Below are 55,865 nucleotides of genomic sequence, written 5' to 3' on the forward strand. Positions count from 1 at the left end.
GGCGGAGTGGGGCGGTTTCGGCAAGAGCGGAGTGGGCCGCGAGCTCGGCCCGGCCGGTCTCGCCGAGTACCGGGAGACCAAGCACGTCTACCAGAACCTCGCGCCCAAGCCGGTGCGCTGGTTCGCGGGCTGACCCTGGCCGGGGCCATCCCCGGTCCGGAGCGCCCCCCGGCCCACCTCCGGTGCGGGTCGCCCCCGGGTCCTCCGGATCACCTCCGGTCCGGGTCGGCCCCCGGGTCCTCCGGATCACCTCCGGTCCGGGTCGGCCCTCGGGTCTCCGGGGTCACCCCCGGTCCGGGTCGGCCCCCGGTCCCGGGTCACCTCCCGGTCCCGGGGCACCTCCCGGTCCGGCCCGGCCCTCGGGTCACCCCGGTCCCGGCGCCCTCTCCCCGGCTTGGTTCCCCCCGGTCCGGGCTGGCCCCCGGTTCCGGATCATCCTCCGCCCGGACCTCCTGGGCCGTCCCTCGGCCCGGATGTCCTCCGGTCCGGGCCGACCCGGCCGGCCCCGGGGCACCCCCGCCCCGGGCCGGCCCCCCCGGCACACCTCCGAGCCCGTCCCCTTCATCCCCCTCTGGAGCAAGCACGCCATGTCTCACACCAGTCATGAGTACGACTATGTCGTGATAGGTGGCGGAACCGCAGGTTCCGTCATCGCCTCCCGCCTCACCGAGAACCCGGATGTCACCGTCGCCGTCATCGAGGGCGGCCCCAGCGACGTGGGCCGCGACGACGTACTGACCCTGCGCCGCTGGATGGGCCTGCTCGGCGGCGAGCTCGACTACGACTACCCGACCACCGAACAGCCGCGCGGAAACTCGCACATCCGGCACAGCCGGGCCCGCGTCCTGGGCGGCTGCTCCTCGCACAACACCCTGATCGCCTTCAAGCCGCTGCCCGCCGACTGGGACGAGTGGGAGGCCGCCGGCGCCCGGGGCTGGGGCGCGGTGCAGATGGAGGCGTACTACGCCCGGCTGCTCAACAACATCGTCCCGGTCGACGAGAAGGACCGGAACGCCATCGCCCGGGACTTCGTCGACGCCGCCCAGGAGGCACTGGGCGTGCCCCGCGTGGAGGGCTTCAACAAGGAGCCGTTCACCGAGGGCGTCGGCTTCTTCGACCTCGCCTACCACCCCGAGACCAACAAGCGCTCCTCCGCGTCGGTGGCCTACCTGCACCCGGTGATGGACGAGCGGCCCAACCTCACGCTCCTGCTGGAGACCTGGGCGTACAAGCTGCAGCTCGACGGGAACCGCGCCGAGGGCGTGCACGTGCGCACCAAGGACGGCGAGGAGATCCTCGTCAGGGCCCGCAACGAAGTCGTGCTGTGCGCCGGCGCCGTCGACTCGCCCCGGCTGCTGATGCACTCCGGCATCGGCCCGAAGGCCGACCTGGAGAAGCTCGGCATCCCCGTCACGCACGACCTGCCGGGCGTCGGCGAGAACCTGCTCGACCACCCCGAGTCGGTCATCGTCTGGGAGACGAACGGCCCCATCCCGGAGAACTCCGCGATGGACTCCGACGCGGGCCTGTTCGTGCGCCGCGACCCCGAACTGGCGCACCCCGACCTGATGTTCCACTTCTACCAGATCCCCTTCACGGACAACCCGGAGCGACTGGGCTACCAGCGGCCCGAGTTCGGCGTCTCCATGACCCCGAACATCCCCAAGCCCAAGAGCCGCGGCCGGCTGTACCTCACCAGCGCCGACCCCGAGGTCAAGCCCGCCCTGGACTTCCGCTACTTCACCGACGAGGACGACTACGACGGCCGGACCCTCGTCGACGGCATCCGCATCGCCCGCGAGATCGCGAAGACCGAGCCGCTGGCCGGCTGGCTCAAGCGCGAGGTCTGCCCCGGTCCGGACGTCACCGGCGACGAGGAGCTGAGCGAGTACGCCCGCAAGGCCGCGCACACCGTCTACCACCCGGCCGGCACCTGCAGGATGGGCGCCGCCGACGACCGGCTGGCCGTCGTCGACCCCGAGCTGCGCATCCGCGGCCTGGAGGGCATCCGCGTCGCCGACGCCTCCGTGTTCCCCACCATGACCACCGTGAACCCGATGATCGGCGTGCTCATGGTCGGGGAGAAGGCCGCCGAGCTGATCGGTGGTGGTGCCAAGTGACCGCGACCCTCGAACCCCCGGCGGAGCAGACCATGGACACCACCGCCCCCGTCTTCTCGGTCCGGAACCTGTGGAAGGTGTTCGGCCCCAAGGCCGAGCGCATCCCCGGCGACCCCGAGCTGACCGCCCTCGACCCGGCCGAGCTGCGGGAGCGCACCGGCTGCACCGCCGCCGTCCGGGACGTCTCCTTCGACGTGCGCAAGGGCGAGGTCTTCGTCGTCATGGGCCTGTCCGGCTCCGGCAAGTCCACGCTGGTGCGCTGTCTGACCCGGCTGATCGAGCCCACCGCCGGCACCATCGCCATCGACGGCGAGGACGTCCGCGCCATGGACCGCTCCCGGCTGCGCGAACTGCGCCGCCACCGCGCCGCCATGGTCTTCCAGCACTTCGGTCTGCTGCCGCACCGCACGGTCCTCGACAACGTCGCCTACGGCCTGGAGATCCAGGGCATGGGCAGGGCCAAACGGCGTGAACGGGCCGCCGAGGTCGTCGCCAAGGTCGGCCTGGAGGGCATGGAGCACCGCCGTCCCGGCCAGCTCTCCGGCGGCCAGCGGCAGCGCGTCGGCCTGGCCCGGGCCCTCGCCGTCGACCCCGAAGTCCTGCTGTTTGACGAGCCGTTCAGCGCGCTCGACCCGCTGATCCGGCGCGACATGCAGGAGGAGGTCGTCCGGCTGCACCACGAGGAGGGCCGCACGATGGTCTTCATCACCCACGACCTCCAGGAGGCCCTGAAGCTGGGCGACCGCATCGCCCTGATGCGCGACGGCCGGGTCGTGCAGCTCGGCACGCCCGAGGAGATCGTGGGCGCCCCCGCCGACGACTACGTCCGGGAGTTCGTCCGGGACGTCCCGCGCGAGCAGGTCATGACGGTCCGCACGGCCATGCGCCGCCCGTCGGCGGAGCTGGACGGCAGCGGACCGGCGGTCCGGCCCGAGGCCACGGTCTTCGAGGCCATCGAGGCGGTCGCCCGCGCCGGCGCCCCGGCCCGGGTCATGGACCAGGGCCGGTGCGTGGGCATGGTCGACTCCGACACCCTCCTCGGTGTCGTCGCCGGCACGGAGCAGCCCGCCCCGCCGGGCACGGACCAGCCCGAGGAGGCGGTGTGATGGCGACCGTCACCGCGAACCCGCCCCGCCCCGGACTGCCCGGGCTGCTGCAGCACCGGACCGTGCGCAAGCTGCTCCTGCTGGCCGTCGCCGCCGCCTGCCTGGTGCCGCTGGCCGACGGCCGCTGGGCCAGCGGCACCTGGCCGGGCGCGCTGACCGTCGACTTCTCCGAGCCGCTCGCCAAGGCCAGCGACTGGATCATCGACAACCGCGACAGCCACCCGCTGTTCCTCTACTTCTTCGGCCACGTCAGCAATGTCGTCGTCATCGCCGTGCGGGCCGTCTACCTCACCCTCCTGGCCGTCGGCTGGGCGGGCGTCACCGCCCTGGGCGCGCTGGTCGCCTGGCGCGTCGCGGGCGTGCGGCTGGCACTCGGCACGGCCGCCGCGTTCCTCGCCTGCGGCCTGCTCGGCATGTGGGTGCCGACCATGCAGACCCTGGCCCTGATGGTCGTCGCGGTCCTCGCGTCGATCGTGGTGGGCGCGCTGCTCGGGCTCGCCGCCGGGCTGTCCGACCGGATGGACCGCGCCCTGCGCCCGGTCCTGGACACCATGCAGGTGCTGCCCGCCTTCGCCTACCTGCTGCCGGTCGTCCTGGTCTTCGGCATCGGCGTCCCGGCGGCCGTCCTGGCCACCGTCGTCTACGCCGCCCCGCCCATGGCCCGGCTGACCTCGCTCGGGCTGCGCGGCGCCGACAAGGAGGTGCTGGAAGCGGTCGAGTCCCTCGGGGCCACCGCCCGCCAGCGCCTGCTGACCGCGCGCATCCCGCTGGCCCGCAAGGAGCTGCTCCTCGGCGTCAACCAGACGATCATGATGGCGCTGTCCATGGCCGTCATCGCCGCCGTCATCGGCGCGGGCGGTCTCGGTGACCGCGTCTACCAGGCCCTGGCCTCCGTCGACGTCGGCGCCGCGCTCGCCGCCGGCATCCCGATCGTGCTGCTGGCCGTCGTCCTGGACCGCGTCACGGGCGCGGCGGGGAAGAAGCTCGGCGCCGACCCCGAACCCCGCGCCGGCCGCGGCCGGCTCCTCGCCCTCGCCGGTGTCGCCGCCGTGGCGGTCGCCGGGCGGCTCGCGGGCCGGCTCGACTGGCCCGACGCCTGGGTCGTCGGCATCGCCGAGCCCGTCAACCGCGCCGTCGACTGGATGACCGCGCACCTGTATTCGGGCGTGCCGGTCATCGGCGGCACCGCCGACTGGGCCGGCCACTTCACCACCTGGGTCCTCGACCCGGTGCGCGACGGCCTGCAGGCGCTGCCCTGGTGGGCGGTCCTGCTCGTGGTCGCCGCCCTGGCCTGGGTGATCGGCACCTGGCGCACCGCGCTCACCGCCGTCCTCGCCATGGCCGCCATCGGTGTCCTGGGCGTCTGGAAGCCCTCCCTCGACACCCTCTCCCAGGTCCTCGCGGCCGTCGCCGTCACCCTGGTCGCCGGCTTCGCCATCGGCATCGCCGCGGCCCGCAGCGACCGGCTGGAGCGGGCGCTGCGCCCGGTCCTGGACGTCTTCCAGACGATGCCGCAGTTCGTGTACCTCATCCCGGTCGTCGCCCTGTTCGGCGTCGGCCGCGCCCCGGCCGTCGCGGCCGCCATCGTCTACGCGCTGCCGGCGGTCGTGCGCATCACCACCCAGGGCCTGCGCCAGGTCGACCCGGCCGCGCTGGAGGCCTCCGGCTCGCTCGGCGCGACCAGCTGGCAGCAGCTGCGGCAGGTGCAGCTGCCGCTGGCCCGCCCGGCACTGCTGCTCGCCGTCAACCAGGGCCTCGTCCTGGTCCTCGCCGTCGTCGTCATCGGCGGCCTGGTCGGCGGCGGCGCCCTCGGCTACGACGTCGTCTTCGGCCTCGCCCAGGGCGACCTGGCGACCGGGCTGGTGGCCGGCGCGGCGATCGTCTGCCTGGGCCTGATGCTCGACCGGGTGACCCAGCCCACCGAACGCCGCGCGCGGAAGGGAGCCTGACATGCGCGTCCGTACCACCGCCGCGATCGCCGCGGTGAGCTCCCTGGCGCTGCTCACCGGCTGCGGTGCCGCCGACATGACCAAGCAGGCCTCGCCCTTCGCCAACGCGCGGGGCGCGAAGACCGTGACCCTGTCCGTGCAGTCCTGGGTGGGCGCGCAGTCCAACGTGGCCGTCGCCCAGTACCTCCTGGAGCACGAGCTGGGCTACCGCGTCGACACCGTCCAGGTCGACGAGGTGCCCGCCTGGGACGCGCTCAGCCAGGGCCGCGTCGACGCGCTCCTGGAGGACTGGGGCCACCCCGAGCAGGAGAAGCGGTACGTCGACGACAAGAAGACGATCGCCCGCGGCGGCGAACTCGGCGTCACCGGCCACATCGGCTGGTACGTCCCGACGTACCTCGCCGAGAAGCACCCCGACATCACGGACTGGAAGAACCTGAACAAGTACGCCGACCTCTTCCGCACCCCGGAGAGCGGCGACAAGGGCCAGCTGATGGACGGTTCGCCGTCCTACGTCACCAACGACAAGGCCCTGGTGAAGAACCTGAAGCTGGACTACCAGGTGGTGTTCGCGGGCTCCGAGGCGGCGCAGATCACGCAGATAAGGCAGTTCGCCAAGGAGAAGAAGCCCTTTCTGACCTACTGGTACTCCCCGCAGTGGCTCTTCGAGAAGGTCCCCATGACCGAGGTGAAGCTGCCGCCGTACAAGGAGGGCTGTGACGCCGACCCGGAGAAGGTCGCCTGTGCCTATCCGCACACCCCTCTGCAGAAGTACCTCAACGCGGACTTCGCGAAGAAGGGCGGCAAGGCGGCGGCCTTCCTGAAGAAGTTCACGTGGACGACGGAGGACCAGAACGAGGTCTCCCTGATGATCGCCGAGCAGAAGATGTCCCCCGAGGACGCGGCGAAGAAGTGGGTGGACAGCCACGAGTCCACCTGGCGGAAGTGGCTGTCCTGACGTTCACCGCGCCAGCCCGGCGGCGATCTCCCGCAGCGCGCGGGCGGCCCGCCGCTGGAGTCCCGGCCCGAAGGTGACCCGGGTGGCCCCTCGCGCGCCGAGTTCGGCGGGCGAGGGGCCGTCCTCGGTGAAGACCCCCACGTTCACCGGCCCCCGGATCCCGGCCCGCAGCAGCGGCAGGACCGCCAGGGGCGCCTCGACCGGGTAGACGCAGTCGGCGCCCGCCGCGACGTACGCCGCCGCCCGCTCCAGGGCCCGCTCGGGATCGGCGACCCCGCAGGCGAAGGTGTCCACCCGGGCGTTGAGGAACAGCCGGTCACCGGCCGCCGCCCGCACCCCGGCCAGCCACTCGGCGTGCCGGTGCGGGTCCTTGAGCACCCCGTGCTCGGAGTCCTCCAGGTTGCAGCCCACCGCCCCGGTCTCCAGCAGCCGCTCCACGAGTTCCTCGGGCGGGAGCCCGTACCCGCCCTCGACGTCCGCCGACACCGGCACGTCGACGGTCCGGACGATCCGGGCGACCGCCGCGAACATCTCGTCGGCCGGGACCCGCCCGTCCTCGTACCCGAGGGCGGCGGCGATCCCGGCGCTGGGCGTGGCCAGTGCCGGGAAACCGGCCTCGGCGAACACCCGGGCGCTGACCGCGTCCCAGGGGCCGGGCAGCACGAGGGGGTCCTCGGGCGTCCGGTGGTGGTGCAGCGCGCGGAACGCGTCGGCCTTGCTCACGGTGTGTGACCCCCCGGCGGAATCCGGCGCGCGACCATCATCCGGTTCCAGTTGTTGATGGCGACGACCAGACCGATCAGATGGGCCAGCCGGACCTCGTCGAAGTGCCGGGCCGCCCGCCCGTACACCTCGTCCGGCACGAAACCCTCCGTCAGCAGGGTCACCGCCTCGGTGAGCGCCAGCGCGGCCCGCTCCCGCTCGTCGAAGACGTCCCCGGCCTCCTCCCACGCGGCCAGCAGGTCGAGCTGCCGCTCGCTCACGCCGTACTGCCGGGCGATCGCGAGATGCATGTCGAGGCAGAACGCGCACCGGTTGAGCTGCGAGGCGCGGATCACGACGAGCTCGGCCAGGGCCGGGTCGCCGAGCCCGTGCTTCGCCGCGGCGCTCAGAGCCGACAGCGCCCGGCCCACCGCCGGGTCGAGCGCCCGCGTCCGGGCCGTCACTTGTACTGGCCCGGCTGGTAGTGCCCCGGCGCCATGCGGCAGGTCACCCCGAACCGGTTCCAGGCGTTGATCGTCGTGATCGCCGCGATCAGCTGCGCCAGCTCGGCCTCCTCGAAGTGCCGGGCGGCGTTCTCGTACACCTCGTCCGGCACGAACCCGTCCGTCAGGACCGTCACGGCCTCCGTGAGCTCCAGCGCCGCGACCTCCTTCTCGGTGTAGAAGTGCCGCGACTCGTCCCAGGCGCTGAGCTGCACGATCCGCTCGACGCTCTCGCCCGACGCCAGGGCGTCCTTGGTGTGCATGTCGAGGCAGAAGGCGCAGTGGTTGATCTGCGAGGCGCGGATCTTCACCAGTTCGTAGAGCTTGTGGTCGAGACCCTGCCGGGCGGCGATCTCCAGCCGGACCATGGCCTTGTAGACCTCGGGCGCGTGCGCGGCCCAGTCCAGCCGGGCGGGGTGCTCGGGGGCGTACGGGGTGGTCGTCTCGTCGAGGTGCGTCGTCATGCCCTCGACCCTAGGGAGGAAGCAGCCCAGGGGTATGGTCCATTTTCATGGCGGATCAGTGGGCCACTTTGGGCGTCGACCTGCACCTGGAGCCGGCCGGCCCGGGCCTGCGCAGAGGGCTGACCGACGCCCTGCGCGAGGCGGTGCGCTCGGGCCGGCTCGCCCCGGGCACCCGGCTGCCCTCCTCCCGCTCGCTCGCCGCCGACCTGGGCCTCGCCCGCAACACGGTCGCCGACGCCTACGCCGACCTCGTCGCCGAGGGCTGGCTCACGGCCCGGCAGGGCTCCGGCACCCGGGTCGGGGAGCGGACGGTCGTGCCGCCGGCCGGGACGGCCTCCCAGCCCCGCGAGCGGACCCGCCCGGCCTACGACCTGCGCCCCGGCAGCCCCGACCTGTCGTCCTTCCCGCGCACCGAGTGGCTCAGGGCCGCCCGCCGCGCCCTCGACGCCGCGCCGTACCACGCCCTGGACTACGGCGACCCGCGCGGCCGGCCCGAGCTGCGGAGCGCGCTCGCCGGGTACCTCTCCCGGGCCCGGGGCGTCCGCGCCGACCCCGAGCGGATCGTGGTCTGCGGCGGCTTCGCGCACGGCCTGAAGCTGCTCGGCACGGCCCTGCGAGCGCGCGGGGCAGGGACGGTCGCGGTGGAGTCGTACGGCCTGGACGTGCACTGGAGGGTCCTGACCGGGTCCGCACTGCGCACCGTCCCGCTGCCCTTCGACCGCCGGGGCACCGACCCCGGCGACCTGACCGGCACGGACGCGGTCCTGCTCACCCCGGCCCACCAGTTCCCCATGGGCGTGCCCCTGCACCGCGACCGCCGGGCCGCCGTCGTCGACTGGGCGCGCCGCACCGGCGGGCTGGTGCTGGAGGACGACTACGACGGCGAGTTCCGCTACGACCGGCAGCCCGTCGGCGCCCTGCAGGGCCTGGACCCCGACCGGGTGGTCTACCTGGGCACCGCGAGCAAGTCCCTCGCGCCCGGGCTGCGGCTGGCCTGGATGGTGCTGCCGCCGGACCTCGCCGAGGAGGCCGCCGCCGCCAAGGGCGGTGTCGACACCTGCGGGGTGCTCGACCAGCTGACCCTGGCGGAGTTCCTCACCTCCGGCGCCTACGACCGGCACGTCCGCGCGACCCGCCTGCGCTACCGGCGCCGCCGGGACGCCCTGGTCGCCGCCGTGGCGGCCCGGGCCCCCGAGGCCAGGGTCACCGGCATCGCGGCCGGTCTGCACGTCCTGCTGCGGCTGCCGCCGGGCACCGAGCAGTCGGTCGTCCAGGCCGCCCACTGGCGGGGCCTGGCGGTCCACGGGCTGACCCGCTACCGGCACGCCGAGGCGGTCACCGAGCCGGTCGACGCCCTGGTCGTCGGCTACGGGACCCCGCCGGACCACGCCTGGTCGGGCGCACTGGACGCGCTCTGCACGGTCCTGCCCGGGTGACCGCGCGTACGGGAGCCCGGCCCGCCCTCCCCACAGGACCCCGGCACGAGCCGCCCCCGACATGCCCAAGCCGACTCCCGGCCCGGACCGCCAACGGCACGGCCGCACCCGAACCGACCGGGCCCGCTCCCGACCCCGGCCGCCCCTGGTCCGCCCGAGGCCGTTCCCGGCCCCCGGCCCGCCCCGACGCGGCCGCGGCCCGCGCGGCGATCGCCTGCAGCACCGTCGCCGTACCGAAGCAGACCGCCGCACCAAGGGCTCACACCATTCCAAAGATCACAAATCGACAGTAGGTCAGGGGCGTGCGAAGGGGGGCCGTGCACGCCCGCCCGCACCGATCTCTAGGCTGACCGTCCAGCAGTACATGACAGAAGACGCACGGGGGAGAAGCAGCGGTATGGCGGAGACACGGCGGCGACTGCGTTCGAGCACGGTGGTCCTCGGCGGCATGGGCGTCCTCGCGGCGGCACTGTCCGCCTGCGGCTCCGACCCGGACCGCCGCTGCGTGGACCGGGACAGCTACGACTACATCAACGGCTACAAGATCGTCGCCGACAAGAACTGCAAGTCCGGCTCCTCCGCCACCGGCAAGAACCGCAAGAGGACCGGCAAGACCACCGCCACGAACGCCGACTGGTACTACGACGCCGACGTCAGCGGCGGCTGGGCCGACGACGGCACCTTCAGCCGCAGCGAGGCCGTCGACCGGGGCGGCTTCGGCTGCTCGGGCGGCAGCGGCGGCGGCTGACCGGACACGCGCACATGGAACGCCGCACCACCACACCCCGCCCCGGCTGGCAGCAGACCGTCGAGGAACAGGGCCTGATCTACCCCCTGACCCGCTACCCCGACGGCTCCCTGCGCGCCTACTGGGACGAGAGCGCGTACTACGTCTTCGGCCTGCCCGAGATCGAGGCCCTGGAGGAGGTGGTCGAGGAGCTGCACCGCATGTGCCTGGCGGCGGCCGAGCACATCGTCACCGAGGACCGCTTCGCCGACCTGGGCATCACCGACCCCCGCGTGGCCCGGGCGGTCGCCGAGGCCTGGCACCGCCGTGCCGAACTCCCCTCCCTCTACGGCCGTTTCGACCTCCACTACGACGGCACGGGCCCGGCCAGGCTCCTGGAGTACAACGCCGACACCCCCACGTCCCTGGTGGAGGCCGCCTCCCCCCAGTGGTTCTGGATGGAGGAGCGCTTCCCCGGCGCCGACCAGTGGAACTCCCTCCACGAGCGCCTCATCGACGCCTGGAAGAACCAGGCGGCCCTCCTGCCTCCCGGCAGTCCCCTCTACTTCGCCTACTCCTCGGCGGACGAACTGGGCGAGGACCTCATGACGGTCGCCTACCTCAAGGAGACCGCCGAGCAGGCCGGCCTGCCCACCGACTGGATCTCCATGGAGGAGATCGGCTGGGACCGCCTCTCCGGCCGCTTCGTCGACCAGCGCCTGCGCTTCATCCGCAGCGTCTTCAAGCTGTACCCCTGGGAGTGGCTCACCACCGACCGCTTCGCCGGCCACGTCCTGGACACCCTCGACAACGGCGGCGGCACCGGCTCCACCCTGTGGATCGAACCGGCCTGGAAGATGCTCCTCAGCAACAAGGCCCTGCTGGCGATCCTCTGGGAGCTCTACCCGGACCACCCCAACCTCCTGCCGGCCTACCTGGACGGCCCCCGGGACCTGACCGCCACGGGCTGGGTCGCCAAGCCGCTGCTCGGCCGCGAGGGAGCGGGCGTCACGATCCACGAGCCCGGCACGGACCCCACCCCGCGCGACGAGCCCTGCTGCTACCAGCGGCTGGCCCCGCTGCCCGACTTCGACGGCAACCGCGTGGTCCTGGGCGCCTGGGTGGTGGAGCACGAGTCGGCGGGCCTGGGCATCCGCGAGTCGTCGGGCCTGATCACGGACGAGTACGCGAGGTTCCTGCCCCACGTGATCCTCTGAGGGCCGAAACCCGCGCCCGGCCGCGCGGGGCGACCCGGTAGGCTGACCGAGGGCCGTGACTGGCGCGCTGGGATGGACGAACCATCGGGGAGCGGCCCGAACGACAAGAGCCGTGCGCCTGGGCCGTACCGTGAACGCTGAACGCAACGTCCGGAGGTCCCCATGTCAGCAGAGCTCACCCCCGCTTCCACCGCCTACCGCGCCGCCCTCGACGTCATCCGCGCCGTGGAGCCGCGCGTCGCGGACGCCATCGGCCAGGAGGTCGCCGACCAGCGCGAGATGCTCAAGCTGATCGCCTCCGAGAACTACGCCTCCCCGGCCACGCTCCTGGCGATGGGCAACTGGTTCAGCGACAAGTACGCCGAGGGCACCATCGGCCGCCGCTTCTACGCCGGCTGCCGCAACGTCGACACCGTCGAGTCCCTCGCCGCCGAGCACGCCAAGGAGCTCTTCGGCGCCCGTCACGCCTACGTCCAGCCGCACTCCGGCATCGACGCCAACCTCGTCGCCTTCTGGTCGGTCCTCGCCCAGCGCGTCGAGGTCCCGGCCCTGGAGAAGGCCGGCGCCCGCCAGGTCAACGAGCTCTCCGAGGAGGACTGGGCCGAGCTGCGCCGCGCCTTCGGCAACCAGCGCATGCTCGGCATGTCCCTGGACGCCGGCGGCCACCTCACCCACGGCTTCCGCCCGAACATCTCCGGCAAGATGTTCGACCAGCGCTCCTACGGCACCGACCCGTCCACCGGCCTGCTGGACTACGAGGCCCTGCGCGCCACGGCCCGCGAGTTCAAGCCGCTGATCATCGTCGCGGGCTACTCGGCCTACCCCCGCCTGGTGAACTTCCGGATCATGCGCGAGATCGCCGACGAGGTCGGCGCCACGCTCATGGTCGACATGGCGCACTTCGCCGGCCTGGTCGCGGGCAAGGTCCTCACCGGCGACTTCGACCCGGTCCCGCACGCCCAGATCGTGACGACGACCACCCACAAGTCGCTGCGCGGCCCCCGCGGCGGCATGGTCCTGTGCGACGACTCCCTGAAGGACCAGGTCGACCGCGGCTGCCCGATGGTCCTCGGCGGCCCGCTGCCGCACGTCATGGCCGCCAAGGCCGTGGCCCTCGCCGAGGCCCGCCAGGAGTCCTTCCGCGACTACGCCCAGCGCATCGTCGACAACTCCCGCGCCCTGGCCGAGGGCCTGATGCGCCGCGGCGCCACCCTGGTCACCGGCGGCACGGACAATCACCTGAACCTGATCGACGTCGCCTCCTCCTACGGCCTCACCGGCCGCCAGGCCGAGGCCGCCCTGCTGGAGTCGGGCATCGTCACCAACCGCAACGCGATCCCCGCCGACCCCAACGGCGCCTGGTACACCTCGGGCATCCGCATCGGCACCCCGGCCCTGACCACCCGCGGCCTCGGCACGGCCGAGATGGACGAGGTCGCCGGCCTGATCGACCGCGTCCTGACCGCCACCGAGCCGGGCACGACCAAGTCGGGCGCCCCCTCGAAGGCCGCTCACGTCCTCGACGCGAAGGTGGCGGACGAGATCTCCCACAGGGCGACCGACCTGGTCGCCGGCTTCCCCCTGTACCCGGAGATCGACCTCGGCTGAAGCGTCCCGCAAGGGGCGCGGGGAACTGCGCGACCGTCCACAGCGGTCCGCGGTTCCCCACCGCCGAAACCACCCACGGCCCTCTGAGACAATGAGCGACATGGCCTCTGACCGACCCCGCGTGCTCTCCGGTATCCAGCCCACCGCCGGCTCGTTCCACCTCGGCAACTACCTCGGTGCCGTCCGCCAGTGGGTGGCCCTGCAGGAGTCGCACGACGCGTTCTACATGGTCGTGGACCTGCACGCGATCACGGTCCCGCAGGACCCCAAGGAGCTGCGCGCGAACACCCGCCTGGCCGCCGCCCAGCTCCTCGCGGCCGGTCTCGACCCGGACCGCTGCACGCTCTTCGTGCAGAGCCACGTCCCCGAGCACGCCCAGCTCGCCTGGGTCATGAACTGCCTCACCGGCTTCGGCGAGGCGTCCCGGATGACCCAGTTCAAGGACAAGGCCGCCAAGCAGGGCGCCGACCGCGCCTCCGTCGGCCTGTTCACGTACCCGATCCTCCAGGTCGCGGACATCCTGCTCTACCAGGCGAACGAGGTCCCCGTCGGCGAGGACCAGCGCCAGCACGTCGAGCTCACCCGCGACCTCGCCGAGCGCTTCAACGGCCGCTTCGGCCCGACCTTCACCGTCCCGAAGCCGTACATCCTCAAGGAGACGGCGAAGATCTACGACCTCCAGGACCCGTCGATCAAGATGAGCAAGTCGGCGTCCACGCCGAAGGGCCTGATCAACCTCCTGGACGAGCCGAAGACCACCGCCAAGAAGGTCAAGAGCGCCGTCACGGACACGGACACGGTGATCCGCTACGACGCCGAGAACAAGCCGGGCGTCAGCAACCTCCTCACGATCTACTCGACCCTCACCGGCGAGACCGTCGGCGAGCTGGAGGAGAAGTACACCGGCAAGATGTACGGCGCGCTGAAGACGGACCTCGCCGAGATCATGGTCGAGTTCGTCACGCCGTTCCGGGAGCGCACCCAGCAGTACCTGGACGACCCCGAGTCGCTCGACGCGGTGCTGGCCAAGGGCGCCGAGAAGGCCCGCGCCGTCGCCGCCGAGACCCTCGCGCAGGCGTACGACAAGGTCGGCTTCCTGCCCGCCAAGCACTGAACGCCACCCCCGCGCACAGCCGTACCACCGAACAGCGCTGTACATCACTCCCGTTGCGCCTGCCCGTGACCCGGTCGTGGCCGTACAGTCGATAACCGGGTGGTCGTATCAGCGGCCCGCCAACCAAAACGACAGGAGACGACGTGGGGACCGTAACGATCGGTGTCTCGATCGCGGTCCCGGAGCCTCACGGCAGCGAGCTCCAGCAGCTGCGCGCGGGCTTCGGCGACGCCGCCGCTCACGGCATCCCCACGCACGTCACCCTGCTGCCGCCGACGGAGATCGACGAGGCCGCCCTGCCGGCGGTCGAGGCGCATCTGACCGAGGTCGCCGCGGCCGGCCGGCCGTTCCCGATGCGGCTGTCCGGCACCGGCACCTTCCGGCCCCTGTCGCCGGTGGTGTTCGTCCGGGTCGTCTCCGGCGCGGAGGCCTGCACCCGGCTCCAGCAGCAGGTCCGCGACCCCGCCGGGCCGATCGCCCGCGAACTGCAGTTCCCGTACCACCCGCACGTCACGGTGGCGCACGGCATCGACGAGGCCGCGATGGACCGCGCCTTCGAGGAGCTCGCCGGCTACGCGGCCGAGTGGCCCTGCACCGGCTTCGCCCTGTACGAGCAGGGCGCCGACGGCGTCTGGCGCAAGCTCCGCGAGTTCCCCTTCGGCGGCCCGGTGGTCCCGCCGCAGACCGGCCGTGTCGACCACGGCTCGGTGCCCACGCGCTGACCGCCCGCGGGCGGGACGGCGGCCTGACCGCCTCCCCGCGGCCCGGACCGCGGCCGGCGGGCACGACCCGCCCGGCGCCGGCCGATGCCGGGCGGCCCCCCACGGCCGCCGGTCCGGCGCAGCAACGAGGCGCGCGGTCCGGACGGGCCGGCGCCGGAACGTCGCCAGGGCCCCCGGGTCAGATCGGCAGGCGCCGGAACACCGCGCGCGGCAGGTGCCGCAGCGCCGCCATCACGACGCGCAGCGCGCCCGGTACCCAGACCGTCTCCGTGCGGCGGCGCAGCCCCAGCTCGACCGCCGTCGCGACCGCCTCCGGCGTGGTCGCCAGCGGCGACTCGGGCAGCCCCGCGGTCATCCGCGTCCGGACGAAGCCGGGGCGTACGACCATGACGTGCACACCCGTGCCGTGCAGCGCGTCGCCCAGGCCCTGCGCGAACGCGTCGAGGCCGGCCTTGCTGGAGCCGTAGATGAAGTTGGCGCGCCGGGCCCGCTCGCCCGCGACGGAGGACATCACGACCAGCGAGCCGTGCCCCTGCGACTGGAGCGCGCGGGCGCACACCAGGCCCGCCGAGACCGCGCCGGTGTAGTTGGTCTGCGCGACCCGCACCGCCGCCTCCGGCTCCCGTTCGTCACGGGCCTGGTCGCCGAGCAGCCCGAAGGCGAGCAGCACCAGGTCGATGTCGCCCTCGGCGAACACCTTGCCGAGCACGGCCTCGTGGGAGGCGGGGTCGAGCGCGTCGAAGGCGACGGTGTGCACGTCGGCGCCGAGGCCGCGCAGCTGCCCGGCGGCCTCCTCCAGCGCGGGTGAGGGACGGCCCGCCAGCCAGACCGTGCGGGTGCGGCGGGCGATCAGCCGACGGGCGGTGGCCAGCGCGATCTCGGACGTACCGCCGAGGACGAGCAGGGACTGGGGGAGGCCGAAGGCGTCCTTCATGACAGCTCCTAGGGGATCGCTCAGAGATGGAGGCGGCGGGCCAGGTCGGACACGAACACCCCGTGCGGGTCCAGCTCGGCGCGCAGGGCGCGGAAGTCGTCCAGGCGCGGGTACATCGCCTGGAGCAGATCCGGGCGCAGGCGGGCGTCCTTGGCGAGGTAGACGCGGCCGCCCGCGGCGGCGACCTCCTCGTCGAGCTCGTCGAGGAAGGCGCCGAGGCCGGGCAGGCCCGCCGGGATGTCCAGCGCCAGCGTCCAGCCGGGCACGGGGAAGGACAGCCAGCCCGGGTCGGACTCCCCGAACCGCTTGAGGACGGCCAGGAAGGACGGGCAGCGGCGCTCGGAGATCCGGCGCACGACACGGCGCAGGGCGTCCTCCTGGCCGTAGCCGACCACGAACTGGTACTGCACGAAGCCGCCCCGGCCGTAGACGCGGTTCCAGTGGGGGACGCCGTCCAGGGGGTGGAAGAAGGCGGAGATCCGCTGGAGTTGGCCCGTGCGTGCCCGGGGGGCCTTGCGGTACCAGAGCTCGTTGAACAGGCCCACGGTGGTCCGGGTGAGCAGGCCCTCGGGGAGGACGGCCGGGGTGGACGGCAGGCGCGAGGTGCGGAAGGACAGCGCGTCGCGGCGCAGGCGGGCGGGGAGCGCGTCCAGGGGCGCGTGATCGCCGCGGGTGAGGACCGCGCGGCCGGTGGCGGCGCCCCGGGCCAGCAGGTCGATCCAGGCGACGGAGTAGCGGTAGCGGTGGTCGGTGGCCGCCAGCCGGGCCATCAGGTCGTCGAGGTCGGCGGCGCGCTCGGTGTCGACCGACATCAGCGAGGTCTCCACCGGCTGGAGCCGGAGGGTGGCGGTGAGGATCACGCCGGTCAGGCCCATGCCGCCGGCGGTCGCGTCGAACAGCGGCGTGCCGGGGATCACCGTGTGGATCTCGCCGTCGGCGGTGAGCAGTTCGAGGGCGAGCACGTGCCGCGCGAAGGAGCCCGAGACGTGGTGGTTCTTGCCGTGGATGTCGGCGCCGATCGCCCCGCCGACGGTGACGTACCGGGTGCCGGGCGTGACCGGCACGAACCAGCCGAGGGGCAGCAGCACCTCCATCAGGCGGTGCAGGGAGACGCCCGCGTCGCACAGCACGGTGCCGCCGTCGGCGTCGATCGCGTGCACCCGGTCCAGGCCCGTCATGTCGAGCACGGCCCCGCCCGCGTTCTGCGCCGCGTCCCCGTACGCCCGGCCCAGGCCCCGGGGGATCCCGCCGCGCTCCCCGCACTGCCGGACGGCCGCCGCGGCCTCCTCGTACGTCCTCGGGCGGATCAGCCGGGCGGCGGTCGGAGCGGTGCGGCCCCAGCCGGTGACGGTGGTGTGGTCCAGGCCCATGACGTCGGGGGCGTGATCGGGGACGGATTCGGTGTCGGCAGACATGTCGGTGACCGTATCGCCCTAGTGTGGGCGATGAGTTCGGGAACATGGCATCCCTCCCCGAAATGGGTGATTAATGGGATGTCGCTCAATATTGCCGGAGTTCAGGCGAGTCGGGCGTGAACAGTGAGTCCACATGGACGACCTCGACGACCTGCACGACATGGACCACCGGATCGTTTCGGCGCTCAGGGCGTGCGGCACCGACCCGCGCGTGGCCGACGCCGCGCGCGCCCTGTCCTGGGCGGGGGAGCACGCTGCGCTGTGGCTGGCCGCGGGCCTCGCCGGAGCCGCCGTCGACCGCGGGAGACGCGCCGCCTGGCTGCGCGGCACGGCCCTCACCGCCGGGGCGCACCTCGTCTCCATGGGGGTGAAACGGGTCGTGCGCCGCCCGCGCCCGGCGCACGTCGACCCCCTGGTGCGCACCGCCGGGCGGCACTCCTTCCCCAGCTCGCACGCCACCTCGTCCGCGGCCGCCGCCGTCGCCTTCGGCGCCCTGGGCCTGCGCGCGGCCGGGCCGCTCGCCGCCGCCGTGTGCGTCTCGCGCCTGGTCGCGGGCGTCCACTACCCCTCGGACGTCGCCGCCGGGGCGGCCCTCGGCGCCCTCACGGCCCGGCTCGGCGCCCGCTGGATGACGGGAGGCGGCCACCATGACTGAGACGGCCGTCCTGCACCGGCGCGCCCCCGAGCAGCCGCCCGCGCCCTCCCGCACGGGCGGTCTGCTGACCGGTCTGCTCAGGACCGCGCGCCCCAAGCAGTGGGTCAAGAACGTCCTCGTGGTCGCCGCCCCGGCCGCCGCGGGAGAGCTCTTCTCCCGGCACGCCCTGACGCAACTGGCCCTGGTGTTCGTCCTGTTCACCGCCTGCGCCGCCGCCGTCTACCTGGTCAACGACGCCCGCGACGCCGACGCCGACCGCGCCCACCCCGTCAAGCGGCACCGCCCGGTCGCCGCCGGACAGGTCCCCGTCCCCGTCGCCTACGCCGTCGGCGGCCTGCTCGGCGTCCTCGCCCCGGTCGCCGCGGCCCGGCTGTGCGGCCCGGCCGTCGCCGCCCTGCTGACCGCCTACCTCGCCATGCAACTGGCCTACTGCATCAGCCTCAAGCACGTCCTGGTCGTCGACCTCGCCGTCGTCACCACCGGGTTCCTGATGCGCGCCATGGTCGGCGGGCTCGCCCTCGGCATCCCGCTGTCGCGCTGGTTCCTGATCACGACCGGGTTCGGCGCGCTGTTCATGGTGTCGGCCAAGCGCTACTCGGAGGCCGTGCAGATGGCCGGCAAGGCGGGCGCCACCCGCGCGTTGCTCACCGAGTACACCACCGGCTACCTCCGTTTCGTCTGGCAGCTCGCGGCCGGAGTCGCCGTCCTCGGCTACTGCCTGTGGGCCATGGAGGAGGGCGGCGTCCCGCACACCAGCGTGCTGCCCTGGCGGCAACTGTCCATGGTGGCCTTCATCCTGGCGATCCTGCGCTACGCCGTCTTCGCCGACCGAGGCACCGCCGGCGAACCCGAGGACGTCGTCCTGCGCGACCGGGCGCTCGCCCTCATCGGCGTGGTCTGGGTGGCCATGTACGCCCTGGCGGTGGCCAATTGGTGACCGCCCGCGCCTGGTGGGGCCCCGCGCCCCCGCTGCGCCGGGAACTGCTGGGCTTCGCAGGTGTCGGTCTGGTCGCCTACGCGGTCGACCTCGCCCTGTTCACCTTCCTGCGCGGCCCCGCCGGACTCGGCCCGCTGACCGCCAAGGCCCTGTCCTTCCTGGCCGCCTGCGCGGTCGCCTACACCGGCAACGCCCTGGGCACCTACCGGGCCGCGCGGCCCCGGGGCCTGCGCCCCTGCGCCCTGTTCCTCGCGGTCAACCTGGCCGGGGCCGCCGTCCAGCTGCTCTGCCTCGCCGTCAGCCACTACGGCCTCGGACTGACCTCGCAGCGCGCCGACACCGTCTCCGGCGCGGTCGTCGGCATGGCACTGGCCACAGTCCTGCGGTTCTGGGGTACCCGGACATGGGTGTTCCGGGCGGAGGGCAGAGTCGGATCATGGACTGGCTGAAAAGACTCCCGGTGATCGGGCCGTGGGCGGAGCGGCTGATGATCACGCACGCGTGGCGGTCGTACGAGCGGCTGGACCGCGTGAAGTGGACGCGGCTGGCCGCCGCGATGACCTTCACGAGCTTCGTCGCGCTGTTCCCGCTGCTCACGGTCTCGGCCACCATCGCCGCCGCCACGCTCAGCACCGGCCAGCAGGACCAGCTGCAGGACAAGATCGCCGAGCAGGTGCCCGGCATCTCCGACCAGCTGGACATCGCCGGGCTGGTGGAGAACGCCGGCACCATCGGGCTCATCGCCGGCGCGCTGCTGTTCTTCACCGGCGTCAGCTGGGCCGGCTCGATGCGCGAGTGCCTGCGGGCGGTGTGGGAACTGCCCGACGACGAGGAGAACCCGGCCGTGCGCTACGGCAAGGACGCGGGGGTCCTGATGGGCCTGGGCGGCGCGCTCCTGGTCACCATCGCCGCCTCCGCCGTCGCCTCCGCGATGATCGGCTGGATCATCCGGGAGCTGGGCATCGACGAGGGCGGCTGGGGCGGTGTCCTGCTGCACGTCGCAGCGTTCCTGATCGCCGTCCTCGCGAACTTCCTGCTCCTGCTGTACGTCCTGACGCTGCTGCCCGGCGTCGAGCCGACGCGCCACCGCCTGGTCGTGGCCGCACTGACCGGCGCGGTCGGCTTCGAACTGCTGAAGCTGCTGCTCAGCGGCTATCTGCAGGGCGTGGCGGCGAAGAGCATGTACGGCGCCTTCGGCGTGCCCGTCGCGCTGCTGCTGTGGATCAACTTCACCTCGAAGCTGGTGCTGTTCTGCGCCTCCTGGACGGCGACGCAGAGCAAGCAGGACGAGGTACCCGAGCTCACGGGCGGCTCCGGCGGCGCACCAGATCCGGCAGCGGCCACCGGCGGTTGACCAGGAACGCGCCGCCCGCGAGCAGCAGCAGCGCGCCCCCGGTGACGCCGAGCGCGACGCCGATGCCGCTGGAGCCCTCGGCGACGGGGGCGCTGGCCACCGGCTCGGAACCGGCCCCGGCCGTGCCCTTCGTGCCGTCCCCGGAGCCCCCGGCCTCGCCGGAGGGGTTCGCGTCCGGCTGCGCACCGGCCTGCGCGGCGCTCCTCGGCGGCACCAGCTCGCCCACCGGCTGGACCTTCCCGGCCGCCTTGAAGCCCCAGTCGAACAGCCGGGCGGTCTCCTTGTAGACCTCGTTGTGCTCGTCCTTCTCCGGGTTCATCACCGTCACCAGCAGCACCTTGCCGCCCCGCTCGGCGACCCCGGTGAAGGTGGCGCCCGCGTTGGTGGTGTTGCCGTTCTTGACGCCGGCGATGCCCTGGTAGACGGGCACGTCCGAGTCGCCGGAGAGCAGCCGGTTGGTGTTCTGGATCTCGAAGGGCTTGCGGACCTTCTTGCCCTTCTTGTCCTTCTTCGTCTCACCCGGGAACTTGGCGGTGACCGTCGAGGCGTACTCGCGGAAGTCCTTCTTCTGCATCCCGGACCGGGCGATCAGCGTCAGGTCGTAGGCCGACGAGACCTGCCCCTCCGCGTCGTACCCGTCGGGGCTGACGACGTGGGTGTCGAGGGCCTGGAGCTCCTCGGCGTGCTCGTTCATCTCCCTGACGGTGTTCTCGACGCCCTTGTTCATCGCGGACAGCACGTGCACCGCGTCGTTGCCGGAGCGCAGGAAGACGCCCAGCCACAGGTCGTGGACGGTGTAGGTCTCGTCCTCCTTTATGCCGACCATGCTGGAGCCCGGGCCGATACCGGCCAGGTCGGAGGGCACGACCTTGTGCTTCTCGGTCGCCGGGAACTTCGGCAGCAGCGTGTCCGCGAACAGCATCTTCAGCGTGCTGGCCGGGGCGAGGCGCCAGTGCGCGTTGTGCGCGGCCAGCACGTCACCGGTCTCGGCGTCGGCGACGATCCAGGAGCGGGCGCTCACGTCCTTCGGCAGCACCGGCACGCCGCTCGCCAGGTTCACCTGGGTCCCCGGCTGCCCCAGCCGGGCGCCGCCCACGGTCGACATCGAGGCCGGGGGAGTGGCCGAGGGGCTCGCCGACGGACTGCCCGAGGGCTTGGGGGCCGCGACGGCGGGCACGGCCAGGGCGAGGGACGACAGGACGGCGGAGGCGACCAGCAGGGAGCGCCGGACGGTCTTCTTCGGTGCGGGCACGGTCGGAAACGTACATGCCGTGGGGGAGGAAGTCCCGCCTCCGGCTCCACCCCGGGGAAGGAACCGGACAGGCTCTGGCGATACTGGTCTCATGAAGCTCAGCCGCCCCGTGTCCTGGTTCCTGCTCGCCTTCGGGGTGTGGAGCTGGGTCATCTGGATCACTTTCGTCAAGAACCTTGTCAAGGACAGCAGCGGGCTCGCGTTCGACGACGGTCGTCCCACGGCGTACTTCTGGGTGCACCTGCTGCTCGCCGTCGTCTCCTTCGTATTGGGGACGGTCGTCGGGGCCATCGGGTTGCGTGGTCTGCGCGCACTGCGCCGGACGTCATAACGGCAATCGGGAGACACGACACCGTGGCCATCGTTTTCGTACTCGTCGCACTGCTGGTCCTGGCCGTGATGGTCACGGCCAACTGGTACGTGTGGCGCCGCCTGTTCCGCGACACGACCCGCGGCCCGGGCCCGGCCCGCCGCGCGGGGGCGGTGCTGGTCGCCGGCGGCTGGGCCCTCGCGATCACGGCCCTGGTCGCGGAGCGCACCGGCGCCCCCTTCTGGCTCCAGCAGGTCCTCGCCTGGCCGGGCTTCCTGTGGCTGGCGCTGTCGATGTACCTGCTGCTGGCGGTACTCGTGGGCGAGGCCGTACGACCGCTGCTGCGGCGCTACCTGGAGCGGCGGGACGCGGCGCGGGAGCGGAACCACGAGGCCGGCCCGGTCCCGGCGGCGGCCGCCGCGCAGGCCGAGAAGGTCGCCGTGCCGGGGGGAGCGTCCGCCCCCGCGGCGGCCGACGCGCCGCTCGCCCCCGCCCCCGCCCCCGCCCCCGGCGACGCCGGCCGCCCGCCCGCCCCCGCGGACCCGTCCGCCGCCCCCGCGCCCACCGGCCCCTCCCGCCGTCTCTTCGTCTCCCGGGTCGTCGCCGGCACGGCCGCCGCCGCTGCCGTCGGCACCGTCGGCTACGGCACGTACGGCGTGCTGCGCGGCCCGAAGGTCAAGCGGGTCACCGTGCCGCTGGCCAAGCTGCCGCGCGGCGCGCACGGGTACCGCATCGCCGTGGTCAGCGACGTGCACCTCGGCCCGGTCCTGGGCCGCGGCTTCGCGCAGAAGGTCGTCGACACGATCAACGCGACGCAGCCCGACCTCATCGCGGTCGTCGGCGACCTGGTCGACGGCAGCGTGAAGGACCTGGGCCCCGCCGCGGCCCCGCTGGCCCAGCTGAGGGCCCGTCACGGCTCGTACTTCGTCACCGGCAACCACGAGTACTTCTCCGGCGCCGAACAGTGGGTCGAGGAGGTCCGGCGGCTCGGCCTCACGCCCCTGGAGAACGCCCGCCGGGAACTGCCGTACTTCGACCTGGCCGGGGTCAACGACATCGCCGGCGAGGACGAGGGCCAGGGCCCCGACTTCGCGCGGGCGCTCGGCGACCGGGACCGGGCCCGCGCGTGCGTGCTGCTCGCCCACCAGCCCGTCCAGATCCACGACGCCGTCGACCACGGCGTCGACCTCCAGCTCTCCGGCCACACCCACGGCGGCCAGCTCTGGCCCGGCAACCTCGTCGCCTCCGGCGCCAACCCCACCCTCGCGGGCCTGGAGCGCTACGGCGACACCCAGCTGTACGTCTCGCGCGGCGCCGGCGCGTGGGGCCCGCCGACCCGGGTGGGGGCGCCGTCGGACATCACGGTGATCGAACTGGCGTCCAAGCAGGCGTGACCGGGTGGCACGGCGTGACGCACGCTAAGCCTGCGGCACCCGGCCCTCGGGCCCCGGGGCCGGGGACACCGCCGGCGTCTGTTCGTCGCGCCGCCACGTGAGCTGCACCTGAAGGTGACCCCGGGCGCCGGTCCGGGCCAGGACCGCGCCCACTTCGGCGTCGAGCTGGATGCCGAAGTCGACGGTGACCTCGTCGGGCCGCTGGGGCAGGTCGCGCATGCGCCGGATGGTGAGCGCCGCGACCGAGCGCACCTGCTCCAGCGCCGCGGCGAAGGAACCGGTGGCCCGGGCCACCAGGTCGGACGGTGTGGCCGCGTCCACCACCCCACCGTCGGCCCGCTCCAGTTCGGCGACGACCCAGTCGCCGTCACCCAGGTCGAAACGCACCAGAGTTCCCACGCATCCCCCTGAAACAGCCGGTCCGAAAGGTAGGCCCACGGTAGCGAGCCGAGGGCCCGGTGGCAGCGCAAGTCGTGGCTGAAGCAGGGCGGTTGGAAAGAATCCGGCCGTCGTGGCCGCCGGGGGCCCTTTCGACATGGCTCTTCGCGGGTCACTATGGAAAGAGCGCCTGCGCTTGGCCGGGCCGCGGGCCGGAGCCGACAGGGGGAAGTCTGACGTGAGGTTGTCTGCGACCGAGATCGAGACCGACCTCGTCGATCTCAGCGGTTGGGGTCTCGGGGAGGTCATGGCACTCAGTGACCCCCAGCTCGTTCAGGCGCAGAGCACGCTGCTCAGGCACCTCGTGGATCACGCGGTCGGGCTGAGGGGTGGCGACGGTCAGGGAAGTCCGTACTTCGCCGCCCCGCAGCATGACCAGGAGGAGCCCGCCGCCGCACGGGAGCACCCGCCGGAGCCCGGCCCGCCGCCGGCCCCTGAAGCCCCGTGCTGAGCAGCCACCGGACCCCGGTCGGCGATCTGGACGAGGTCGCGACCGGTCGGCTCACGGCCGGCTCCGTGGCGCGCATCGCCTCGGTGGAACGCAGCCGGCGGCTGCTGATGTTCCGCGCCATCGCCGCCGCCGAGCCGGAGGCCGCCGCCGACGGCAGCCCGCTGCCTCCGGTGGCCGAGGCGTTCGACGTACTCGCTCAGGCGGAACGATTCTGCCCGGAGGCGGTCCTCGCGATCCTGTCCCACCCGCCGGTGGGCGTGTGGACGGTCAGCGCCCTGCGACACCTGCGGGACGGCGGGACGGCGAGCCGCGAGCCGCCCTTGTGGCACCTGCTCGGATACGCCCACGCCCTGGCCGGTGCGGCAGCGCTGCGCAGCGGCCTGCCCGGGGTGCTCCGCGTCCCCGCGACGGCCGGCACGGTCACACTGCCGACCGTGGGACAAGCCGTGTTCCCGGGGAAGCCGGCCGGCTACGACGTCGCCCTGCTCCACGTCACCGGACGCGAGACCGCCACCCTCTCCCTGGGAGGGCAGTGCCTGTCGATACGGGCCGGTCACGGCCGGTCCCCGGCCCGCACGGCACCCTCGCCCGCGGTGTGGCTGCCGCCGAGGCGGCTGGCCGGGAGCGCAGGCTCCGCACCGGGGCCGGACCTGCTCCTGGAGGACACCGATCCCTACCGGGACTTCCGCTCCCCGCCGACGGCGTGCGCACCGCTGACCGACGACGAGGCGGACCGGTGGCGCCAACTCCTGCGCGTCGCCTCGGACATCCTCTTCCTCAGGCACCCGCACGCGGCGCGGATGGTGTCCCTGATGCTGCGGGCGGTGGTGCCCCTGCCCGCCATGCCCCGTTTCCGGACGGCGAGCGCCTCCTACTCCGAAGCCGTGGGCAGCGCCCTCATCAGCCTCCCCCAGGACGGCGTCGACCTCGCTGTGACACTGGTCCATGAGGCGAGGCACTCCGCGCTCAACGGGCTCGACCATCAGGTCCGGCTCGTCGAACCGCCCGCGCCGGGACAGCAGGAGGCCCTCTTCTACGCGCCGTGGCGCATGGACGCGCGGCCCCTGTGGGGAATCCTGCACGGTTCGTACGCCTTCACCGGTGTGGCGGAGTTCTGGCGCACCGAACGGACGGCGCTCAGCGGGCCCGCGGCCGGCCTCGCCCACTTCGAGTACGCGGTGCTGCGGGACGCGCTGACCGAGGTGCTCACGGCGCTCCCCACCCGGCCCGGCATCACCGAGTGGGGACGGCGCTTCGTCGGGCACCTGGTGAAGCAGACCGCGCCCTGGCGGCACGATCACGTGCCGGACGAGCCGCTCTCGCTGGCCCGCACCGAGCTGGCGGACCTCAGGGCGACCTGGCGCATGCGCCACCTGTGTCCGCAACCGCCCGCCTGCGTCCGTCTGGCCGACCGGTGGCTGGACGGCGCGCCGGCCGAGGAGGGGACCGCCCCCCGGTCGGCCATGCGCGACGCCCCGCTGTTCCGCTGGTCCGAGCCGCGCGGGGAGTTACGCCGCGTCCTGCTCGCGGAAGGACCGTCCGCCGTGCGGGGGGCGCCCGGGTCGGGCGCGCCTCCGGTTCCGTACGACCGCGAACCCGCCCTGCTCGCCGTCGACCGGCTCCTGCTGAGCGGAGAGGCGGCCGACGCGCGGCACGCCTACGGCAAGGTGCTTGCCGAGGACCCCGACCGACCCGCTGCCTGGGTCGGCCTGGGCCTCGCGCTGGACGCCGCCGGGCAGCACCCGGCTGCCCGCGCGCTGCTGCGTCGCCCGGAGGTGGTGCGCGCGGTGGCCCTGACGATCCGTGCCCGTACCGGGTGCGCTCCCGACCCCGAAGGGCTGGCCCGGTGGCTCGGACGCGTACCCGGGCTGTGCGCGTCCGATGGCCACGGCTGAGCCCCGGCGACCGGACGCGGCAGCCGGGTCACGCCGGGAGCGGGTCGACGTCGCAGTTGGCCAGCTTCCCTTCCGCCGCGGCGTGACAGGCCGGGTGCTCCTCGCCCAGCGTCTGCCGGTAGCGGGCCAGGGTGTCGGCGTGCAGTGACTCCGCCTCGCTGTCGCGCCCCAGCAGCCGCAGACCCATCGAGAGGTTGAGTGCCATGGCCAGGCTGACCGGGTGGTTCTCGCCGATGCGGCGGCGGCTGTGCTCCAGCCCGCGGGTCGCGAGATCCACCGAGGCCTGGACGTCGCCGAGTTCGTACAGATCGGCGACCAGGTTGACCACGCAGGACAGGGTGTTGGGGTGGTCCTCGCCCAGCAGATCGGCCAGCTGCCGGTAGGCCGCCTCGTCCACGGCCCGGGCTTCCTCGACCCGGCCCACCAGGCGCAGGCAGACCGCGTGGTTGACCCGCGCCGCGATGGTGTGCGGGTGGTCCCCGCCCAGCAGGGCCTCGTACCCCTCGTAACCCTGCTGGCCCAGCTCCAGGGCGCGCTCCAGGTCGCCCGAGTGGCGGACGTCGACGGCGTGCGCCAGGAGGGCGTTGACCGTCGCCGGGTACTTGTCGCCGTACCGGGTCCGGAACAGGGCCAGCGCCCTGCCGGACAGCTCCAGCGCCTCCTCGTGGTGCCCGGCCCGCCGCTCGGCGACGGAGAGGATCTTGGTGACCGCGACCGAGTGCGGGTGGTTCTCGCCGAAGTTGTACACGGACCGGTCCGCCACGTCCTCCGCCACGTCGCGGGCGCGGACGTACTCCCCGACCTCCTGGAGGTCGAGCGCCACGGCGGCCATGGTGTTCAGCGTGGACAGGGCGTTCTCGCCCAGTTCCTCGACCTTGCGCCGGTGCGTGACCTGGTCGATCTCCAGCGCCTGCCGGAACTCCCCGATGAACCGCAGGTTGAGCGCGTGGCGGTGGGCGGACAGCAGCGTGGAGAGGTCGTTGGGCCCGAAGAGCCGCTCGCAGGTCTCGTAGGCGTGCTTGTCGAGTTCCAGGGCACGCTGGAACTCTCCCCGCAGACGGTGGTCCCAGGCGAGCATGCTGGTGATCTCCAGCGTGGACTCGTGCTCCGGGCCCAGTACCTCGGTCATCGCCGCCAGGGTCCGCTGGTCCAGCTCGAAGGCCTCCGAGTAGCGGCCCAGGATGCGCAGCGCGTCGGTGAACAGCTTGGCGGCGGCCAGGCCCTGCTCGGGGCTTCCGCCCGGCTCGCTCTGCCACGTGTGGTACGTCTGCTCGGCCAGATCGAGGGACCCCTCGTGGTCGCCCCAGGAGAACATGTACTGGATCTCGTTCAGGACGAGCTGGCGCACCCACGGGTCGGTCGATTCCAGGGCCCTGCTGTGCAGGACGTGCGGCAGCAGCTCTCCGTACTGCTGCCACTGGTGGGACGCCGTCGGCTCGCCGGGATCGCCCTGCGCCAGCAGCCAGTGGGCGCCGGCCCGCATCTGGCTCTTGAGCTGGTCCGGCATCTGGTTGATCAGCACCCGCTGGACCAGACGGTGCAGCTGGATGGTGTTGGTGTTGTGGTTGATGCGGGCCAGCGCGTAGCGGTTGATCTCGCGGATGGCCCGGCTGAGCCGGATGGGATCGCTCAGTGCCGCACCGAGCTCCGGCGGCACCGGGGCGTCGCGGACGCCCGTGAACAGACGGCGCGAGATCGGCTCGGGGGCGAAGAAGGCACAGACCTGCAGCAGTTGCAGCGCGGCCGGGTGGTTCTTGCGCAGCCGCTCCAGGGACACGTTCCAGGCGGCCGCCACGGACAGCGGGTAGTCCGGCGGCGGGTCGCTGAGCATCAGCTCGTTGGCCTGCTGCTCGAAGAGGCGGAGGTACTCCTCGGCGGGCATGCCGGTCTCGGCGAGCCACACGGCCGCCTGTTCGATCCCGAGGGGAAGGTCCCCCAGGGTCTCCGCGAGCCGGTCGGCCGTTTCGTCGTCCAGCATCGGCGCCCGCAGCTGCAGCAGCGACCGGCTCTCATCCCGGGTGAACACATCGACCTCCAGCGGACGTGCCGATGCTGCCCATTGGGCATTGCGCGAGGTGACGAGAATACGGCCCGGGCCATTGGTGGGAAAGAAATCGCGCACGGCCTCGGGATTTTCTGCGTTGTCGAATACCAGCAACCAATTCTTGTACGGTTCGCCGATGCGCAACGCTTCTATCACCGCGGGAACTGCCGTGTTGGCCTCACCGCTTCCCACATTCAGCCCAAGCCGTCCCGCCAGCATCACCAGGAACTGGCGGATCTGCTGCGGCTGCTCCGAGGGGATCCACCAGATGACCTGGTACTCGTGCATATGGCGGTAGACGTATTCCACGGCGAGTTGGGATTTGCCCACCCCGCCCATTCCCTGGAGCGCCTCGGGCAGTACGGCCGTGGTGCCTTCCTGCAGTCTGCGGTGCAGGTCCTCCAAAAGCTGGACCCGACCGGTGAACGTACGATTGCGCGGAGGGACATTGCCCCAGACGGGTGGCGGTTTCTGCAGCCCGTCACTCCTCGATCCGGCTTGTGCGGACTGCAAGCCGCTCACTGTCATGTTCCCTTCTTCGTCGAACCCGGACTCTTCCTCGTCGAACCCGGAATCTTCGATCCCCACGCCTAACGGGGGTGCCTCATCCGAGGTTGCGGCCTCCTGCGGGGACGGAGGGGGCCGCTCGACGGCCGTAGCCGCCGACAGTCGTTCACTCAACTGGGTCACGGCTGTCGCGTACGGGGCTCCCATGGCCACGAAAGCGGGCAAAACCGAAGAAAACCACGGCTTCAACACTTCCACGGGCAGACGAGCCGCGCGCGCGGGATCGCGGACCACTCGTCCGAGTTGGGAAAAGCTGTACCCGACTGGCCCTTGTGCGGTCGCGGCGATGTGGTCGGCGGCCAGCATGATGGTCAGGGCGGTCTCCCTGCGGGTCCCCTCCGAGAGCAGCTCGCGCCGTACGCCCTCGCCGATCTCGAGGTCGGCCCGGGCCTGGGCGGGCGCCTCCGGATCGGCCGGGATGTGCCGCAGCATGCCGCTGAGCAGGAGCTCCGCCACATGCCAGGTACGGGCCTCGGGCAGGAGCCGGGCCTGCACCAGCCGCAGCAGCGACAGGTTCAGCAACGGCAGGGCGGCGCACAGCCGGGCGAGGCGGTACGCGGTCGGCGACAACTGGGCGCGCAAGGTCCGGGCCCGCACGTCCCGGTGGGGCGCCGGCGCGCGGAGCGGGGCGGCGGCCGGAGCGGCGGTGGACGCGAGCAACGCCCGGACCGCGTAGGCGCCGGGGAGCTCGCCGGCCGTGAAACGGGCCCACCGGCCCAGCCCTTCCGGCGACAGCGTGAGCACCGGCAGCGCGATGCCGTCCCTGGCCGGCTGCTGCCACGGCTCCTCGGGAGGCAGGAGCAACTCGTCGTGCCCGACGGCCCACGTCCCGTTGGGGGCGGCGGGGTACGGGCTGGTCAGCTCCACGCGGTGGGCGTACGTGCCCGTGCGGGCCCAGATGTGCTCCGGCAGGGTGTGCACGACGGCGACGGGCAGTTCCCGGGCCCAGCGCGCCAGCAGGTGAGGGGCGCTGCCGTCGGCCCAGTGCGCGGCGTGCAGATCCGTGAGGACCAGCAGGACGTGGCGTCCGTCGTTGCCGGGCACCGGAGGGCGGCCGGCCTCCCCGGCGCGGCACCACTGCACCAGGCGCACGTCCCGGAACGCCCCGGAGCCGTGCAGAGTGTCCCGCAGCCGCTGCGCCGTGGGGGCCCACAACCGCATCGAGGCGCCCGTGTCGACCAGGAGCGTCAGCGTCAGCCAGCGTTCCTGTGCCGCCTGCTCCCGGGGGAGCCACACGCCTTGCTCGGCCGCGGTCTCGGCGGTGGCCTCCTCGTCCAGGGTGTACTGGTGCCGGGAGTCGACGCGCCGTTTCAGCGGCAGCATCGACTTCTCGACGGAGCGGGAGCGGTCCAGCGCCAGCTGCCGGCCGAGCTCCATGAGGACGGATTCCATACGGCCCGCCCGCGCCGCGTCGGCGGTCTCGGGGGGTGGTCGGCCGGGGGTGTCGTCGGGCGGTGTGAAGGAGTGGGGGCCTGCGTCGTACGGCAGCCGCTCGCGGGGTGGCGGCTCGGGCGCGCCGTCGGGTTCGGTCGGCGAACCGGCGGAGTCCGCGTCGTCCCGCCCGGGCGGGACGACGTGCGCGGCGGAGCCGGCCGGCTCGTGCGGGCCGGCCGCGCCGTTCTCGCGGCCGGCCACGGCCGCCTCACCGACCAGCCGGTACCGCTGCGCCGCGAGCCACAGCGCCTCCCCGACCTCGAACCACAGCGGTGCGGCGCCGGACGGCGTTCCGCGCAGCGCAGCCCGTGGGGCGGCACCCGGCCCGTCACCGTCGTGCCCCCCGCCGCCTCGGAAGGGCAACCAGGTCATCCAGATTCGCCCTCGTCGAGTCGGCGCCACAGCGCGTGCAGCAGCCCGTTCCAGGAATGCTCCGCGGGGCCCGCCGGGGCGGTGCGCAGATACTCGGAGTTGAGCAACTGGTCCGCGGCCAGGGTCCCACCGGCCCGGGACCGGGCCAGGAAGTCCCGGATCATGGTCATCCGGCCCTCGTCGTCCCCGTGGGACAACTGCGCGGCGAGCATCGCCGCGAGCTGGTCGGAGTCGGGTGCGGGCAGGTCCAGGTAGAGGCAGCGGCGCAGGAAGGCGGGCGGCAGGGACCGCTCGCCGTTGCTGGTGATCACGACGACGGGGAAGGCGGAGCAGCGCACCCGGCCGTGGTGGATCACGGCCGTCCCGTCCGGGTCGTCGGTGTGCACCTCGACGTCGGGCAACCGGGAGCGCACGCGCGCCAGTTCGGGGATGCGGTACTCGCCGTCCTCGAAGACGCTGAGCAGGTCGCCGGCGAGGTCCATGTCCGCCTTGTCGATCTCGTCGACCAGCAGCACACGGGGAACGGCACGGGGGAGCAGGGCCGTGCCGAGCGGACCGAGCTGGATGTAGTCACCGAGGTTGTGCAGGCCGTCCGGCTCCGGCGCGGCGGTCTTGGCTTCCTCGCCCGGGTCCGCCGACGCGGCGGAGGATGCGGTGCCCGGCGTGGCACCGCGCAGCGCGCCACGGGCGGCGGCCTCCTGGACCCTGCCGATGGCGTCGTAGGCGTACAGGCCCTCTTTGAGGGTGCTGCGGCTGGTGATGGACCACCGCAGCACCCGGCCTAACCCCAGCTCCCTGCTGATGCTGTGGGCGAGGCTCGACTTTCCGATCCCGGGCGGGCCGGCCACGATCAGGGGACGGCGCAGGAAGAGGGCGGCGTTGACGAGGTCTCGCTCCTGCGGAGAGGCCACGCGGGCCAGCGGAGCGTCGGCCGGTCCCAGGCGCCGGGTGAACTCGGCCTCGTCGCGCGGCGGTTCCTCGGTGATCAGCGGTCCGCCGGAGAACTCGCGCCACGGCGGGGCCGGGGGCAGCAGCTCGGACAGCGGTGCGTCGCCCCGGGGCTGACCTGTCCCGCGGTAGATGTGCCACGCATCCGGATCGACGGCTGTGCCGTCGGCCGCCGACGGATCGTGCGGACCCCGTTCGGCCATCAGCGCCTCCCCCTCACCCTGAGTCCTGCGCGATCAGTGCACGCTCGTACCTCTCCAGCCGTGGTACCGGCAAACCCGCGGCCCCTCGGCCCGACGTAGCTTGTCGGGTATCCGCCGGGAGCTCAAATCACCGACTCCGGGGCCTCGGGAAGGCGGTTCGGATCGTCCCACAGCACAGCGACGCGAGACCGGATGCAGCCCCGTCCATCGTCCCGTGGATCGGGAGAGAAGCGCAAGCGCGTGACGTGGTCGAGAAGGGCGTCCCAGGCGCCCGTCTCGGCGACGTGCTCGGCGGTTGCGTGCTCGCGTGCGTCGAGGTGCCCCTGATGTGCCCAAAGCAGCACGGGCAGACCCGCCCGCAGACCCAGCAGCAGCTCACTGCGCCCCGCGGGATCCTGCGGTGAGGAGCCCAGCGCCATCAGAACTATGGCCGGGTCTTGCTTCAACTTGGCGTATAGCAAACCCTGTTGGGCACCATCGCCGCTTTTGCACCGGTGCACGCGCCCCTGCGTGCCGCTCGTGAGCACCTTCCAGCGCTCGTTCCATACACGGTGCAGTTGCAGTGCCTCCATGCGCTCCAGGCTTCGTATCACCACCTTGTAGTCCGCACCCAGCGTCGGGGTGAAGGACGGCCCGCCGGGCACCTCGCGGAAGGGGTTGGCCCGGGGCCAGTCCTCGACCGGCTCGTTGACCATGCCCACCGGGAGGATGAACTCCAGGACGATGCCGCCGTGGTGGTTGCGCAGCCGCGCCTCCTCCCGGTCGATCAGGTCGGCCACGTGTGCCGGGGCGTCGGCGAGGGGCAGGCGCCGGTCGTCCCGCTGCCGCGGTTCCCAGGTGTCGCCCGTGCTGGTCCAGCAGGTGAGCCAGACCTCGTCGCGCGCGTCCGAGCAGGGCTGCAGCCGGATCACGACGTAGGCGCAGCCTTCGGCCTTCCGGCGCCACGCTCCGGTGGTCCGCCGGGTGTCGCCCAGCACCCGCATGGCGTCGACGCCCTGATCCGTCATCATGCGCACATGGCGGCTGAGCCAGCGCCGCAGCGGGTCCCCGAGGCCTGGGCCGACGGCGTAGGCGACCTCCTGGACGAAGCGCACGGTACGGGGCACGCCGTCGGTCGGTACGTTGCACTGCTCCAGCAGTTCGTAGGCCTCCCAGGCCGTGCGCACGCCCTCGGGCAGCGGGGCGAAGCCGTCCCCGGCCGCGAAGGAGAAGACCGCCGCCAGTTCCGGGACGGTCCGGCGGTCCAGGCCGCCGAGCAGCGCGGCCAGTTCGCTCCGCTGCCCCGGATCGCCGGCCGGGTGCGCCGGACCGTGCACCAGGGCGGCGGCCTGCTCCGACGGCAGGTCGTAGTCGGCGAGGAAGCGAACCGTGTCGGCGAGCCGCTCCCAGCCCTGGGGGACCGTCCCGAACATCCGGACCATCTCGGCGAGATGAGGCTTCTTGTCGTCGAACTCGGCCACCGAGAGGCGCTGCCGCAGCCGGTCGAGGGCGATGTCCACGCACAGTCTGCGCGACCTGAGGTCGTCCAGCACCGGTACCTTCATGAGGGCGTCCACCAGGTGTGCGGCCCGTTCCGCACCCAGCGGATCGACGACCTCGGGGGGCCGCGGAGCGTAGATCGGGTACTCAGCCATGGTGACCCCGGCCTCCGTCGGTTTCGTCCAGCCGGTCCGGCCACAGCCGTCTCGCCGCTTCGACGAAACGTCGTACGGAGATGCTCTCCCCCTCCAACTCCCTCACCGCCCGCACCAGCTCGCCGGGGCCGTCCCTGAAGTCGCCGCACCTGCGCACCAGGTGGAACATCTGGAGCCGGGGGCGGTCCGCCCGGGGCACGCTGCCCGATATGTGCCCGGGCAGCAGGGAGAGCAGGCCGCTGCCGCCGTCGGGGGTGACGGCACCGGTGGCCAGCAGGGCGTTGACCACGTCCCACGGGTCCGCCGGCTCGGCCGCGCCGACCGGTTCCCCCCTTGCCCCGGAGGGAGGCGCGAAGGGGGTCCCGGACAGCAGGGCGAAGGGGATCATCCATGCGACGCGCGTAGGGACGGGTGCGGCACGGTTCAGCACCGACGAGACGACACCGGTCACCGTGCCGCTGCGCCGGTCCCACACGCCGGCCCCGCTGAAGCCGGGTTCGATCCGTGCTCCCGGGCTGTCGTCGCCGTCCAACTGCAGCCAGTGCGCCTGCGGTCCGCCCGCGGCCACCGTCCGGGCCCGCGCCCACACACCGTCCGGCGCGTCGGAGGGATGGCCGAAGACCAGGACCGGCACGTCGGCTCCGGGCACGGCAGCGTCCAGTGGCGCCGCCGCCGTGCCGGGCGGCACCGGAGAGGCGAGCCGCAGCACGGCGAGGTCGCTCGCGGGCGCCGAGCGGAACCAGCCCCCCTCGGCGACGCGCGCCGCCACCGGCCCGGCGCCCGGCACGGCGGGGAAATCGACCTGGAAGCTGTGCGCGGGCGCTTCCTCCAGCCGGGATGTGCGCAGCGCCGCCTCCACGACGTGCGCACACGTCACGGCCAGTTGGCCGGACAGCAGCACAGCCGCCCCGGCGACCCGTGTGCGTCTGCCGTCCGGCACCGGCCGGGGGGCGACGTCGTCACCCCCGCCCCCGTCGTCTGTGCGGACGAGAACCCGTAATCGCCACGGAGCCTCCGTCGCCGCCCGGGAATCCTGCCTGGTTCCGCCCGACCCCGTTCGCACCACGTTCCTGTGTCCCCCTCACGCGTGGTTCGGGCAGCGCGTCACGCCCGCTGCCTCGGCCTGCCAGATTAAGCCGAAGAGACGGGCGAGGGTACGGTCCGCGCAGGGCACCGCCACCTCGGCCGGATCTGTGGGAAGGCGGGGGAACCCGGCTCCGTCGCCGGCTCGTCAGGTTGCTCGTGGGGGCATGGGGGCGGCCCCTCAGGACTCCGTGGCGCGCCTGGCCGGGTCCGGGATCGCCCGGGTCATGCCCGGCAGGAAGTCCGTGAACAGCTCGTGCACCTCCCGCACGAGCGGGCGCAGCACCCGGAAGCGGGCCAGGGCGACCCCGCGCGCGGTGAGCCGGGCGCCCCGTTCCGCGAGCCGGTAGCTGCGCTCCCGGCCCTCGGTGCGGTCGAAGATCCAGTACAGGACGAGGCCCATCTGGGACAGCCACATCAACTCGGGCAGGATGTCCCGCAGTTCCTCGGGCACCTTCGTCTTCGTCCCGGCCAGCACCTGCCGGTGGACGCTGATCGCCTCCACGCGCGCGTGCTCCGACTCGGGCGAGAAGGGGCTGAGCGGGCTGTCCGGGTCGGCGGCGTTCTTGAAGAACTGCACCGCGAACTCGTGGTAAGGCGTCGCGATGTCGAGCCAGGCCCGCAGCACCCCCGCGAGCCGGGCCTCCAGGTCCGTCTCCCGCTCCAGGATCGCCCGGACGGCCACCTGGTGCTCGGCGGCGATCCGGTCGTAGAAGCCCTGGATCAGGTGCTCCTTGCCCTCGAAGTAGTAGTACGCGTTCCCGACGGAGACCCCGGCCTCCTTGGCGATGGCCCGCATGGTCGTCTTGTCGTAGCCGCGCTCCTGGAACAGCCGCATGGCCGTCTCCAGGATCAGGGCGCGGGTCTGCTCGGACTTGCTCGGGGTGGCGCCGTCGTCGGGGCCGTCGTTCTTGTCGGGCACGGGTAGAGAGCCTAATGCCAGGACCGGTGCGGTCACCGGGGGGCGCAGGTGCCGTCGGCGCAGGACGGGGCGGTGTGGGACCAGCCGGTTTCGGGGTCGTACGCCCACCCGTCCGCCCGCCGGTACACCCGGCCGCCCCACTGCCCCGCGCCGCCCTGCCCCCGGTGCCACCGCGCTCCGCGCCACTTGGCCGCGGCGAGCACGGCGCCCTTGGCCAGCCGGGCCCCGGCGGGGGTGCTCAGCCGGTGGGCGAGCGGCCGGTGCTCGCGCAGCGCCCACAGCGTGACGACCCAGGCGGCGGGTCCCCGGTAGACCTGCCCGGCGTCGCCGACCACGGTGATCTCGTCGAGCGTGGCGCCGTGGTCGAGACCGGGGAAGCGCCGCCGGGCCTCGGCGGACCCGGCCGGGACCGGCTCCAGCGGCACCAGCTGGGGCTGCCGCGAGAGCCAGTCGCGCAGGAACGCGCACAGGGAGCACTCGGCGTCGTACAGGACGGTGAGCCGGCGGACCGCCGGGGCCGGGGCCGGCTGGGGGGCCGGTACGGCGCCCGGCCGGGGGGCGGGTGTGGCGCCGGGCCGGGGGTCCCTCGCGAAGTCCGTCCGCGGGTCCGGAGCGGTGCCTGGCCTCGGGGCCGGAGCGGCGCCCGGACGCGGGTCCGGGGCGGGGCCCGGCCGTGGGCCCGGTGCGGTGGCGTTCATGGTGGTCCCCGGTCAGGCCTGGGCCTGCGGGGCGACCCAGCCCTGCGGCGGCACCGGCGGGACCTGCTCCCGTTCCATCGCGCCCCGGCGGCGGATCCGGTTGAGCACGTAGACGTTGGCCAGGTGCATCACGCCCAGCACCAGCAGCACCACGCCGAGCTTGGTCGACAGGGCCTCGAAGATCCCGCGTGTGTCGGTGATGGTCTCGTCGTCGCTCAGGTACAGCGCGACGAACCCCAGGTTGACGAGGTAGAAGCCGACCACCAGCAGGTGGTTGACGGCGTCGGCGAGCTTCTCGTTGCCGTGCAGCACGTCGGCGAGGAAGATCCTGCCGTTCCGGCTGAGCGTGCGGGCCACCCAGATGGTCAGACCGATGCTGACGAGCAGGTAGATGACGTAGGCGACGACCGTGCGGTCCATTGCCCCACCCTTCTTGAACGCGTTCAAAACGCTGACAGGCCTGACTGTAGACCTCTTTTTGAACATGTTCAACACGAGGGCGGGGGTGATTGTCAGTGGTGGCTCGTACTGTCGTCGGCATGGCAATCGTGACGTTCGTCGACGAGACGACAACGGGGGAGCGGCGGGCGGCCTGGGGGCTGGAGATCGCCGAGGAGAGGCTGAGCGTGCGGGAGTTGGTCCGCCGCCGGGTCTTCCAGGAGGTCGCCGAGTTCAACGCGCGGACACCGGAGGTGTTCCAGGGACTCGTGCAGCCCGAGGACACCGAGCGCGTGCTGAACGGCTACGCGCTGCGCACACCCCGCCCCATCGACCCGGAGACCCAGACGGCCCTGGCCCTGCGCGCCTTCGCGGGCAACGGCTTCCTGGTGCTGGTGGGGGACCGTCAGCTCACCGACCCGGACGAGGAGATAGACCTGCCGCTCGGCACCGAGGTCACGTTCCTGAAGCTCGTCCCCCTGGTCGGTGGCTGATGAGCGCCCTGCGCACGCCCCGGTCGCACATGGACCGGCTCAGCGACAGGATCGCCGACGGCGACACGGACCGGATCGCCGACGAGGCGCTGCGCGTCCTGGACTCCAGCCGCGGTGTCTGGACGGGCAGTTGGGAGCAGGTGCTGGACCGGCTCCGTGAACTGCCCGCCGAGCGCCGCCGTCTGCTGCTGCACGCCCTGGCCGACCGCTTCGGACAGGCCGGCGCCGACACCGAGGAGCGCTGCCGCCATCTCGCCCTGTGCGGCCTGGTCTCCGAGGGCCTCGACGACGACCCGCTGGCCGACGAGCGCCGCCGGGCCCTGGACGACCTGGCCCGGCGGCAGACCTTCTGGCACGCGGCCCGTTTCGACGCCCTGGCCCGGGCCGAACTGGCCGCGGGCCGCCCGCTGGCCGCTCCCGTCGTGGCCGTGGTCCGCCGGGCGGCCCTGGACTCCTACCGCCCGGACGACCTGACGAGCCTGGCCGGGCAGCTCACCGACCCCGTCCTCAACGTCGGCGAGGCCTGGGCCGAACAGGCCCTGCGCGACGCCACGGCCCCCGACTGGCAGGCCCTGCTGCGGCACGCGCTGACGGCGACCGCCTCCAAGCCCACGGCCAGGTGGGACAAGCAGGCCCGCGGTCTGCTGGACACCCTCGGCCCCGACCGCGTCCGCGACACGGCCCTCACCTGGCTCGCGCTCGTCGGCCGGCCCCGCACGCTCCCGCTGGAGCGCCGCGCATGGGAGCCGGACGTCAACAGCGCCTTCGACCCGTACAACGCGAACGCCCTGCGCGGCCTGGCCTGGCTGCTGTCCCTGCTGCCCCCGGACCCCGGCACGGCGCGGGCCCTCGGCGCCCTGGTCGAGACCTCGCTGAAGAAGGTCGCGGGCATCGGCCCCCGCAACCCGAAGGTCGCCAACGCGGGTGTGATCGCGCTGGCCCGCGTCGACTCCGAGGCCGCCCTGGCCGAACTGGCACGGCTGGCCACGCGGGTGACGTACAAGCCCACCGCCAAGCTCCTCGACACGGCCCTGGAGGCCCGCGCCACCGCGCTCGGCCTGAGCCGCGAGGAGATCGAGGAACTGGCGGTCCCGGCCTACGGGCTCACCGAGGTCGGCCGGGCCACCCACCACCTCGGCGAGGCGACGGCCCTGCTGGAGATCCGGGGCACCCGGGCCGTCCTCGGCTGGCGCAACGCGGCGGGCAAGCCCGTCAAGAGCGTGCCGGCCGCGGTGAAGCGGGACCACGCCGACGAACTGAAGGAACTGAAGACGGCGGTCAAGGACATCGACAAGATGCTCTCGGCGCAGAGCGAGCGCCTGGACCGCCAATTCCTGGCCCGCCGCAGCTGGCCCTACGCCGTCTGGCGCGAGCGGTACCTCGACCACCCGCTCGTCGGCACGCTGGCCCGCCGCCTGCTGTGGACGGTCGACGGCACGACCGCCGGATTCGCGGACGGCGAGCTGCGGACCCTGTCCGGCGACCCGCTGCCGCCGGGCACCCGGGTCGAGCTCTGGCACCCGGTCGGCCACGAACCGGCCGAGATCGTGGCCTGGCGCGACTGGCTGGAACGGCACGGCATCACGCAGCCGTTCAAACAGGCGCACCGCGAGGTGTACCTGCTCACGGACGCCGAGCGCGCCACCGGCACCTACTCCAACCGCTTCGCGGCCCACGTGCTGCGCCAGCACCAGTTCCACTCCCTGGCGGCGATCCGCGGCTGGCGCAACAAGCTCCGCCTGTGCGTCGACGACTCGGCCCCTCCGGCCACCCGCGACCTGCCCCAGTGGGGCCTGCGCGCCGAGTACTGGATCGAGGGCGACGGCGAGGAGTACGGCGTCGACACCACCGACTCCGGCAGCTACCTGCGGCTGCGCACCGACCAGGTCCGCTTCTACCCGATCGGCGCCCCGGAGAACTGGGCCTCCTGCTACGGCGGCGAGTACACCATGTGGCTCGAACCCGGCCAGGACCGCGTCGCGCCCCTGCCCCTGGAGGACATCCCGCCCCTGGTCCTCTCCGAAGTCCTGCGTGACGTCGACCTGTTCGTCGGCGTGGCCAGCATCGGCAACGACCCCACCTGGCAGGACGGCGGCCCCGGCGGCCGCTTCCGCGAGTACTGGAGGTCCTACGGCTTCGGCGAGCTCAACCAGAGCGCCGAGACCCGCAGGCTCCTGCTCCAGCGCCTGGTCCCGCGCCTGGCGATAGCCGACCGCTGCACCCTGGAGGGCCGCTTCCTGCACGTCAGGGGCGACCGCCACACGTACAAGATCCACCTCGGCTCGGGCAACATCCTCAGAACGCCGAACGACCAGTACCTGTGCATCGTCCCGAAGTCCGACCCGACGGCACCGGGCACGGGCTACCTGCCCTTCGAGGGCGACCGCATGCTGTCGGTGATCCTGAGCAAGGCGATGCTGCTGGCGCAGGACACGAAGATCACGGACCCGACGATCCTGAGCCAGCTGTGAGCCTCAGTCGCTCGTCCTCGGCTGCCCGGCCTTGAGGATCTCGGCCACGTCGAGGGTCACCTTCGCGCCGATGGAGTCGGGGAGGGTGACGAGTTCGCCGGGGGCGTGCGGGCGGTGGTTCTCGTAGCCGCTTCCCACCGGGTCGGTCAGGACGTGGAGGCGCTGGTGCTTGCGGTCCACGATGACGTAGACCGGGACTTTCGCCTCGGCGTAGGCGGCCACCTTCGTCTTCAGGTCGTTCTTCCAATTGCTGGAGGTGACCTCCAGCACCATGCGGAAGCAGACCGCGTCGTAGGCGTTGTTCTCGACGTGATGGTCCTCGAAGTCGGCGTCCAGGACCGCAAGATCGGGGATGGCGTAGTCCTCCGGCTCCATGGGCAGCCAGAGACCGACACCCTGAAGCACCTCGGTTTCACCTCCATCCAGGTCGGCTGCCATGAAGGGACGCATGAGCTTGGTCAGCGCGCGAGCATGGGCGCCGTCAGGGGACGGGGTCACGAGGAGATGACCTCCGATGATCTCGACGCGGTAGCCCGGATGGCGCTCCATGATCTCGTCGGCGATGGTCGTCAGGGTGACCGGCTCTTCGTCGTGGAAGGGCTGCTCGACGGAAGCTGCGGACATCAGGTGCCTCCTGGGAACTGGTGTCGAGAGCATCATCGTAGGCCGGACACCCCCCGCGCGTCCGGTCCCGGACTCGTTCACCCGATGGTGTGGCATATGCCAGAAGGCCCCGTCACCAGCGGTGACGGGGCCTTCTCGGTCAAGCGGTCGGGCTCAGTAGCGGCGCGTGATCAGCGCCCTCTTCACCTCGGCGATCGCCTTCGTGACCTCGATACCGCGCGGGCAGGCGTCCGTGCAGTTGAAGGTCGTGCGGCAGCGCCACACGCCGTCGCGGTCGTTGAGGATCTCCAGGCGCTGCTCGCCGGCCTCGTCACGCGAGTCGAAGATGAAGCGGTGCGCGTTGACGATGGCGGCCGGGCCGAAGTACTGGCCGTCGTTCCAGAAGACCGGGCAGGACGTGGTGCAGGCCGCGCAGAGGATGCACTTCGTGGTGTCGTCGAAGCGCTCGCGGTCCTCGGCGGACTGCAGCCGCTCACGCGTGGGCTCGTTCGTGTCCTTCGTGATGAGGAAGGGCATGACGTCCCGGTACGCCTGGAAGAACGGCTCCATGTCGACCACGAGGTCCTTCAGGACCGTCAGGCCCTTGATGGCCTCGACCGTGATCGGCTTCTCGGGGTTGATGTCCTTGATCAGCGTCTTGCAGGCCAGGCGGTTCTTGCCGTTGATCCGCATGGCGTCCGAGCCGCAGATGCCGTGCGCACAGGAGCGGCGGAACGTCAGCGAACCGTCGAGCTCCCACTTGATCTTGTGGAGGGCGTCGAGGACACGCTCCTTGGGGTCGATCTCGACCTGGAAGTCCTCCCAGGTGGCGTCCGCCGCGACCTCGGGGTTGAAGCGGCGGATCCGGAAGGTGACCGTGATGTAGGGGGAGTCGGCGAAACCGGGCTCGGGCTTGCCGGCCGCGTCTTCCTTGTCCAGAACGGGGGTAGCCATCAGTACTTACGCTCCATCGGCTGGTAGCGGGTCTGGACGACCGGCTTGTAGTCGAGACGGACGGTTTCGGAGCCGTCGGCGCCGACCTCGCGGTACGCCATGGTGTGCCGCATGAAGTTGACGTCGTCGCGGTTCGGGTAGTCCTCGCGGTAGTGACCGCCGCGGGACTCCTTGCGGGCCAGCGCGGAGACCGCCATGACCTCGGCGAGGTCGAGCAGGTTGCCCAGCTCGATGGCCTCCAGCAGGTCCGTGTTGAACCGCTTGCCCTTGTCCTGGATCGCCACGTTCTTGTAGCGCTCGCGCAGCTCCGCGATCTTCTCGACCGCCGTCTTGATGGTCTGCTCGGTGCGGAACACCATGACGTTGGCGTCCATGGTCTCCTGCAGCTCGCGGCGCAGGACCGACACCCGCTCGGCGCCGGTGGAGTTGCGCAGCCGCTCCACCTGCTCCAGCACGAGTTCCGCCGGGTTCTCCGGCAGCTCGACGAACTCCGCCTTCTGCGCGTACTCCGCGGCCGCGATGCCCGCGCGCTTGCCGAAGACGTTGATGTCCAGCAGCGAGTTGGTGCCCAGGCGGTTGGCGCCGTGCACGGACACGCAGGCGACCTCGCCGGCCGCGTACAGGCCCGGGACGACGGTGGTGTTGTCCGCCAGGACCTCGCCCTCGACGTTGGTCGGGATGCCGCCCATCGCGTAGTGCGCGGTGGGCTGGATCGGGATCGGGTCCGTGTAGGGCTCGATGCCGAGGTACGTGCGGGCGAACTCGGTGATGTCCGGGAGCTTGGCGTCCAGCTGCTCCGGCGGGAGGTGCGTGAGGTCGAGGTAGACGTGGTCGCCCTCGGGGCCGCAGCCGCGGCCTTCGCGGATCTCCGTGTAGATGGAGCGGGACACCACGTCGCGGGACGCGAGGTCCTTCATGACCGGCGCGTACTTCTCCATGAAGCGCTCGCCGTCCTTGTTGCGCAGGATGCCGCCCTCACCGCGGGCGCCCTCCGTCAGCAGGATGCCCATCCGCCAGATGCCGGTCGGGTGGAACTGGAAGAACTCCATGTCCTCCAGCGGGATGCCCCGCCGGTACACCGCGGCCTGGCCGTCACCGGTCAGCGTGTGCGCGTTGGACGTCACCTTGAAGAACTTGCCGCAGCCGCCGGAGGCGTAGATCACGGACTTGGCGTGGAAGACGTGGATCTCGCCGGTGGCCAGCTCGTACGCGACCACGCCGGCCGACTTCTTGACGCCGTCGACCTCGGTGATCAGCTGGTCCAGGACGTAGAACTCGTTGTAGAACTCCACGCCCTCCTTGACGCAGTTCTGATACAGCGTCTGGAGGATCATGTGGCCGGTGCGGTCGGCCGCGTAGCAGGAGCGGCGGACCGGGGCCTCGCCGTGGTTGCGGCTGTGACCGCCGAAGCGGCGCTGGTCGATGGTGCCGTTCGGCGTGCGGTTGAACGGCAGGCCCATCTTCTCCAGGTCGAGGACGGAGTCGATGGCCTCCTTCGCCAGGATCTCGGCGGCGTCCTGGTCGACCAGGTAGTCACCGCCCTTGACCGTGTCGAAGGTGTGCCACTCCCAGTTGTCCTCCTCCACGTTGGCCAGCGCGGCGGCCATGCCGCCCTGCGCGGCGCCCGTGTGGGAGCGGGTGGGGTAGAGCTTGGTCAGCACGGCGGTGCGGCTGCGCTTGGTGGACTCGATGGCCGCGCGCATGCCCGCGCCACCGGCGCCGACGATGACGGTGTCGTACTTGTGGATCTTCATGATTCTCGCAGCCCCGTGCCTAGCGGATGTTCGGGTCGAAGGTGAAGATCACCAGCGTGCCCAGCAGGATGGTGAACACCGTGGCCGTGTAGAGCAGGCCCTTGAGCCACAGCCGGGTGTTCGCGCGCTCCGCGTAGTCGTTGATGACCGTGCGCAGGCCGTTGGCGCCGTGCAGCATCGCCAGCCACAGCATCAGCAGGTCCCAGACCTGCCAGAACGGGGACGCCCAGCGGCCGGCCACGAAGGCGAAGCCGATCTTGGAGACGCCGCCGTCCAGCACGAGCTGGATCAGCAGGTGGCCGAGGACCAGCACGACCAGCACGATGCCGGACAGGCGCATGAAGAGCCAGGCGGCCAGCTCGAAGTTGCCCCGGGTGCTCTTCGGGGTCTTCTTGGTCCGCTTGCGGGGGGCCTCGATGAAGGGCGCCGGGTTGTCGACGGTGTAGACGGCGCCACCCTCGACGGGGCCGACGCCGGCGGCGGTCTTATCGGTCGTGGACATTGGCGTCAGCTCCCGAACAGTTCACGAGCGGCGTGGCCGAGGACGGGGTAGATCGCCCCGAGCATGAGCACGACCCACAGGGCGACGACCGTCCAGAGCATCTGCTTCTGGTAGCGGGCGCCCTTGATCCAGAAGTCGACGGCGATGACACGCAGGCCGTTGAGCGCGTGGAAGAGGATGGCGGCGACGAGGCCGTACTCCAGCAGCGCGACGATCGGCGTCTTGTACGTGGCCACGACCTTGTCGTAGGCCTCGGGGGACACCCGCACGAGAGCGGTGTCCAGCACGTGGACGAACAGGAAGAAGAAAATGAGGACGCCGGTGACTCGGTGAGCCACCCAGGACCACATTCCTTCCCGGCCGCGGTACAGCGTTCCAGCCGGCACGGAAGTTTCCTCCGGGAGCGGTGATTGGGGCCGCGCCGGCTTTCCTTGTCGGTCGGGCCCGGCCGGGTACGGTCCACCGGCCCCCAGCATCGTAGCGAGGCGCTGCCGCCGGGCTGAGCGGGGGTCTGGCTGTGTGATCAAACTGGCATGCGTACGGCCTAGCCCCGCGGCTTCTGGGGTGGGGTGTCCGGTTATCGACCGGGTGCGGCGCTGTGGTGGCCCGCCGCGCAGTTCCCCGCGCCCCTCAGGGCGTGGACCAGCCGTTCTCTCGCCAGGCGGCGGAGTTCCTCCGCTGTCACCGCCCGCTCCTCCTCCGGATCGTTCGCCAATCGTGACCGGATGGCCCCCAGCAGGTGGTCGAGCACTTCGGAGGGGGACAAACCGTCCAGACAGATGACGAACGCGTGTCCGAAACGCGCCTCGTAGGCGGCGTGGGCCGCGTTCAGGGCCGTGTGGGCCGCTGCGTAGGTGTCCGGGGGGAGCGTGGGCAGCGGCTCGGCGGCCAGGGCTTCGGTGAGGTCGGCCCAGGTCAGGTCGTAGGCCGCCTCGTCGGCGGCGGCCAGCAGGGAGTCCAGGTCCGGGTAAGGACGGTGATCGACGACGCGGCGGGACCAGCGGGGGCTGCGCAGGCAGCTGAGGAGGGTCTGCTCCAGGTCCTTCGCGGGGGCTGTGTTGAAGTGCTCCACCGGTATGGCCAGGCGGCCGGGGAGGTCTGGGAGACGGTGCGCGGGCAGCGTGGATCCTCGTGGGCGTCACGTGTGTCGGCAGGGCAATGTTGTGAGAGTTGTGACGTCACGCTATCGAGTACGACCGCGGCGTGTCCGACGGATGCCCGAATTTCACCCGGGGGAGAGAGTTTCGGAACGCGTGGTGGACGCGCGCCGGAGCGCGCCGGGTCTTAGGTTGGCCGTGTGAGTCAGCACAGGCGCCGGGCTTCGGCGAAGCAGGTGAAACAGCGGCAGGTGCTGGTCGTGGCCATGGCGGTAGCCCTGGTCGTGGTCGCGGCCGGGGTGAGTCTGGGGCTCTGGGCGGCCTCGGGCGGCGACGGCGGGTCCACCGGGGCGGAGGCGAGATCCACCCCGGGCGGTGCCGCGGCGGCCCCCACCACCACCGGGCCGGGCGCCGGCCCGCGCCCCAGTCCCAGCCGCTCGTACGCCCTGTCCGCGACGCCCCGCACGATCCCCGCCGTGCGTGACCACACCCCCGCCCGCGGCCCGGGCTGGAAGCCTGAGGACGGCGGCCGTGTGGTCGTGAACGACCCGGCGCTGGCCGACGAGGGGCGGCTGATCGCCGGCGAGCTGGGGCTGACGTACGCAGGGGAGAAGGACGACTCCCGGGACGGGGACCTGCGGCTGTCGCTGGCGGCGAAGAAGGGTGCGAACCCGGAGTCGTACGTGATGACCGTGCGTGACGGGCGCGTGGAGATCGGCGGGCCCGCCCAGGCCGGCGTCTTCTACGGCACCCGCACGCTCAAGCAGGAGACCCACGACGGCGGCACCGCCCCCGAGGGCGTGGTGCGCGACGAGCCGGCCAAGGAGCGGCGCGGGTTCATGCTGGACATCGCGCGCAAGAACTTCACGGCCGGCTGGATCGAGGACCGGATCCGCGAGCTGGGCGACCTGAAGTTCAACGAGCTGGGGCTCCACTTCTCCGACGACCAGGGCTTCCGGATCCAGTCCGACACGCACCCCGAGGTCGTCTCCGAGCAGCACCTGACCAAGGCGCAGGTGCGGAAGATCGTCGACCTCGCGGAGAGCCGGCACATCACCGTCGTGCCCGAGATCGACTCGCCCGGGCACCTCGGCGCGGTCCTGGACGCCCACCCCGACCTGCAGCTGCGCACCGCGCAGGGGTCGGCCGTGCAGGGCGCGATCGACATCTCCAAGGCCGAGAGCGCCGAGATCGTCGACGACCTGCTGAACGAGTACGCCGGTCTCTTCCCCGGCAGGCCCTGGCACCTGGGCGCCGACGAGTACCAGGCGCTGGTCCGCTCCGACCCGGAGGCGTCCTTCCCGCAGCTGGCCGCCGCCGCGCGGGAGAAGTACGGCTCCGGCGCCACGGTCGCCGACCTCACCACCGGCTGGCTGAACGACCGGGCCGCCACCGTCCGCAAGCACCAGCGCGTCCCGCGCGCGTGGAACGACGGCTTCTTCCGCGGCGGGTCCGTCCAGGCCGACAAGGACATCCAGGTCGCCTACTGGACCGGCAAGGAGATCGGCGCCCGGCCGCCCCTGGAGTACCTGCAGGCCGGCCGCAAGGTGATCAACTACAACGACGAGTTCCTGTACTACGTGCTCGGCGAGCCGCAGACCTTCGTCTACCCCACGGGACAGCGGATCTACGAGCAGTGGACGCCGCGCGTGCTGCGCGGCACCGAGGCCGTCCCGGAGCGCTACGACGGGCAGATCCTCGGCGGCTCCTTCGCCGTCTGGTGCGACCTGGCGAACTCCCAGACGCAGGACCAGGTCGCGGCCGGCATCCGGATGCCCCTGCGGGCGACCGTGCAGAAACTGTGGGACCCGGACAGGCCCGAACTGTCCTGGGCGGAGTTCCGGACGCTGGCGGACAGGCTCGGCTGACTCCGCTCGGATTGACCCATACGGCTGCGCACGCCCGTACGGCTGTGGTGGTCTTCTGGCGCGAGTCGAATCGAATATGCCGGGGGGAACCGGGACATGGGCTACTGGGGATACTTCGTCGTCGGCCGGGGGGAGCGGCCGCTCGCGGAGCTGACGGCGCTGGCGGGCGCGGCGGACGGGATGACGCGGCGCACCTCGGCACCGGACGGATGGCAGGTCTGGGAGTACCCGGGCGGCGACGGCGACGTGGGGAACATGAACGCCCTCGCGGAGGAGACCGGCGCGCCCGCGCTGTTCGGGTACGTCATGAACAGCGAGTGCGTGGTGCTGGAGGCGGCCGCGCCGGAGAGCGGGGCGTGGACGACCTGCCTGGCCCGGGCGGCCATGGCCGGCTACCTGGGGGCCGGCCGGGAGGGCCTCACCCTGGAGGACTACTTCCTCGAACCGAACGACGCCGCCGAGCGCGCGGTGCGCTGGGCCGCCGAGGCCGGGCACGAGGTGAACGCCGGGACATTGCTGGACGTACTCACGTCAGACCCCGATCCCCTGGCCGAAAACCTGTTGTTCCGCTTCCTCGACAGGCTGGGTGTGGTGCCCCTGTGACACTCCGGGGCCGTCGCACGCAGTAAGGGGAAGTGCGGGTTCCGTGAGGGGTGAGGGCTGGAAGCGGCCTGGCAGGGCCCCGAAAGACGGCCCGCGGAGGGAGGCGTGGATGAGCCTGGTGGAGTTGATCGCACAGGCCGACGAGCGCGGGCTGGCCGCGAGCGGGTTGGCTTGTTTGGATCGGTGCGTGCCCCTGCTGGGCGGTGACGACGAGACCCTGCGGCCGCTGTGGGCGAGCCTCACCGACGGCGCGGGCGCCGCCGAGTGGGGTGAGCGGCTGGAGCAGGTGCGGGCCAAGCTGGACGCCGCCGGCGACGGGGACGAGGCGGTCGTGCTCGCCCACCGGATGCTGCGGGCCGCTCCCGCCGAGCGGTCCGCGGCCGAGGTGCGCGTCTGGGCCGACGCCTGCTCCGTCGCCTCCCTGCAGATCCACCGCATCCTCGACCCCTCCGAGGACGACGCCTCCTCGGTCTCCGTGCGCCGCGAGGGCCGGACGGAGGGCATGTCGCCCCTCGTCGCCGCCGAGCTGCGCCGGCAGGTCGTCGTCCTGGAGGTGCTGGCCGGGCACGGGCAGGCGGGGCTGCGCCGGGCGCTGGAGGTGTCGACGGAGGGACGGCGGGTGCTGCGCGCGGTGGTCTCGCGGAGGAACCGGCAGCAGGGCTGAGGCGGGGCCGGCGGCAGGGCTGAACGGAACCGGCAGCAAGGCTGAGACGGAACCGGTCGCCCGGGTGCCGGGGTGCCGGGGTGCCGGGGTGCCGGGGTGCCGGGGTGCCGGGGCCCGGAAACGGGGCCGGGCGTGCCGCGACACCGGGCCGGGCCGCCGCGGTACCGGGCCGGTGCCAAACCCCGAACCGTGCGAGAGTCCTGTGACCGTCCCCTGGGCGCGGTGGGGCGGTCCTGCGCCGCTTCGGGGCAGCCGCCGGAATCCGGGTGACGAAACGCTTCCGTTGAGCGCTCTTGGGGATGTGACGACTCAAGCGGAGACCAGGCCGTCGGCGGCGACGAAGCCCCTGAGGTGGGCGGCGGACACAGTGGCGACGATGCGCGAGGGAGCCCGGCTGCGCCTCGACTACTCGGCGCAGAGCCTGTGGAGTGTCGACCGGATGATCGAGGAGATACGGCGTGAAGGCGCGCCCTACGCGGCCGTCGAGACGGTGCTGCGCGGCTTCGGCGCCTACGCGGGCGAGGTGATGGCGCGTCAGACCGGTGCCGAGTGGTGGGCGAGCGGCGGCGACCACTGGGTCCGCACGCCCGACGGGCGTCTGTGGGACCCGATCGAGGAGGCGCGCCGCGCCTACGCCGGGCACGGCTCGCTGCGGCTGCTGTGCCGGGACGCGTCGAGCGGCACGCCCCGGCCGTAGCCTCAGCGCCCGGACACGTCCGGCGTGAAGGGCCCCGGCTCCTGGGGGGCGGGCTCGGCGGGCTTGCCGGCGTTGCCGGCGAGGGTGCGGATCTCGGGCAGGTCGTTGTAGAGGTTCTGGCCGGGGCACTCGGTCGGGTAGCCGTCGCGGTGGCCGGAGATGCGGTGCATCGTGACCTTCTCGCCCAGCTTGTACTTGCCGTTGTCCGCCCCGGCGGTCAGCACCACCGTGCCGGTGGGGTCGATGCCGTACAGGCCGAGCTTCCACGCCGCGACCTTGGCGACGGACTGCCGGATGGTGGCGTTCGCCGTCGTCGCGGAGTAGTCGCCGAGCACCGAGACGCTGCTGGTGTCGGTGTTGAAGCCGTAGGCGTGCGCGCCGAGCACGGGTTTGTCGATGCCGCCCGCGCGGCCCTCGAAGACGGTGCCGCACTTGTCGACCAGGAAGTGGTAGCCGATGTCGTTCCAGCCGTTGCTCTTCACGTGGTACAGGAACACGCCGCGCACGATCGACGCCGACTCGGAGCAGTCGTAGTCGTTGGTGCCCGCCGTGTGGTGGACGAACATCGCCTTGGTGTCGCCGGTGTAGGTGGGCGGGTCCTTCACCAGGGACTCGTCGGCGCCCCAGGCCGAACGCGCCGTGACAGCGGGGCGGTCGGGGGCGAGCGGTCCGGCGGCCGGGGGCACGACACCCGGTCCCGCCGCGCCCGGTTCCACCACGTGCACGGCGTCCTCCGGTCCGGCGTCGGGGTCGACCAGTTCGACGCGCAGGCCCTCGGGCAGCCGTTCGCCCGAGAGCCGCACCTGGACGCCGTCCGACGGCCCGGTCCACAGCGGCTGGGTGCCGCCGCGCACTCCGGCCCGGGCGCGGTCGGGGCCCGTCTCGGGCGCCCGCACATCGGTCTCCAGGGGGCGCCACGCGCTCCACGCGCCGCTCTCGCGCGAGCGGGTGCGCACGTACGCGGTGCCGTCCAGGGGCGCGCGCGGATCGTCCCAGGTGACGCCGAGCAGGCTGAACGGCTCGGTGGTGCGCGGGGCGAGGGACCGCTCGTGCGGATCGCCGTCCGGCACCCGCAGGGTGTGCACGCCGTCGGAGGAGGGGGCGGCGAGGGCGGGGCCGGCCGGGCCGAGGGCGCCGAGGGCCAGGGCCGTGGCGACGGCGGTGCGCAGCAGAAGGCGTGTCATGGGGGCTCGTCTCAGGTCCACTTGCGGGGCGGCGTGCTGTCCTGTGCGTCATTCCCCCCTGCAGGGAACTCCGTTCGCCCGCCGGGAGAAATCCGGCGAACGGAGGACGGCCGGGGCCCCGTGCGCGCGGCGCACGGGGCAGCCCCTGCCCTCGACCGGCTGTGCGGGGTGTCACGGCGTCAGGTGCTGCCCGGCCGCGTGCCCGTCGGCGTGCCCAGCGCGGTCCTGCCGAGGACGACGGAGTCTCGGCGTGGCCGAGACCGCCGCCGTCGCTCGGCAGGTGCGGCAGCACGCCGTCGCCGCCGTCCTCGCCGTCGGCGCCGAAGGAGATCGGCCCGGCCGCAGCCGTACAGGCCGGCCGGCGTCACGGACGAACCGAGGCGGTCGCCGCTCTCCGCGGACCCCGGGACGCCGGAGGTGTCCTGCGAGACGCCGATCGAGCCGGAGCCGGTCAGTCCGGACGCCGTGCCCCTGACGAGGATCGCGTTGCCCGCGTCGGCGCGGCCCGCACCGTCCCGGGTCAGGTCCTCGCCCGGGTGTGCCGGTGGCGGGGTACGGCCGGTCCGCTGTGACACTTCTCCGCGGCCCGGCGCTGATCGACGTGGAGGACGTGGCAGGACGCGCCGCGCTCGGTACGGACGAGGACGGTTCTTGGGCCAGGGAGGGGAACCCCGGCGCGGGCAGGCGCACGACGGGGAACTGGGCGCGGCCGTCGCGCGGGCCCAGGACGGTGACGAGGCGGCGTTCGCGGTCGCCTACCGGATCGTGCAGCCGGGCCTGCTCGGCTATCTGCGCGGTCTGGTCGGAGAGGACGCGGAGGACGTGGCCTCCGACGCCTGGCTGGAGATCGCCCGGGACCTCGGGCGCTTCAAGGGCGACGGCGCCGGCTTCCGGGGCTGGACGGCGACCATCGCCCGGCACCGGGCGCTGGACCACCTGCGCCGCCAGCGGGTACGGCCGCGGTCCTCCGCGCTGGAACAGGACGTCCTGGACCTGCCCGGGCCGCACAGCACCCACGACCAGGCGCTGGAGTCGCTGTCCACCGCGCACGCCCTGCGGCTGGTCGGCGCTCTGCCGCAGGACCAGGCCGAGGCGGTGCTGCTGCGGGTCGTGGTGGGCCTCGACGGCCCGGCCGCCGCGCGCGTGCTGGGCAAGCGGCCGGGGGCGGTGCGCACCGCCGCGTACCGGGGGCTGAAACGTCTCGCCGCCCAGCTGGGCGGCGAGGGTGTGACGGATGAGGCGCGCCGGACGCTGGGGGAGTCGACATGAACGTCGTCGTGCACGGCGTCGGCGGGCCGGGCGGAGCCGCCGGATCCGCTGCCGTGAACAGGGCGGACGGACGAGACGTATGGATGGGGCCCGGAACTCCGGGCCGGTCGGCCGGGTCGTGGGCACACGGCGGGCCGTGCGGTACGCGTGGATCGAGCAGGGACGGAACCGGGCATGGGTGAACATCGAAGCGACGGCGGGCATCCCGGCCGTCGGCAGGTGCACCCCGCGGACGCCGCGCACACCCGCCCGGCCGCCCCGGCCGGCGACGCGGGTCCGGCCGGCCACCACCGCGCGGCCGGAGCCGGCGGGCCGGACCGCGCCGGCTCCTCCCCGGTCCTGCGGGAGGCCGAGCTGGAGGTGCTGCTCGCGGCCGTCCTGCTCCGCGACGGCATCGACGCCGAGGCCGAGCAGCGGGCCGTCGCCGCGTTCCGGGCCGCCCGGGACGCCGGGGCGTACCGGGCCCGCACCCGCCGCCGGGACGACTGGCGGTCCCGGGAGTGGCGGCTTCCGGGACGTTCGCTGAAGGCCACGCTCTCCGTCCTGCTCGCCAGTCTCACGCTCGGCGGGGTCGCCGTGGCCGCGATCGGCTCGGTGTCCTCCCCGGACGACTCCGGCGAACGGGGCCGCCCGCCGGCCTCCGCCCCCGCCACCGGCCCCTCCGCCGACGGCCCCGCCGACGGCACGGCCGGCTCCTCCGCGGAGCCGGGCCACCCCGGCACCGCCCGCGACACCGAGGTGCACTGCCGCGCCTACGAACAGGCCGGCGGCCGGGGCAGGGCCCTGGACGCGACGGCCTGGCAGCGCCTCGTCGAGGCCGCGGGCGGTGAGACGAAGGTCACGGCGTACTGCGCCGAGCAACTGACCCGGGCCGAGGAGAGCTCCGGCGGTACGGCCGGGCCCGGCAAGGGCCAGGGGACTCCCGGCTCCGGAAACGCCGGTGCGCCCGGGAACACGGGCAACGGCCCGGGCGCCGAGGGCCGCGGCACGGGCTCCCAGGAGGGTGGCTCGGGCGCAGGGGAGAGCGGAACGGGCACGGGCGGGAGTGGAACGGGCGCGGGCGCGGGCGCGGGCGGAACGGGCGCGGGCGAGAGCGGCTCGGGCGCGGTCCGCAACGGTGAGGAGGGCGCCGCCGACAGCGGTTCCTCCGGAACCCAGGGCCGGCCCGGCCGGCCTGACGGCCCTCGCTCGTAAGGGAGTTCGGGGGCGGGCGGCATCCGCGGCGCTCTGTACCCCGGGACCGTCACAGCGCCGGGCGCCCGTGCGGTTCGCCGGTGCGCTCACCCCTCTCGCAGGCGCGCTCACACCTTCCGCAGGCGCACTCGTCCGTTTCGCCGATGCGCCGGTCCGATGCGCCGATGCGCCGGTCCGCTTCGCCGGGGTGGTGTCCCGCTGCGCCGAAGGGGCCTGCCGCGTGCGGTCGGGCCGCCGTCGCGCCCCCGCCATGGCAACGGCCGGGGCCGCCACCCCCCACAGGAGAGGCCCCGGCCGTCGCGCGGCACGGGCCGCGCGGCGGCCCGTACTTCCTACAGCGTCCGGTGTGCGTTTTCTGTCACACCCCTCCGTGTCACGGCTTAGTTGCATCTCGGGGGGACATGGACGGGGAGTGGTTTCAGGTCGTAACGTGCCTTTCGCGCCACATCCAGGGCAGCGAGACCACCGCAACCACCTGCGGGCTTGTGAACCGCAATGATCAACGAGGAACGACGACGGCGAGAACCCGGGCCGCGAGAGCGGCGCCGGCTCAGGCGCAGAAGGGCACGCGGTGCTGGGGGACGACGCGGAGCTGACCGCCGCGGTGCGTGCGGCACAGGACGGGGATGAGACCGCGTTCCGTACTGTGTACCGCGCCGTGCACCCGCGGTTGCTCGGATACGTACGGACACTCGTCGGCGACCCCGACGCCGAGGACGTGACGTCCGAGGCGTGGCTGCAGATAGCCCGGGACCTGGAGCGGTTCACCGGCGACGCGGACCGGTTCCGCGGCTGGGCCGCCCGGATCGCCCGCAACCGCGCGCTGGACCACATACGCATGCGCGGGCGGCGGCCCGCCATCGGCGGTGACGAGACGGAACTGACCGGCCGTGCCGCCGAGTCCGACACCGCCGGCGAGGCCATCGAGGCGCTCGCCACCGACGGCACGTTCTCCCTGATCTCCCGGCTGCCGCAGGACCAGGCGGAGGCCGTCGTGCTGCGCGTGGTCGTCGGGCTCGACGCGAAGACCGCCGCGGAGACGCTCGGCAAGCGCCCGGGCGCGGTCCGCACGGCGGCGCACCGGGGGCTGAAGCGGCTCGCCGAGCTGCTGGGCGACAATCCTCAGGCCGATCCGGAATCGGCCGGGGTGCTCGACGCCCTGCCGCCCCAGCGAGAACCGCGTGGCGGTGCGGTGACGTCCGCAGCTGTGACGCACAGCGTTGCGCGGACGCAGAAGGATGTGTGATGGCCGACGAGCAGTACAGGTGGCTGGACCGCGAAACGGCGGAGCGTCTGCTGAGCGGAGAGCCACCGGAAGCTGTCGACGACGCCCATCGCGGCGAGGCCGAACGGCTCGCCAGGACGCTCGGCGCGCTCTCCGCGCCACCCCCGCCGACCAGCGAGGAACTCCCCGGTGAGGCCGCGGCGGTAGCCGCTTTCCGCAAGGCCCGCGAGGCACGCGCCGACGCCGCCGCCGAGTCCGCCGGCACCGGCGGACGGGCCGCCCCGGAGGCCGCCGACGCCGGGCTGGTCCGGATCGGAACCGCGGCCGCCGGCCGCCCGGGCCGGGTCCGGCGGTCCCGTCGGGGCCGTCGCGCCGGTCTCGCGCTGGCCGCCTCGGTGGTCATCGGCACGGCGGGCGGAGTCGCCCTGGTCGCCGCAACCGGAGTCGGGACGCCGTTCGACGACGAGCCCGCCCCCGGCTCCTCCGTCTCCGCCGCCGTCACTCCGTCCGAGCGCCCTCTGGTCCCGCCCTCGCCGGCCGGCCCCGGGCAGGGCGGCGGAGCGGCCTCCGGCGACGACGCCCCGAACAGTGCCGCGACGGGCGGCACCGGAGACTCCGGCGGGACCGGCGACCGCGAGGACGCGGGCGGGAAACCCGGCTCCGGGGAGGGCCGTTCCGGCAGCCAGGAGGAGATCACCGAGGCCTGCCGCGACCTGCGCGCGGGCAAGCGGCTGGACGACGACCGCAAGCGCGCCCTGCGGGACGCGGCGGGCGACACGCGCGTGTGGAAGTACTGCAAGGGCGTCCTGGCCCAGGCCGATCCCCGCTCCGACGACGACAAGGGGCAAGGGCAGGGGCAAGGGCTGGGGCAGGGCCACGGCAACCAGCGGAACCGGGACGGCGGCCGGGGCCAGGGGCACGACCGCACGTACGGCAAGCAGGACGAGCAGAGCAACCAGAACAAGCAGGAAGAGCAGGGCGGGCAGGGCGGGCAGGGCGGGCAGGGCGGCAAGGAGAAGCCGAACAAGACCGGAAGCAACGCCGGAGACAAGTCCGGAAGCAACCCCGGAAGCGACTCCGCAGGCAAGTCCGGACAGCACGCCGCCCGGTCGTCCGCTCAGCAGGCCGCGGAGAAGGGTGACGCCCGGGCCGTCGCGGACCCCGACCGTCCCCTGCGCTCCCTCACCCCCCTGCGACCTGCGGTTTCGTACTCCTCGAAAATCTCCCGGCCAAGGGTGTGACGTTTTCGGCCGCCCAGGCGCAGTAATGAGTGAGCCGACTGGTCATCGGCCGTCGCACGGAGCCGGGGTTCCCCCCGTACCCACGGCTCGTGCACCTGAGCGCGGGCGGGACACGTTCCCCCGGTCCCGCCCGCGCCCCACCTCTCCCCTCGCGGATCCTCACCAGGACACGACGACCTTGTCGCCGTTGCGAACCTGCGCGTACAGGCCCGCGATCGCCGCCTCGTCCCGGACGTTGACGCAGCCGTGCGAGGCGCCCGCGTACCCCCGGGCGGCGAAGTCCGGCGAGAAGTGCACGGCCTGGCCGCCGCTGAAGAACATGGCGTAGGGCATGGGGGAGTCGTAGAGCGTCGACACGTGGTCGCGGGACTTCCAGTAGACGGAGAAGACGCCCTCCCGCGTGGGTGTGTACTCCGAGCCGAAGCGGACCGCCATCGTCGACAGGGTCCGTCCGTCGATCATCCAGCGCAGCGTCCTGCTCGTCTTGTCGATGCACAGCACCCGGCCGCTGCGGCAGCGCGGGTCCGGCGGATCGGCCGGCTGGCCGCCCATCAGGTACAGGTCCCAGCGGCCGGGCTCGCGGGTCATCCGCAGCAGCCGCTCCCAGGTGACCGTGTCGGTCCGCCCGGTGCGCGGCAGGCCGCGCTTGCCCTGGAAGCCGCTGACCGCCCGCTCCGTCGCGCCGTCGTAGGTCCCCGTCGGCCCTTCCAGCAGCCAGGCGACCTGCCGCAGCCGGGCCTGGAGCTCGCGGACGTCCCGGCCGGTCGCGCCGCGCGACCACAGCACGCGCGGCGCGGTGCGGGGCGTGCCGGCGGAGGGCGGGTCCGGAGCGGTGCCGCCCCCGGTGCCCCCGGCGGGACTGCGCGAGGGGGACGGTGTGCCGCCGGGCAGCTCGATGTGCACCGGCGAACGGCCCTTCCCGTCGCCGTCGGGGCTCTGCACGGTGCAGCCGGTCAGCGCCGCCAGCACGGCGACCGCTGCCGCTGTCGCTCTCCCCATGCCCGTAGTACGCACACGGCCCCCCGTCGTCTCACCGGCCCGCCCGGATGTCACCTGAGATGTTCCCCGGACGTGACCCGCCGCGAACCAGAGGGCATGGTGGTGAGCGAGGTCACTGCTTCCGGGAGGCATCGCACCATGGCGCGTGAGTCGGAGTCGGGACTGCCGATCGAGCCGGTCTACGGGCCGCGGGCTCTGGATGGCTGGGATCCGGTTCAGAAGCTGGGGGAGCCGGGGGCGTATCCGTACACGCGGGGTGTGTACCCGTCCATGTACACGGGCCGGCCGTGGACGATGCGCCAGTACGCGGGTTTCGGGACGGCGGGTGAGTCCAACGCCCGTTACCGGCGGTTGATCGCGCACGGTACGACGGGTCTGTCGGTGGCGTTCGACCTGCCGACGCAGATGGGTCATGACTCCGATGCCCCGCTCGCGCACGGCGAGGTGGGCAAGGTGGGGGTGGCGATCGACTCGGTCGAGGACATGCGGGTGCTGTTCGGCGGGATCCCGCTGGATCAGGTGTCCACGTCGATGACGATCAACGCCCCGGCGGCGGTGCTGCTGCTTCTGTACCAGCTGGTGGCGGAGGAGCAGGGGGTGAGCGGGGAGCGGTTGACGGGCACGGTGCAGAACGACGTGCTGAAGGAGTACATCGCCCGCGGCACCTACATCTTCCCGCCCAGGCCGTCGCTGCGGCTGACCGCGGACATCTTCCGGTACTGCCGGGCGGAGCTGCCGCGCTGGAACACGATCTCGATCTCCGGCTATCACATGGCCGAGGCGGGTGCCTCGCCGGTGCAGGAGATCGCTTTCACGCTGGCCGACGGTATCGAGTACGTGCGCAGCGCGGTCGCTGCGGGGATGGACGTGGACGACTTCGCGCCGCGGCTGTCGTTCTTCTTCGTCGCGCGTACCACGCTGCTGGAGGAGGTGGCCAAGTTCCGTGCCGCGCGGCGGATCTGGGCGCGGGTGATGCGTGAGGAGTTCGGCGCGCGGAATCCGAAGTCGTTGATGCTGCGGTTCCACACGCAGACGGCGGGGG

At 72.9% G+C, this 55,865-nt stretch carries 51 protein-coding genes and 1 riboswitch (2 of these 52 cut by a window edge); of the genes, 29 read left to right on the forward strand and 22 right to left on the reverse strand.

Features of this window, described 5'->3' with window-relative positions; all coding sequences use genetic code 11:
* From ACPXCS_RS22000 to ACPXCS_RS22020, 5 genes are all read left to right on the forward strand, one after another.
* Positions 1–133 carry the final stretch of an aldehyde dehydrogenase family protein gene (locus tag ACPXCS_RS22000; protein WP_425948405.1) on the forward strand. The gene continues 1,388 nt to the left of window position 1, outside the view, so only the last 133 of its 1,521 coding nucleotides appear in the window; its start codon lies off the left edge, out of view; its stop codon occupies positions 131–133.
* A 454-nt stretch (positions 134–587) separates the two neighbouring features.
* Positions 588–2,120, forward strand: coding sequence for a GMC family oxidoreductase (locus tag ACPXCS_RS22005; protein ID WP_425948404.1), 1,533 nt, complete (start codon positions 588–590; stop codon positions 2,118–2,120).
* Between the two features lie 32 nt (positions 2,121–2,152).
* Entirely contained in the window at positions 2,153–3,226 is a 1,074-nt protein-coding gene (locus ACPXCS_RS22010; RefSeq protein WP_425948579.1) for a quaternary amine ABC transporter ATP-binding protein, read from the forward strand.
* Positions 3,226–5,175, forward strand: a complete 1,950-nt coding sequence (locus ACPXCS_RS22015) for an ABC transporter permease (protein WP_425948402.1) — start codon at positions 3,226–3,228, stop codon at positions 5,173–5,175. The genes ACPXCS_RS22010 and ACPXCS_RS22015 overlap by 1 nt, the downstream gene beginning before the upstream one ends.
* Before the next feature lies 1 nt (position 5,176).
* Complete coding sequence (locus tag ACPXCS_RS22020; protein ID WP_425948401.1) at positions 5,177–6,133, forward strand: ABC transporter substrate-binding protein; 957 nt, start codon at positions 5,177–5,179, stop codon at positions 6,131–6,133.
* A gap of 3 nt (positions 6,134–6,136) precedes the next feature.
* Here the strand turns inward: ACPXCS_RS22020 and ACPXCS_RS22025 are convergent, their stop codons facing one another.
* From ACPXCS_RS22025 to ACPXCS_RS22035, 3 genes are read right to left on the reverse strand one after another with little or no spacing between them, the layout of a single operon-like run.
* Positions 6,137–6,856, reverse strand: a complete 720-nt coding sequence (locus ACPXCS_RS22025) for an isocitrate lyase/PEP mutase family protein (protein WP_425948399.1) — start codon at positions 6,854–6,856, stop codon at positions 6,137–6,139.
* Positions 6,853–7,299, reverse strand: a complete 447-nt coding sequence (locus tag ACPXCS_RS22030; RefSeq protein ID WP_425948397.1) for a carboxymuconolactone decarboxylase family protein — start codon at positions 7,297–7,299, stop codon at positions 6,853–6,855. The genes ACPXCS_RS22025 and ACPXCS_RS22030 overlap by 4 nt, the downstream gene beginning before the upstream one ends.
* Positions 7,296–7,802 (reverse strand): carboxymuconolactone decarboxylase family protein, encoded by a 507-nt coding sequence (locus ACPXCS_RS22035; RefSeq protein ID WP_425948395.1) that lies wholly within the window; start codon positions 7,800–7,802, stop codon positions 7,296–7,298. Before ACPXCS_RS22035 ends, ACPXCS_RS22030 begins: the two co-directional genes overlap by 4 nt.
* A 47-nt stretch (positions 7,803–7,849) precedes the next feature.
* Here ACPXCS_RS22035 and ACPXCS_RS22040 point away from each other — a divergent pair, with 47 nt between their 5' ends.
* The 6 genes from ACPXCS_RS22040 (at position 7,850) to ACPXCS_RS22065 (ending at position 14,626) form a co-directional block, all read left to right on the forward strand.
* Positions 7,850–9,238, forward strand: coding sequence for a PLP-dependent aminotransferase family protein (locus ACPXCS_RS22040; RefSeq protein WP_425948393.1), 1,389 nt, complete (start codon positions 7,850–7,852; stop codon positions 9,236–9,238).
* A gap of 397 nt (positions 9,239–9,635) precedes the next feature.
* Entirely contained in the window at positions 9,636–9,986 is a 351-nt protein-coding gene (locus tag ACPXCS_RS22045; RefSeq protein ID WP_425948391.1) for a hypothetical protein, read from the forward strand.
* 14 nt (positions 9,987–10,000) lie between these two features.
* Positions 10,001–11,182, forward strand: coding sequence for a glutathionylspermidine synthase family protein (locus ACPXCS_RS22050; protein WP_425948390.1), 1,182 nt, complete (start codon positions 10,001–10,003; stop codon positions 11,180–11,182).
* A 45-nt stretch (positions 11,183–11,227) separates the two neighbouring features.
* Positions 11,228–11,313: riboswitch (ZMP/ZTP riboswitch) on the forward strand.
* A gap of 31 nt (positions 11,314–11,344) precedes the next feature.
* Positions 11,345–12,790 carry a glycine hydroxymethyltransferase gene (locus tag ACPXCS_RS22055; RefSeq protein ID WP_425948389.1) on the forward strand — a complete coding sequence of 482 codons (1,446 nt, stop codon included), beginning with the start codon at positions 11,345–11,347 and terminating at the stop codon, positions 12,788–12,790.
* A gap of 100 nt (positions 12,791–12,890) precedes the next feature.
* Complete coding sequence (trpS, locus tag ACPXCS_RS22060; RefSeq protein ID WP_425948387.1) at positions 12,891–13,904, forward strand: tryptophan--tRNA ligase; 1,014 nt, start codon at positions 12,891–12,893, stop codon at positions 13,902–13,904.
* A gap of 143 nt (positions 13,905–14,047) precedes the next feature.
* The gene (locus tag ACPXCS_RS22065; RefSeq protein ID WP_425948385.1) at positions 14,048–14,626 is read left to right on the forward strand and encodes a 2'-5' RNA ligase family protein; all 579 of its coding nucleotides are present in this window, start codon (positions 14,048–14,050) and stop codon (positions 14,624–14,626) included.
* Between the two features lie 178 nt (positions 14,627–14,804).
* Here ACPXCS_RS22065 and ACPXCS_RS22070 read toward each other — a convergent pair whose 3' ends face one another.
* Complete coding sequence (locus tag ACPXCS_RS22070) at positions 14,805–15,560, reverse strand: decaprenylphospho-beta-D-erythro-pentofuranosid-2-ulose 2-reductase (RefSeq protein ID WP_425948383.1); 756 nt, start codon at positions 15,558–15,560, stop codon at positions 14,805–14,807.
* Positions 15,561–15,580: 20 nt separating this feature from the next.
* Entirely contained in the window at positions 15,581–16,975 is a 1,395-nt protein-coding gene (locus ACPXCS_RS22075; protein ID WP_425948381.1) for an FAD-binding protein, read from the reverse strand.
* A 133-nt stretch (positions 16,976–17,108) separates the two neighbouring features.
* Here ACPXCS_RS22075 and ACPXCS_RS22080 point away from each other — a divergent pair, with 133 nt between their 5' ends.
* Genes ACPXCS_RS22080 through ACPXCS_RS22095 form a run of 4 tightly spaced genes read left to right on the forward strand, consistent with a single transcriptional unit; the run spans position 17,109 to position 19,921 of the window.
* The gene (locus ACPXCS_RS22080; RefSeq protein WP_425948380.1) at positions 17,109–17,630 is read left to right on the forward strand and encodes a phosphatase PAP2 family protein; all 522 of its coding nucleotides are present in this window, start codon (positions 17,109–17,111) and stop codon (positions 17,628–17,630) included.
* Entirely contained in the window at positions 17,623–18,567 is a 945-nt protein-coding gene (locus tag ACPXCS_RS22085) for a decaprenyl-phosphate phosphoribosyltransferase (protein ID WP_425948378.1), read from the forward strand. The genes ACPXCS_RS22080 and ACPXCS_RS22085 overlap by 8 nt, the downstream gene beginning before the upstream one ends.
* Positions 18,564–19,016, forward strand: a complete 453-nt coding sequence (locus ACPXCS_RS22090) for a GtrA family protein (RefSeq protein ID WP_425948376.1) — start codon at positions 18,564–18,566, stop codon at positions 19,014–19,016. The genes ACPXCS_RS22085 and ACPXCS_RS22090 overlap by 4 nt, the downstream gene beginning before the upstream one ends.
* Positions 19,004–19,921, forward strand: coding sequence for a YihY/virulence factor BrkB family protein (locus tag ACPXCS_RS22095; protein WP_425948374.1), 918 nt, complete (start codon positions 19,004–19,006; stop codon positions 19,919–19,921). Before ACPXCS_RS22090 ends, ACPXCS_RS22095 begins: the two co-directional genes overlap by 13 nt.
* Here the strand turns inward: ACPXCS_RS22095 and ACPXCS_RS22100 are convergent.
* The gene (locus ACPXCS_RS22100) at positions 19,869–21,173 is read right to left on the reverse strand and encodes a D-alanyl-D-alanine carboxypeptidase family protein (protein ID WP_425948372.1); all 1,305 of its coding nucleotides are present in this window, start codon (positions 21,171–21,173) and stop codon (positions 19,869–19,871) included. The genes ACPXCS_RS22095 and ACPXCS_RS22100 overlap by 53 nt on opposite strands.
* Before the next feature lie 91 nt (positions 21,174–21,264).
* Between ACPXCS_RS22100 and ACPXCS_RS22105 the strand changes: the two genes are divergently transcribed.
* Positions 21,265–21,504 (forward strand): SCO4848 family membrane protein, encoded by a 240-nt coding sequence (locus ACPXCS_RS22105; protein WP_383324869.1) that lies wholly within the window; start codon positions 21,265–21,267, stop codon positions 21,502–21,504.
* A 23-nt stretch (positions 21,505–21,527) separates the two neighbouring features.
* Positions 21,528–22,877, forward strand: coding sequence for a metallophosphoesterase (locus ACPXCS_RS22110; RefSeq protein ID WP_425948370.1), 1,350 nt, complete (start codon positions 21,528–21,530; stop codon positions 22,875–22,877).
* A gap of 24 nt (positions 22,878–22,901) precedes the next feature.
* Here the strand turns inward: ACPXCS_RS22110 and ACPXCS_RS22115 are convergent, their stop codons facing one another.
* Positions 22,902–23,276: a CU044_2847 family protein gene (locus ACPXCS_RS22115; RefSeq protein ID WP_425948368.1), complete on the reverse strand. Its 375-nt coding sequence runs from the start codon at positions 23,274–23,276 to the stop codon at positions 22,902–22,904.
* 483 nt (positions 23,277–23,759) lie between these two features.
* On the opposite strand from ACPXCS_RS22115, the gene ACPXCS_RS22120 reads away from it, so the two are divergent.
* Positions 23,760–25,661 carry an aKG-HExxH-type peptide beta-hydroxylase gene (locus tag ACPXCS_RS22120; protein ID WP_425948367.1) on the forward strand — a complete coding sequence of 634 codons (1,902 nt, stop codon included), beginning with the start codon at positions 23,760–23,762 and terminating at the stop codon, positions 25,659–25,661.
* A 28-nt stretch (positions 25,662–25,689) separates the two neighbouring features.
* On the opposite strand, the gene fxsT is transcribed toward ACPXCS_RS22120, so the two are convergent.
* The 7 genes from fxsT to ACPXCS_RS22155 all read right to left on the reverse strand — a co-directional run bounded on the left by fxsT (position 25,690) and on the right by ACPXCS_RS22155 (position 35,986).
* A complete protein-coding gene (gene fxsT, locus ACPXCS_RS22125) occupies positions 25,690–30,078 on the reverse strand; it encodes an FxSxx-COOH system tetratricopeptide repeat protein (protein ID WP_425948365.1) in 4,389 nt (1,462 codons plus the stop codon).
* Positions 30,075–31,229, reverse strand: coding sequence for an AAA family ATPase (locus ACPXCS_RS22130; protein ID WP_425948363.1), 1,155 nt, complete (start codon positions 31,227–31,229; stop codon positions 30,075–30,077). Before ACPXCS_RS22130 ends, fxsT begins: the two co-directional genes overlap by 4 nt.
* A 122-nt stretch (positions 31,230–31,351) precedes the next feature.
* On the reverse strand, positions 31,352–32,863 hold the full coding sequence (locus ACPXCS_RS22135; RefSeq protein WP_425948361.1) for an effector-associated domain 2-containing protein: 1,512 nt from the start codon (positions 32,861–32,863) through the stop codon (positions 31,352–31,354).
* Entirely contained in the window at positions 32,856–33,764 is a 909-nt protein-coding gene (locus ACPXCS_RS22140) for an effector-associated domain 2-containing protein (RefSeq protein WP_425948359.1), read from the reverse strand. The genes ACPXCS_RS22135 and ACPXCS_RS22140 overlap by 8 nt, the downstream gene beginning before the upstream one ends.
* A 363-nt stretch (positions 33,765–34,127) precedes the next feature.
* Positions 34,128–34,868, reverse strand: a complete 741-nt coding sequence (locus ACPXCS_RS22145) for a TetR/AcrR family transcriptional regulator (protein ID WP_425948357.1) — start codon at positions 34,866–34,868, stop codon at positions 34,128–34,130.
* Positions 34,869–34,900: 32 nt separating this feature from the next.
* Positions 34,901–35,359 carry a thiol-disulfide oxidoreductase DCC family protein gene (locus ACPXCS_RS22150; protein ID WP_425948577.1) on the reverse strand — a complete coding sequence of 153 codons (459 nt, stop codon included), beginning with the start codon at positions 35,357–35,359 and terminating at the stop codon, positions 34,901–34,903.
* Between the two features lie 219 nt (positions 35,360–35,578).
* Positions 35,579–35,986 carry a hypothetical protein gene (locus ACPXCS_RS22155; protein WP_311680105.1) on the reverse strand — a complete coding sequence of 136 codons (408 nt, stop codon included), beginning with the start codon at positions 35,984–35,986 and terminating at the stop codon, positions 35,579–35,581.
* 119 nt (positions 35,987–36,105) lie between these two features.
* Here ACPXCS_RS22155 and ACPXCS_RS22160 point away from each other — a divergent pair, with 119 nt between their 5' ends.
* Positions 36,106–36,498: a hypothetical protein gene (locus ACPXCS_RS22160; RefSeq protein WP_425948355.1), complete on the forward strand. Its 393-nt coding sequence runs from the start codon at positions 36,106–36,108 to the stop codon at positions 36,496–36,498.
* Positions 36,498–38,969, forward strand: coding sequence for a DUF4132 domain-containing protein (locus ACPXCS_RS22165; protein WP_425948353.1), 2,472 nt, complete (start codon positions 36,498–36,500; stop codon positions 38,967–38,969). The genes ACPXCS_RS22160 and ACPXCS_RS22165 overlap by 1 nt, the downstream gene beginning before the upstream one ends.
* 3 nt (positions 38,970–38,972) lie before the next feature.
* On the opposite strand, the gene ACPXCS_RS22170 is transcribed toward ACPXCS_RS22165, so the two are convergent.
* The 6 genes from ACPXCS_RS22170 to ACPXCS_RS22195 all read right to left on the reverse strand — a co-directional run bounded on the left by ACPXCS_RS22170 (position 38,973) and on the right by ACPXCS_RS22195 (position 43,854).
* Entirely contained in the window at positions 38,973–39,593 is a 621-nt protein-coding gene (locus tag ACPXCS_RS22170; RefSeq protein ID WP_425948352.1) for a Uma2 family endonuclease, read from the reverse strand.
* Between the two features lie 153 nt (positions 39,594–39,746).
* Positions 39,747–40,526: a succinate dehydrogenase iron-sulfur subunit gene (locus tag ACPXCS_RS22175; protein ID WP_425948350.1), complete on the reverse strand. Its 780-nt coding sequence runs from the start codon at positions 40,524–40,526 to the stop codon at positions 39,747–39,749.
* Positions 40,526–42,280, reverse strand: a complete 1,755-nt coding sequence (sdhA, locus tag ACPXCS_RS22180) for a succinate dehydrogenase flavoprotein subunit (RefSeq protein WP_425948348.1) — start codon at positions 42,278–42,280, stop codon at positions 40,526–40,528. The genes ACPXCS_RS22175 and sdhA overlap by 1 nt, the downstream gene beginning before the upstream one ends.
* Before the next feature lie 19 nt (positions 42,281–42,299).
* Positions 42,300–42,782 (reverse strand): succinate dehydrogenase hydrophobic membrane anchor subunit, encoded by a 483-nt coding sequence (locus ACPXCS_RS22185; protein ID WP_425948347.1) that lies wholly within the window; start codon positions 42,780–42,782, stop codon positions 42,300–42,302.
* 5 nt (positions 42,783–42,787) lie between these two features.
* Positions 42,788–43,168, reverse strand: coding sequence for a succinate dehydrogenase, cytochrome b556 subunit (gene sdhC / locus ACPXCS_RS22190; RefSeq protein ID WP_037670267.1), 381 nt, complete (start codon positions 43,166–43,168; stop codon positions 42,788–42,790).
* 191 nt (positions 43,169–43,359) lie between these two features.
* Positions 43,360–43,854: a 2-oxo-4-hydroxy-4-carboxy-5-ureidoimidazoline decarboxylase gene (locus ACPXCS_RS22195; protein ID WP_425948345.1), complete on the reverse strand. Its 495-nt coding sequence runs from the start codon at positions 43,852–43,854 to the stop codon at positions 43,360–43,362.
* Between the two features lie 291 nt (positions 43,855–44,145).
* Between ACPXCS_RS22195 and ACPXCS_RS22200 the strand changes: the two genes are divergently transcribed.
* The 4 genes from ACPXCS_RS22200 (at position 44,146) to ACPXCS_RS22215 (ending at position 47,711) form a co-directional block, all read left to right on the forward strand.
* Positions 44,146–45,747: a beta-N-acetylhexosaminidase gene (locus ACPXCS_RS22200; protein WP_425948576.1), complete on the forward strand. Its 1,602-nt coding sequence runs from the start codon at positions 44,146–44,148 to the stop codon at positions 45,745–45,747.
* Between the two features lie 96 nt (positions 45,748–45,843).
* Positions 45,844–46,350, forward strand: a complete 507-nt coding sequence (locus ACPXCS_RS22205) for a hypothetical protein (RefSeq protein ID WP_425948343.1) — start codon at positions 45,844–45,846, stop codon at positions 46,348–46,350.
* Positions 46,351–46,459: 109 nt separating this feature from the next.
* Positions 46,460–47,014 carry a hypothetical protein gene (locus tag ACPXCS_RS22210; RefSeq protein ID WP_425948341.1) on the forward strand — a complete coding sequence of 185 codons (555 nt, stop codon included), beginning with the start codon at positions 46,460–46,462 and terminating at the stop codon, positions 47,012–47,014.
* Positions 47,015–47,315: 301 nt separating this feature from the next.
* Positions 47,316–47,711 carry a hypothetical protein gene (locus ACPXCS_RS22215; protein WP_425948339.1) on the forward strand — a complete coding sequence of 132 codons (396 nt, stop codon included), beginning with the start codon at positions 47,316–47,318 and terminating at the stop codon, positions 47,709–47,711.
* A 2-nt stretch (positions 47,712–47,713) separates the two neighbouring features.
* Here ACPXCS_RS22215 and ACPXCS_RS22220 read toward each other — a convergent pair whose 3' ends face one another.
* On the reverse strand, positions 47,714–48,895 hold the full coding sequence (locus ACPXCS_RS22220; protein WP_425948337.1) for an N-acetylmuramoyl-L-alanine amidase: 1,182 nt from the start codon (positions 48,893–48,895) through the stop codon (positions 47,714–47,716).
* Positions 48,896–49,546: 651 nt separating this feature from the next.
* Here ACPXCS_RS22220 and ACPXCS_RS22225 point away from each other — a divergent pair.
* The 4 genes from ACPXCS_RS22225 (at position 49,547) to ACPXCS_RS22240 (ending at position 53,824) form a co-directional block, all read left to right on the forward strand.
* Positions 49,547–50,164 (forward strand): RNA polymerase sigma factor, encoded by a 618-nt coding sequence (locus ACPXCS_RS22225; RefSeq protein WP_425948335.1) that lies wholly within the window; start codon positions 49,547–49,549, stop codon positions 50,162–50,164.
* 174 nt (positions 50,165–50,338) lie between these two features.
* Complete coding sequence (locus tag ACPXCS_RS22230; protein WP_425948333.1) at positions 50,339–51,358, forward strand: hypothetical protein; 1,020 nt, start codon at positions 50,339–50,341, stop codon at positions 51,356–51,358.
* Positions 51,359–51,929: 571 nt separating this feature from the next.
* Complete coding sequence (locus ACPXCS_RS22235; RefSeq protein WP_425948331.1) at positions 51,930–52,604, forward strand: RNA polymerase sigma factor; 675 nt, start codon at positions 51,930–51,932, stop codon at positions 52,602–52,604.
* Complete coding sequence (locus ACPXCS_RS22240; protein ID WP_425948329.1) at positions 52,604–53,824, forward strand: hypothetical protein; 1,221 nt, start codon at positions 52,604–52,606, stop codon at positions 53,822–53,824. The genes ACPXCS_RS22235 and ACPXCS_RS22240 overlap by 1 nt, the downstream gene beginning before the upstream one ends.
* A 159-nt stretch (positions 53,825–53,983) precedes the next feature.
* Here the strand turns inward: ACPXCS_RS22240 and ACPXCS_RS22245 are convergent, their stop codons facing one another.
* Positions 53,984–54,823, reverse strand: coding sequence for a L,D-transpeptidase family protein (locus ACPXCS_RS22245; RefSeq protein WP_425948327.1), 840 nt, complete (start codon positions 54,821–54,823; stop codon positions 53,984–53,986).
* Positions 54,824–54,961: 138 nt separating this feature from the next.
* Between ACPXCS_RS22245 and ACPXCS_RS22250 the strand changes: the two genes are divergently transcribed.
* On the forward strand, positions 54,962–55,865 hold the 5' portion of the coding sequence (locus ACPXCS_RS22250; RefSeq protein ID WP_425948325.1) for an acyl-CoA mutase large subunit family protein. It continues 677 nt past the right edge of the window; only the first 904 of its 1,581 coding nucleotides appear in the window; it begins with the start codon at positions 54,962–54,964; its stop codon lies off the right edge, out of view.

Source organism: Streptomyces sp. DT190 (assembly GCF_049846985.1).
GTDB lineage: Bacteria > Actinomycetota > Actinomycetes > Streptomycetales > Streptomycetaceae > Streptomyces.

Excerpts from the sequence above, each read along its gene's own strand:
- ACPXCS_RS22005 (WP_425948404.1), top strand. The coding sequence starts at position 588 with ATGTCTCACACCAGTCATGAGTACGACTATGTCGTGATAGGTGGCGGA.
- ACPXCS_RS22010 (WP_425948579.1), top strand. The coding sequence starts at position 2,153 with ATGGACACCACCGCCCCCGTCTTCTCGGTCCGGAACCTGTGGAAGGTG.
- ACPXCS_RS22015 (WP_425948402.1), top strand. The coding sequence starts at position 3,226 with ATGGCGACCGTCACCGCGAACCCGCCCCGCCCCGGACTGCCCGGGCTG.
- ACPXCS_RS22020 (WP_425948401.1), top strand. The coding sequence starts at position 5,177 with ATGCGCGTCCGTACCACCGCCGCGATCGCCGCGGTGAGCTCCCTGGCG.
- ACPXCS_RS22035 (WP_425948395.1), bottom strand. The coding sequence starts at position 7,802 with ATGACGACGCACCTCGACGAGACGACCACCCCGTACGCCCCCGAGCAC.
- ACPXCS_RS22040 (WP_425948393.1), top strand. The coding sequence starts at position 7,850 with ATGGCGGATCAGTGGGCCACTTTGGGCGTCGACCTGCACCTGGAGCCG.
- ACPXCS_RS22045 (WP_425948391.1), top strand. The coding sequence starts at position 9,636 with ATGGCGGAGACACGGCGGCGACTGCGTTCGAGCACGGTGGTCCTCGGC.
- ACPXCS_RS22050 (WP_425948390.1), top strand. The coding sequence starts at position 10,001 with ATGGAACGCCGCACCACCACACCCCGCCCCGGCTGGCAGCAGACCGTC.
- ACPXCS_RS22055 (WP_425948389.1), top strand. The coding sequence starts at position 11,345 with ATGTCAGCAGAGCTCACCCCCGCTTCCACCGCCTACCGCGCCGCCCTC.
- trpS (WP_425948387.1), top strand. The coding sequence starts at position 12,891 with ATGGCCTCTGACCGACCCCGCGTGCTCTCCGGTATCCAGCCCACCGCC.
- ACPXCS_RS22070 (WP_425948383.1), bottom strand. The coding sequence starts at position 15,560 with ATGAAGGACGCCTTCGGCCTCCCCCAGTCCCTGCTCGTCCTCGGCGGT.
- ACPXCS_RS22075 (WP_425948381.1), bottom strand. The coding sequence starts at position 16,975 with ATGTCTGCCGACACCGAATCCGTCCCCGATCACGCCCCCGACGTCATG.
- ACPXCS_RS22080 (WP_425948380.1), top strand. The coding sequence starts at position 17,109 with ATGGACGACCTCGACGACCTGCACGACATGGACCACCGGATCGTTTCG.
- ACPXCS_RS22085 (WP_425948378.1), top strand. The coding sequence starts at position 17,623 with ATGACTGAGACGGCCGTCCTGCACCGGCGCGCCCCCGAGCAGCCGCCC.
- ACPXCS_RS22095 (WP_425948374.1), top strand. The coding sequence starts at position 19,004 with ATGGACTGGCTGAAAAGACTCCCGGTGATCGGGCCGTGGGCGGAGCGG.
- ACPXCS_RS22105 (WP_383324869.1), top strand. The coding sequence starts at position 21,265 with ATGAAGCTCAGCCGCCCCGTGTCCTGGTTCCTGCTCGCCTTCGGGGTG.
- fxsT (WP_425948365.1), bottom strand. The coding sequence starts at position 30,078 with ATGACCTGGTTGCCCTTCCGAGGCGGCGGGGGGCACGACGGTGACGGG.
- ACPXCS_RS22130 (WP_425948363.1), bottom strand. The coding sequence starts at position 31,229 with ATGGCCGAACGGGGTCCGCACGATCCGTCGGCGGCCGACGGCACAGCC.
- ACPXCS_RS22135 (WP_425948361.1), bottom strand. The coding sequence starts at position 32,863 with ATGGCTGAGTACCCGATCTACGCTCCGCGGCCCCCCGAGGTCGTCGAT.
- ACPXCS_RS22155 (WP_311680105.1), bottom strand. The coding sequence starts at position 35,986 with ATGGACCGCACGGTCGTCGCCTACGTCATCTACCTGCTCGTCAGCATC.
- ACPXCS_RS22160 (WP_425948355.1), top strand. The coding sequence starts at position 36,106 with ATGGCAATCGTGACGTTCGTCGACGAGACGACAACGGGGGAGCGGCGG.
- ACPXCS_RS22165 (WP_425948353.1), top strand. The coding sequence starts at position 36,498 with ATGAGCGCCCTGCGCACGCCCCGGTCGCACATGGACCGGCTCAGCGAC.
- ACPXCS_RS22170 (WP_425948352.1), bottom strand. The coding sequence starts at position 39,593 with ATGTCCGCAGCTTCCGTCGAGCAGCCCTTCCACGACGAAGAGCCGGTC.
- ACPXCS_RS22175 (WP_425948350.1), bottom strand. The coding sequence starts at position 40,526 with ATGGCTACCCCCGTTCTGGACAAGGAAGACGCGGCCGGCAAGCCCGAG.
- sdhA (WP_425948348.1), bottom strand. The coding sequence starts at position 42,280 with ATGAAGATCCACAAGTACGACACCGTCATCGTCGGCGCCGGTGGCGCG.
- ACPXCS_RS22185 (WP_425948347.1), bottom strand. The coding sequence starts at position 42,782 with ATGTCCACGACCGATAAGACCGCCGCCGGCGTCGGCCCCGTCGAGGGT.
- ACPXCS_RS22200 (WP_425948576.1), top strand. The coding sequence starts at position 44,146 with ATGGCGGTAGCCCTGGTCGTGGTCGCGGCCGGGGTGAGTCTGGGGCTC.
- ACPXCS_RS22205 (WP_425948343.1), top strand. The coding sequence starts at position 45,844 with ATGGGCTACTGGGGATACTTCGTCGTCGGCCGGGGGGAGCGGCCGCTC.
- ACPXCS_RS22210 (WP_425948341.1), top strand. The coding sequence starts at position 46,460 with ATGAGCCTGGTGGAGTTGATCGCACAGGCCGACGAGCGCGGGCTGGCC.
- ACPXCS_RS22220 (WP_425948337.1), bottom strand. The coding sequence starts at position 48,895 with ATGACACGCCTTCTGCTGCGCACCGCCGTCGCCACGGCCCTGGCCCTC.
- ACPXCS_RS22230 (WP_425948333.1), top strand. The coding sequence starts at position 50,339 with ATGGGTGAACATCGAAGCGACGGCGGGCATCCCGGCCGTCGGCAGGTG.
- ACPXCS_RS22240 (WP_425948329.1), top strand. The coding sequence starts at position 52,604 with ATGGCCGACGAGCAGTACAGGTGGCTGGACCGCGAAACGGCGGAGCGT.
- ACPXCS_RS22245 (WP_425948327.1), bottom strand. The coding sequence starts at position 54,823 with ATGGGGAGAGCGACAGCGGCAGCGGTCGCCGTGCTGGCGGCGCTGACC.